The sequence below is a fragment of the Leisingera sp. G5_S3_59_S7 genome (genome assembly GCF_054968485.1).
Map to the genome: position 1 here is coordinate 1 of NZ_JBQKUH010000023.1, position 53,701 is coordinate 53,701.

A 53,701-nucleotide genomic window follows, 5' to 3' on the forward strand; every position below is an offset into this window, starting at 1 on the left:
ATGCGGCGAGCTGTGCAGCCTTGCCTTGGATGTAGGCATCCACCGCCGCCCGCTGGGCTTCATCCAATCGCAGGCCCAGTTTGGTGCGCCGCCACAGGTAATCGTCGCCTGCGCGCACCCATTCGCTGGCAATCGCCCAGTCAAGCTCCCGCGCGGTGATGGTGGCGCCAAAGTCCTGGCCCAGATCGCCGGCAGTGTTGGCGTCGCCCAGCACCTCCCAGGTCTCGGTGCCATAGGCGCGGATCATCCGGCCTGCCCAGTAAGGAGTGAGAAACGGGTAGTCCGCGGCCAGTTTCGATGTCAGCTTTGCCACATCCTCCACCGGGAAATCGCCGCCGGGCAGCGCCACGCCTGCGGTCCAGTCGGCGGGCAGCTGGGGGAACACCTCGCCGATTTTGGCCAGCGCCGCCTCGGCCAGCTTGCGGTAGGTGGTGATCTTGCCGCCAAAGACATTGAGCAGCGGCGCTTGCGCCTGATCCAGCGTCAGCACGTATTCGCGGGTGGCCGCGGTGGCGGAGCTGGCACCGTCGTCATAGAGCGGGCGCACGCCGGAGTAGGTCCAGACGATGTCCTCGCGCGTCACCGGCTTCTCGAAATACTCCGATGCGAAGGCCGCCAGATAGTCCTGTTCGGCTTCTGTGCAGACCGGTGCGGTGTCCGGATCCGGGTGGTCGGCGTCGGTGGTGCCGATCAGGGTGAAATCCTGCTCATAGGGGATGGCAAAGATGATCCGCCCGTCAGTCCCTTGGAAGAAATAGCAGCGGCCGTGGTCGAACAGCTTTGGCACCACGATATGGCTGCCGCGCACGAGGCGGATGTTCTCGCGGCTGTTCTGGCCCAGCTTCTGATGCAGCACATCGGCCACCCACGGACCGCCTGCATTGACCAGCATTCTGGCGCGGTGTTCCTGTTCGGCGCCGGTGGCGTGGTCCTTGGTGCGGATCAGCCAGTGATCTGCATGGCGCTCGGCCGACAGAACCTCAGTCCGGGTCAGGATTTCTGCGCTGCGGGCCTTTGCGTCACGCGCGTTCAGCACCACCAGGCGGGCGTCCTCGATCCAGCAGTCGGAGTATTCGAACGCCGTTTTGAATTTGCTTTTCAGCGGGCGGCCCGCCGGGTCGCTTGTCAGGTCCAGTTTGGCGGTCCCGGGCAGGATTCCGCGTTTGCCCAGGCTGTCGTACAGAAACAGTCCCAGACGGATCAGCCAGGCCGGGCGGCGGCCCTTCATCCACGGCATGAAGGTCGTCAGCAGCTTTGAGGTCGGCGTTTCGCTGTCGAACCGCATGTCCTTGTGGAACGGCAGCACAAAGCGCATCGGCCAGGAGATATGCGGCATCGCCTTCAGCAGCACCTCGCGCTCGACCAGCGCTTCGCGCACCAGGCGGAACTCGAAGTATTCCAGGTAGCGCAGGCCGCCGTGGAACAGCTTGGTCGAGGCGGAGGACGTGGCGGAGGCAAGGTCATTCATCTCTGCCAGCGTCACCGACAGGCCGCGGCCGGCGGCGTCACGGGCGATGCCGCAGCCGTTGATGCCGCCGCCGATGATGAAAAGATCCGTTACGGGCGTGTCAGTCATTTTCGCTGCTTTCGTTTTGTCCTGCGGTGAGGATTCGGGTGCCTGCGGCCTGTGCGGCCTCAGCAAATTCTGTTGGCACCGGCCGGTCGGTGATCACCACGTCCAGATCAGCCGCATTGCAGATCCGCACCGGCGCGGAGCGTTCGAACTTGCTGCCGTCGCAGACCAGCACCTTTTGGCGGGCGTTTTTCAGGATCGCGCGGGCAACCGAAACTTCGCGCGCGTCGTGGTCCATCACCGCGCCGTCGGCGTCCAGGGCCGAGGCGCCGATGATGGCAAAATCAACCTTATAGCGGCAGAAGAAGTCCACCGCATCCTCGCCCACGATGGCGCCGTCACTCTGCCGCACGGTGCCGCCGGCCAGGATCAGATCCTTGGCCTGGCCGCCCATCATCATATTGATAATGTTTATATTATTGGAAATAACTGTAAGGCCTCTGTGGCCGGACAGCGCACGGGCAACCTGTTCAGTCGAGGTGCCAATGTTGAGCGAGAGCGAGCAATTGTCGGGGATCAGCTCTGCCGCCAGGGCCGCCATTGCCAGCTTGTTGCCGGCATTCAGCTTGCGCCGGTCCTCATAGTCCTGGCTGGCGGCGGAGCTGACCCGGACAGCGCCGCCGTGCACGCGGGACAGGGCGCCGCGCGCCGACAGGTCGCGCAGGTCGGCGCGCACCGTTTGCAAGGACACGCCAAAGCGGCGGGAGAGATCCTCGACCTCGACCCGGTCCTGCCGGTTCAGGAGGGAGATGATCTCGTTCTGACGGCCAATCGCATCCATTTGCTTTCCTTTCGCAGCGGTTTCTTAGCGTGATGCGCGCGGAGAGTCATCATTCTTTTTCGGTTTTGTTTCGCAAGGCCGCAAAACGAAAAGGCGCACCGCTGGGGCGCGCCTTTTCGTTTGCAGCCTGGCAAAGTGTCAGTGCAGGGGGATCAGGTGATTGTCCCACGCCAGGTCCGCACGGTGTAGCCGGTGCTGGCCGGCGTCTGAAATTGCAAAGACCTGGCCGCTGCCGGTGCTGGCCGTAAAGCCGCCCGCAGAAGGCGCCAGCCCGCAGACATCGCGCATCCTGTATTCGCGCAGCAGCGCGCCGCTGACGGTGTCCATCACTTGCAATACCCCGCCGCGGGGGGAGGTGACGCCGATCCGGGTGCCATCGTCCGAAAAGGCAACAGAGCCGCCATAGCCATTCATGTTCAATACCCGTGCGTCGTTCTCCGCCATCAGGCGCGGCGCATTGCCGGGCCGGTGCAGCCCCGTGGTGGGAACCTGCTCACCCGGATCACCCTGCCACTGCATGGCAAATCCAACAGTGCCATCGGCGCGCATTGCCAAATGGCGGATCGAGTTCAGGTGCAACTCGCGGGGCAGTTCCATCTGCTCTTGTATGCCGCCCTCAAAGCTGAGGTAGCTGAGGTTCGGGCGCATGCTGGGCAGGTTCAGCTTGGCGCGGCCGCTGTCTGGATGGGTCTCAATCCCGCCATTGGCGACAACCAGCCCCGGCGCGCCGCGTCGCAGCGCCATGTCGTGCGGGCCGATGCCGCCCGAACTGAAGGCGCCGATGCGGCGGTAGCCGTCCGCGGCATCCCAGACACCGATGACACCGCGCGCAGTCTCATAGTCGTTCTCAGTGGTGAACAGGCGGCTGCCGTCCGGAGAGAAGATGCCGTGGCCGTAGAAATGATGCCCCGCAGGCGGCTCCAGCCGGGCGATGGCGGCGCCGCTGCGGCAGTCGATCACATCGGCAAAGCGGCCTGGTCGGCGGGCAAAGGCGACGGCTTCGGGGCGCCTGGGGTGCGCGGCGGCAGCATGGCCGCGGCCGGGCAAGGGGTGGCGGAACAGGATCTCGCCAGTCTCTGTGAGGCCGGCCAGCAGAAAGGCGCCGCCGGCATCCCTGCCTGCGGACAAAAAGGCGGGGCTGCCTGCGCTGGCCCAGCTGGCCTGCGGGGCGAGGGATGCGGCCATCAGGCCAGCCAGAAATCCGCGGCGCGAGGTCATTGATCCATCCTTTCGCTTAGTCGCCGTCCAGCGCATTGAAACCGGCCGCGACGCCCAGGGCAGGGCCGAGTTCTTCGCCCATCAGCACGCGCAGGTCCTTGATCTCCTGCCGCAGCGATTCAATGCGGAAGCGGGTTGCGGGATCAGAGACGCCGGAGAAGTCGGGATCCCCGAGGGTTTCAGCCTTGGTGCGGACCCTGGCAAAGCGGGCAGTGATCTTTTCCTGCAAGTCCCCGTGCCCCTTTGCGAGCGACAGGGCCAGCGGCTCCAGCGCGTTCAGAGACACCAGTACATGGCGCAAGCTGCGTCCGGAGCGGCGGGCCTCGGCGCGGTCCGGGCGAGGCTTTTGATAGGTGCCCAGCGGGCGGCCAAGGCGCATGTCGTCCAGCACCTGCAGCCCGGTGGTAAGTGCCTTCAGCAGCTCCTGGGTGATTTCCTCTTCAGTACGGTAGCGCTTGGCGGGCTCGCGCATGTCTGCTGCGAAACCCTGCTGCCAATCGGTGCTGATGGCCTGTGTCGTCGCGGCAATGTCGGTGCCGATCGCGCGTGTCAGGGCGCAGCGGTAATCCGCGCTGCCGGCGGTGGAAAGCTGCGGATCATACAGCAGGTATTCCAGCGCATAAAAACCGCGGGCGGCGATGGAGTAGCTGGCAAAACCGGAGGGGCTTTTGATGCCTGCATCTTCGCTTCGGATCAGGCTGGCCAGCGCCTTGGGTGTTTTGCCGCGGCTGTCGGGCCAGAACGCAAGCGCAAAGGCGCGGCTGTCCGTTTCGGTGGGGCCAAAGCGGTAATGGCTGGCGGCGATCCAGGCGTCGAAGGCTTCACCGTAGGCCGCGCGCAGGCTTTCAGATTGCGGGTCGCAGTCTTTCTCTGCCGCATCCGCAAGCGCTGCTGCATCTGCTGCCAGTTCTTCAAATACCGGGAGGATCAGTTGATCGGTGATGGTGCTGGAAAGTTCCGACGCCGCGGCGGGGGCCGCGGCCAGGGCAAGGGTCAGGGCCAAGGCGCGCATCAGAGGCTCTCCAGAAATGTGATAAGGGCGGCACGGTCTTCTGGCGGCAGTTCCACCACGCGGGTTTTCGCTGCTTCCGCCTCGCCGCCGTGCCACAGGACGGCCTCCAGCAAGGTGCGGGCGCGGCCGTCGTGCAGGAAGGTGGCGCGGGGCGAGACCTGCTGGGTCAGGCCGATGCCCCACAGCGGCGCGGTGCGCCATTCGCGGCCCGTGGCGCGTCCCTCGGGGCGGTTGTCGGCAAGGCCTTCGCCCATGTCGTGCAGCAAGAGGTCGGTGTAGGGCCAGATGAGCTGGAAGCTTTGTTCCGGGCGGTCCTGCAGCCGGTGGGTCACGTATTTCGGCACATGGCAGGCGGGGCAGCCCGCCTTGTAGAACACCTGCTTGCCGCGCAGCACCTGGGGGTCGTTGGTGCCGCGGCGGGCTGGTACGCCGAGGTTGCGGCTGTAGAAGGCGACCAGATCCATGTTCGGCTGGTCGATTTCGGTTTCACGGGAATCACCGCCGCCGTGCGGGGCGGTTTGGCAGGCGGCCTGCCGGCCGGTGCATTCGCCCGCATGTGCCGGGAACAGGGGGGTGGAAATGCCGATATCGCCGGAAAAGGCGCTGGCGGATTGCTCAAGCACCGTGGCCATCCCGGCCTTGAGCCCGAAGCGGCCCAGCAAGATGCGGTTGAACTCTTGCGACCAGACAAGATTGGCGCGCCCCGATATGCCATCGCCGTCAGCGTCCTCCTCATCCGCATGGGCGAGGATATCGGCGGCTGGGATCGCCTCCAAGAGGCCCAGTCCGATCATTGGCGGCGCAACGCGGGGGGAGAGCATGGCACCCCTGGCCAGCGGGCCGTAACCAAGGTTGGCGGCGGTGTAGCTGGGGCGCCGCAGGGTGGCGGTCTCATCGCCGTTCAGGGCAACCTCGAATTCCTCATACGCCACCTGCAGCGTGTATTCCGGGGTAATGCCGGGGGCGGAGAAGTCCTGCAGCTGGGTGCCATAATTCGGGTCCGGCGCGGTGCCGATATAATCCCCGATTTCTTGCAGTTCCGGCGGCACCGGGCCAGGGACGGAGACGCGCAGGAACATGCTGGTTGAAGCATACTCCGGCTGCTCCGGCACATGGCCGCGGCCGTCCTTCAGGTGGCAGCGCTGGCAGGAGCGGGCGTTATACAGCGGGCCGAGACCGTCGGAGGCTTTGGTGGAGGCGGGCGAGAATACCCAGATCTTCTTGAACAGCCCGTTGCCGAGCTTGAATTCCAGCTCCTGTTCAAAGCTCAGGTTAGCCGAATGCTGGGAAAACGCCTCGTCATCCGGCCGGGCGCGCACGGTGGCGGCGCCTGCGGGCAGATCCTCAAACGGTTCAGGCGCGGTGAAATCCGTGGCGGGAGACGTGACGGCCCCGATCCGGGACCGTTCGGCGTCAGTGCGGGGAAGGGGGGAGAGATGCGGCTCTGCCTGGTACTGGCTGGCCAGGTCCATCGCCGCAAGGGGCGTGGCCGCCGCAAAAGCGGCAGCCAGCGTCAGGTTAGTCTTCAACCTCTTCCATCTTGGTAGCGTTGAGCTGGGCATAGTTTTCGGCGCCGATCCGGTCGTGCAGCTCAAGCTGCGTTTCGAGGAAATCGATGTGACCTTCTTCATCCGCCATCAGGTCTTCAAACAGCTTTTGGGTGACGTAGTCGCCCGCTTTGTTGCAGGCGTCGCGGGCTTCCTTGTAGAGCGCGCGGGCGTCCACTTCGGCGGCAAGGTCGCATTCGAGGGTTTCTTTCGGCGTCTGGCCGATCCGCAGCGGGTCAAGTTTCTGCAGGTTCGGGTGGCCGCCGAGGAACAAAATCCTTTCAATCAATTTATCCGCGTGCTCCATCTCCTCGATGGATTCCTCGCGGCTTTTCTTGGCCATGCTGCCCAGGCCCCAATCGTCCTGCAGCCGGTAGTGCAGCCAGTACTGGCTGACCGCCGTCAGCTCGTGGCGCAGCGCTTTATTGAGATAGTCGATGACCTTGGCGTCGCCCTTCATTACTTTTCTCCCGAATTGATGCTGCGCGTAAATTCGTAAGCTGCGCAGGTACTTCCAGCTTACTGCTGGAACGCATCGTGTCGAGGAAAAGCGGCATGCAGCCGCCGCAATCGGCGGATTTTCCCAAGGCGTGATAGATCTTGCCGGGGGTGATTATCGTTTCGGGATCGGCGCTTCGCATCCAGTCGATGGCGGCGCGGATGTCGTGGTCCGATATGTTCGTGCAGTGGCAAACGATCATGCTGCTTGCGTCCTTGCCCGGTGGCGCAAATGGCCAAGTGATTCCGTTGGGCAATATATCCGACAAATTTGCTTAGGCTTCAAGTCTTAACCAGAGTGAAACGCTTGGGATTTGCCTCGCGATGAAAAATACGGGCCGCAGAAACTGCGGCCCGCGACTGCCCGGTAGTTTGGTTTTCCTACTGGAACACTGCCGAGGGATTATCGAGACTGTCGGAGCCTTCGATGGCAACGCCGTCCAAATCCAGTGCCGTGACAACCCGTTCGATAGAGCGGGTCTGGTCGATCAGCCCGTTGACGCCGCCCATCACCAGCGCCTCGCCGGCGACGTTGCCCTGGGCCAGCATCTGGTCATAGGACAGGCCCGCCTCCGCCGCAGTCTTGATGCGGCCAAGCGCCAGCATGGTGTCCGCCAGCTTGGCGCGCATCTCAGTGTCCAGATCCGCGTCCTTGGCAGCGACCAGATCCGACAGGGAGGGGCCGGAGACCAACTCGCCGTTCACCCGGACGTATTCGCCCAGATAGACGTTCTGCACCCCCAGCCCGTCGTAGTAATGGCTGTTGTGGGTGTTGTCGGAGAAGCAGTCGTGCTCCTCCTCCGGGTCGTTCAGCATCAGGCCGAGGCGCATCCGCTCCCCGGCTTGTTCGCCATAGGACAGGGAGCCCATGCCGGTCAGCATCGCGGTGATGCCCGCGTTTTCGTCGCCCAGCAGGGCGGTGCGGGCGTCGCCCTCAGTGCCCCATTGCGTGGCCATCCACTCCAGGTCGGATATCAGCAGATCCGTCGCCGCCTGCAGGTAGTCGCCGCGGCGGCCGCAGTTCCCGTTGGTGCAGGCCTCGCCCTGGGCGTAGTCGGTCCAGGGGCGGTCGCCCGCGCCATGTTCGGTGCCGTTCAAATCCTGGCCCCAGAGCAGGAATTCAATGGCGTGGTAGCCGGTGGCGACATTGGCCTCGATCCCGTCGGCCTCATGCAGGGCGCCTTCCAGCAGGTCCGGGGTGATCTTGGCCGCGTCCACCGCCTTGCCCGACAGCTCAAAGCTGGGGTTGGCGATTACGTTCAGCGCCGCCAATGTGTTTTCGTCGCTCGGACCGCCATAAGACGCGTCGACATAGTCGATCAGGCCCTCGTCCAGCGGCCAGGCGTTCACCTTGCCTTCCCAGTCGTCGACGATGGCGTTGCCGAAACGGAAGACTTCGGACTGCTGATAGGGCACGCGCGCGGCCATCCAAGCGGTGCGGGCGGCTGCGAGGGTCTGGGCAGAGGGGTGCGCGACCAGCGCGTCCACAGCGGCCTTCAGCACCCGCGCAGTGGCCAGGCTGTCCTGGTATTTAGCTTCGGCGATATTGGCATAGTTGGTCAGCACCGCGGTCTTGTCAGCGGCCAGGGCGGCTGAGGCGCCAAAGGTCAGGCCCGCCAGGGCTGTGCCTGCGAAAAACAGGGATTTCATGATAAGCGTCCTTGGGTTCTGTGAATTCAATGAAGGGTGGCGCTGGCAGGGCGGGCCGGCTGCGGCGGCAGCTGAGCACTCATGATTTGCTGCATCAGCAGGCCGCAATCGGAGGCGAGCCGCGTCAGCTCCTGCGCCTTGCGCGGGGTGACGATCAGCGAGGCAAGGATATGCGCGTCGTCCTGCTGGCCCTCGGCGGCGGAGGCCAGCAGGTTGGCAAAGCAATTCTCATCCGCGCCCAGGCATTTGCAGGTCATGCCGTGGCGTACCAGCGGGCGGCGGCCGTGGGCGGCGCAGAAGTTGCACAGATAGCCAAAGGCTTCGAACGCGGATTCGGCCATTTCCGGGCCAAAGTTCACCTGGAAGTCGCGGCGCATCTGTTCGCGGGTTTCGCTGCTGGAAAACCAGTGGCGCAAGTAGATCACCGCACCGGCTTCCAGCGGCGGCAGATCGGACAGGGTGCCGACGGTCACACCGCCACGGGGCGTTGATTGCTCAGGGCTCATGGCCGTCCGCTCACTTGGTCAGGATCAGCTTGCCCGCGCGAGTGATGCGCAGCGAGTAGATCTGTCCGTTCAGCAGGATGCGGGCCTGCACGCCGCCGCGGGTCAGGTCCTCGGCATGGTAGGTGGGGAAGACTTCGGTGGTTGCGGTGGTTGGCACCGGCTTGGAGGCAATCTGGTTCATGACTTTCGCCCATTGCTGAATTCCGCCCTGTCCAGAAGCCATTCCAGACAAAAGCCGGACAGAGCGCCGGACGACGCAAAGACCTGCGGCCACAATTGGCGCATGTCTTCCTGTTCCAGCTCCTTGACTTGAGGGCCGCGGGGGCGGCTGTCTCCGTTCGGCATGGGGGCGATCTCGGTTGATGACAGGTCACTCGGGCTCGCCTGAACCGAGTCAGGCTGGCTGGAATGCCTGTATTCCTGAATTAATTGCTCAGGTATGTCAATCCGAGTTTTTTAGTAAGATTTAATTTTTGTGATGGCGCAACGGGATACACCCAACAGAAAAGGCCGCCCGGCGGGCGGCCCTTTATAAAGTCTGTGCTGGCAGCCTCAGCTGCGGGTGCCGGAAAAGCGCGTCTGCCACTCTTCGCGCTGCTCGTCAGTGATCTTGGCGAACAGTACTTCCGGCACGGTGAAGCCGTGGCCTGCGGGCAGGGCGGAGAGCGCTGCCGCCACGTCCTCGGGCCAGTTGCGGTCGTCCGAGTTCAGCGCCGCCATCAGCGTGTCGGTGGCGTGCGGGATGAAGGGTGCCGACAGCACCGCGTAAAGGCGGATCAGGTTCAGGCCCAGGCGCACCTGCGCAGCGGCGCGTTCGGGGTCTTCCTTGAACACCGACCAGGGCGCGGCGGACTGCAGGTATTCGTTGCCGGCCACCCAGATCGCCCGCAGCTCCTGCGCGGATTTGCGGACCTCCATCGCCTCCATGTGGCCTTCATAGGCGCGGATGCGGGTGGTCAGCTCGTCGATCAGCGCCTGCTCCTGCGGGCCGTATTCGCCGCCTGCGGGCACTTCTTCACCGAACTTGGAGCGGCAGAATTTGGTGATGCGGCTGACGAAGTTTCCGAGCACGTCCGCAAGGTCCTTGTTCACCGACTGCTGGAAGTTCTCCCAGGTGAATTCGGAGTCAGAGCTTTCCGGCGCGTGGCTCAGAAGCCACCAGCGCCAGTAATCAGCCGGCAGGATCTCCAGCGCCTGATCCATGAACACGCCACGGCCCTGCGAGGTGGAGAACTGGCCGCCGTCATAGTTCAGGTAGTTGAACGATTTCAGGTGGTCGACCATTTTCCACGGCTCGCCGGAGCCAAGGATAGTGGCCGGGAACGACAGGGTGTGGAAGGGGACGTTGTCCTTGCCCATGAACTGGACGTATTTTACGTCCTCGGCGCCCTTGTCGGTGCGCCACCAGCGCTGCCAGTCGGCATCCGCTTTGCCGTTGGCCTCGGCCCATTCGGCGGCGCAGGCGATGTATTCGATCGGCGCGTCGAACCAGACATAAAAGACCTTGCCCTCCATGCCGGGCCAGTCTTCATCACCTTTCTTGACCGGCACGCCCCAGTCCAGATCGCGGGTGATGCCGCGGTCCTGCAGGCCATCGCCGTCATGCAGCCACTTCTTGGCAATCGAGGTGGTCAGAACCGGCCAGTCCTTCTTGGAGTCGATCCAGGCGTCCAGCTGATCCTTCAGCTGCGACTGGCACAGGTACAGGTGCTTGGTCTCGCGCACTTCCAGGTCGGTGGAGCCGGACACGGCGGAGCGCGGATTGATCAGGTCGGTGGGGTCCAGCTGCTTGGTGCATTCCTCGCACTGGTCGCCGCGGGCGCGTTCATAGCCGCAGTTGGGGCAGGTGCCCTCGATATAGCGGTCCGGCAGAAAGCGGCCGTCGGCGTGGGAATAGACCTGTTTTTCGGTGACTTCGCGGATCAGGCCGGCCTCGGCCAGCTTGCCTGCGAAATGCTGGGTCAGCGCGTGGTTCTGCGGGCTGGAGGAACGGCCGAAGTGGTCGAACGACAGGGCAAAGCCCTTGGCGATCTCCGACTGGATGGCGTGCATTTCGGCGCAGTATTCCGCGACCGGCTTGTCCGCCTTGGCGGCGGCCAGTTCCGCCGGGGTGCCATGCTCGTCGGTGGCGCAGAGGAACATCACCTCATTGCCGCGTCCGCGCTGGAACCGGGCATACAGATCGGCAGGCAGCTGCGAGCCCACCAGGTTGCCCAGATGCTTGATCCCGTTGATGTAAGGGATCGCCGAAGTGATCAGAATGCGTGCCATGCCATCCATCCAGGTAATGCGTCAAAGGCCCGTCTAGCGCATGGCGCGCGCGGCGGAAACCCCGGCTGCTGGTTTCGGTGAAAAATTGGGGCGCAGGCGCTACCGCCGCTCGCGGGCCCGCTTCAGCAGGCGGCCGATGGTAAAGGAGGTGCGCGGCGCATAGACATAGCTGGTGCGCTCTTCCGGTGCCGGGCGGGCCCGCATCCGGCTGAGGCCGAACACGATCAGCAGCAAATGCCCGGCGGCAACATAGGCAAACAGCGCCGGCGGCCCGAAGGTGTCGATCAGGGCCGAGGAGACATAGGGCGAGGCGATGGCGCCAAGCGCATACCAGAACATCAGTGCCGCCGACAGCTCGACCCGCTCGGCAGAGGTGGCGAAGTCGTTGGCGTGGGCGGCAGAGACCGAGAATATCGGGAAGGTTGTGAAGCCGAAGAAACCCGCCGTCAGCATGACGCCCCAAATGCCGGTGCCGCTGGCCGCCATGGTGACGCCGCAGCTGAGAATGGCGGCGCCCGACAGCCAGATCAGCACCCAGCGGCGGTCGTATTTGTCGGCCAGCCAGCCCATCGGATATTGCGCCAGCGCGCCGCCCAGCACAAAAGAAGCGAGGAAGAACGCGATCTGGCCGATCTCCAGGCCGACCTCCTGGCCGTAAACCGGGCCGACCATCCGGAAGGAAGCGGAGCTGAGCGCAGCGACAATCACACCGGCGACTGCCAGCGGCGAGCAGCGCCAGGCCAGTTTGGGGCGCAGGCGCGGGGCGTCAGGGGTTTCCGGCTGGCTGGCTCTGGTCAGGGTCAGCGGCAGCAGGGCCGCGCAGCACAGCAGCGCCAGCAGGTTATAGGAGATATAGGCCGCGGGCGGCAGCACTGCGATGATCAGCTGCGCTGCCAGCGAGGCGCTCAGGTCGGCCAGCCGGTAGGTGCCCATGGCGCGGCCGCGGGTTTCGTTGGTGACCTTGGCGTTGAGCCAGGCCTCAATTACCGTGTAGCTGCCCGCCACACACAGCCCGGAGGCCATCCGCATCGCGGCCCAGGCATAGGGGTTATCGGTCAGCGTGTGGCCCAGCAGGCCCATGGCGCCAAGCGCGGTGCAGACTGCAAAGGCGCGGGAATGGCCGACGCTGCCCATCAGCCGCGGCGCCCACCAGCAGCCGATAAAGAAGCCGAAGAAATGGCCAGAGCCCAGGAGGCCGATCTGCTCTTTGGTGAAGTTCATCGTCAGGCCCGAGATGGCATCGAGCGGGCCGACGCCTCCGGTCGACAGCTGCAGCAGGATGACGGAAAGGAACAGGGCGGCAAATGAGATGATCAGGCGCATAACGGTGCGACCATGACAGGCTGGGGCGGCATTGCCAGCCGTTTTGCGCCAAACCTGTGTCGTATTTCTGCGCGGCGGTGCTTTTCGGCTCCTCTTGAGGCGGGGTCAGCGCGCTTGCCGGATGCGGGCCCTGATGGCGAGGCCGACCTGGTCGGCCACCAGGCCTTCGTATCCGGTGGCGCCAAAGGCCGCGCGGCTGAGCTGGCCGGACAGATGCACGTCCAGTTCCCGCAGATCGTCCGCCGCGGTGCCGGGGCGGCGGTAGAGAGCGGCCTGCAGGGTGATGGCCCGGGTGGTGCCGCGCAGGGTGAGATCGCCGGTGATCTGGGCGCCGCCGGACAGCCGCCCGTCCGGCCCGAGGCGGATCCGGGTGGAGCGGAAGCGGATCTCCGGGAACCGGGCGGTGTCCAGAATGCCCGGGCTTTTCAGCGCTTCGGTGGCAAAAATCAGCCCGGTCCGGGCCCGCCTTGCGTCGAGGGTGATGTCGGCCTGGCTGCGGGCCAGATTCTGCGGGTCGATTCGGATGCGGGCCGCGCGCACAGGAAGCCGGCCCTGCTGGGGCTGGCCGTTGAGCAGGAAGGTAAAGCGGACATCCGTGGCCTCGGGCACCAGGCGGTACGGCAGGGGCGCTGCCAGCAGCGCTTGCGGCGCCAGCAGTGCGGCGCTGAGGCCGGCCAGCAGGGTGCGGCGCTGTATCCGGGTTGTGTGCATAGGGTTCCCAATCCGTTCTTGCGGCCTGCTGTCTGACCTTATCCGGGTTTTCCGATGGGGCGGCTCACTTTCCCGCGTGCATCCGTGAAGGCCGTGCACCCTTTCCCAATGCAGCGGGGGCTCCCGCCAGCCGCCGGCTTTTTGCCCAAAGCCGCTAAGGCGGCGCTGGCGCAGCCAGGGCCTCCTGCGGGAGCGGGAGGGCGCCAGCCTTGCCATCGGGCAGGCGGAGGGGCAATCCTCTGGGCAGGTCTTGGGAGGGCAGAGGGGGATCCGAGGCTGCCGGGGGCGCCGGTACAGCCCGCAGCGCGCCGCCGGCGGCGGCCTGGAGGACCTGCCAGCTGCGGGGCGGCAGGGTGCGGGCGCGCAGGCGCTGCAGGCTCCAGCAGCTTTGGCTGCCTGCTGTTCCCTCGCCGGTCAAACGGTCATGGACCAAGCGGTTATGGACCAGAAGGTTGTGGGCAGGGGCCAGGTGCCAGCGGCTTTCGATGCCCTGGGCGCCGCCCTGTCCAGGCGTCAGCAGCAGGCCCAGCGGCGCCGGGCCGAAGCGCCCGCCGGCCTCCGCCGCCAGGTGCAGCCGCCGCACCGGGGTCATGGCGGGCGGCTCGGGCAGTTCGGCCACCACCAGCGCCGCCGCGCCGCTGCGCAGGGATTCCTCCATGATCCAGAGCTGATCCTCTGTCCGGGCGGCCTGCACGAACAGGAAGCGGGCGGGGCTGGCGCAGGCGGCCAGCCCGTCCGGGTTCAGCTGGCGGCCGCCCCGCGGCGGGGGCAGCCACAGCACCGGCCCCGGGGCTGCGTCCGGCGCGGCAGCCCTGGCGGCCTTCTGGGCGGCGGCGGCCAGCCAGAGCGCAAAGCGGTGGCGGGCGGGGCCGCAGGCCTCATGCGTGCGGCCGTGTTCCAGGGCAATCCCCTCCGTCAGGGGCAATGCCGGCCGGGGGCTGTGGCGGCGGCGGTTAAGCAGGTGAGTCGGCATGGGGGGAACATAGCATGTTCACTATTTGTTCTCAATCGTGACCTGTGGCGCGGGCGCTGTCAGGCAAAGGCCAGCGCGTCTTCCAGCGCCTGGAAAAAACCGCTTTGGAAAAGGTCTCGATCCAAGATTTGCGGCCGCAGCGTTGCAACACGCGGAAACGGAGCACCGGCAGCACCCGGGCTACCGTGCAGCACAGCAACCGTGTAAGGGGGAGGCGCCGTGCCGCCGGAGGAAACAGGCTGCCTGCTGCAGTCTGCGCGGCTCAGCCCTCGCGGGGGACCACCGGGCCGCCCTGTTTGGCCCATTCGCTGAAGCCGCCTTCAAGATGCACCACAGGTTTCAGCCCCATCTCCATCGCCGCCTTGGCACTCAGCGCCGAGCGCCAAGCGCTGGCGCAGTAGAACACATAGGTCTTGTCCTGGTTGAACACCGGTTTGTGGTAGGGGCTGTCCGGGTCGATCCAGAACTCCAGCATTCCGCGCGGGCAGGAGAAGGCGCCGGGGATCATGCCGGTGCGCTGCAGTTCGCGGATGTCGCGCAGGTCGATGAAGACGTAGTTCTCGTCCAGAACCTTCTGCTTGGCGTCTTCGACAGGCATGGTTTCAACCAGGCTGTTGGCTTCGCTCAGCAGCGCCTTGACGCCCTTGGTGATCTGTTGCGGCATAGTCGTCGCTCCCCGGAATTTCGGGAGCAGGCTGCCGGTAAATGAGCGGCGGCGCAAGCGACGGGATGCATTAATTCAGGGCTGGACGGATGTTTACCACTTGTAGGGGGCTGCAGGGCCGCCTTCGGCAATCCAGCCGTTGAAACCGCCGCGCAGATAGAACACCTGCGGAAGGCCCATTTCCAGTGCGGCCTTGGCTGCCAGCGCCGACCGCCAGCCGTTGTCGCAGTAAAAGACGAAGACCTTGTCTTCGGCAAAAACCGGTTTGTGATAGGGGCTGTCCGGATCAATCCAGAATTCCATCAGGCCGCGCGGGCAGGAAAATGCGCCGGCAATCGCGCCGGTCTTTTCAATCTCGCGGATGACGCGCAGATCGACAAATACGGTCTCCTTGCAGCCATGTGCCGCAAGCGCATCCGCAAGGCTGAGCGAAGGCGCCGCGGCTTCGGCTTCCGCAATGAGGTCCTTGTAACTTTTGGTCATAGACAGTGTCATGGCTCACTCCTTTTGCAGGGGTTTCTGACAATTTTAATAATATCACAGACGGGCGTGATCCGGCTGTGATTGCCGGTAAATGGTTAACGGCGCAAACGGGGCTGTGTCCGCAGCGGCTTGCACTTCCCTGGCGGAGCCTTAGGGTCGCTGGCACATCCGGAACTGGGGAGCGCGCGATATGAAAATGAACCCGTTGGGCCGTACTGGCATCAAGGTCTCTGAGCTGTGCCTGGGCACGATGACCTTTGGCACCCAGACGCCGCAGGACGAGGCCCATGCGCAGATTGATCGGGCACTGGCGGCAGGCGTGAACTTTGCCGACACGGCTGAAATGTATCCAGTGAACCCGGTCAGCGCGGAGACCATCGGTGACAGCGAGAGGATCATCGGCAACTGGAACGAAAAGACCGGACGGCGCAGCGATTACATCCTGGCGACCAAGCACTCCGGCGAGGGGATGAAGCATGCGCGGGACGGCGCGCCGATCTCGTCCAAGACCATCGCGCCCGCGGTGGAAGCCTCGCTGAAGCGGCTGAAGACAGACTATATCGACCTCTACCAATTCCACTGGCCGAACCGGGGCAGCTACATGTTCCGGCAGAACTGGACCTATGATCCCTCCGGCCAGAACCGCGAGGAGGTGCTGGCCAATATGGAGGACTGCCTGGAAGCGCTGCAGCGCGAGGTGGAGCGCGGCACTATCCGGGCCTTCGGCCTGTCGAACGAAAGCGCCTGGGGCACCGCGCAATGGCTGCGCATCGCCGAGGATCGCGGCTGGCCGCGGGTGGCTTCGATCCAGAATGAATACTCGCTGCTCTGCCGGATGTATGACACCGACCTGGCGGAGCTGAGCGTCAATGAGAACGTGGGCCTGATGGCGTTTTCGCCGCTGGGCACCGGGCTCCTGACCGGCAAGTATCAGGACGGGGCGGTGCCGGAAGGCTCGCGCAAGTCGATCAACCCGGAGCTGGGGGGGCGGCATTCCCCGCGGGTCTATGATGCGGTCGCGGCCTATTTGGAAATCGCCAAACGGCACGGGCTGGACCCGGTGCATATGGCGCTGGCCTGGTGCCGGACCCGGCCGTTCATGGCGTCGGCGATCTTTGGCGCGACGCATCTGCCGCAGCTGGAGCATCTGCTGAAATCAGTGGATGTGGAGCTGAGCCAGGAGGTTCTGGGCGAGATCAACGCTGCGCACCGGGCGCATCCGATGCCTTATTGAGGCGGGCGGAGGAGGGGGCGCTGCCCCCTCTTGCGCTGGGGGCGCAATTCACCCCCGGGATATTTTCAGCCAGGTGAAAGGGATTCTGCCGGGGTCAGTGCGCGGTCGGGCGCGCCTGTTCCTGGCGCAGGTCGCGGGCCGAGGTGCCGTGCGCGGTGCGGAAGGCGCGGGCGAAGCTTGATTGCGAGGTGAAGCCGGTGGCCATCGCCACCTCCATCAGCGGCATGTTGGTGTCGGTGACCAGGCGGCGGGCTTCGGCCAGGCGCAGCTGCAGGTAGTGGTCCTGCGGCGTCGTATTGAGGCGCAGGCGGAATTGCTGCTGCAGGCTGCGCGGGCTGGTGCCGAGCGTCTCGGCAATGGCGCTGAGCGGCAGCGGCTCGTCGAGCGCCGACTCCATCAGCGCGTTGGCCTTGGCGGTCAGCGCGTTGTGCTTGCGGCCGCCCAGCCGGCTTTGCGGGCGGGGTTCGGCGGCGGGCCCGTCGTAGAGGAACAGCCCGGCCACCCGTGCGGCAAAGCCCGCGCCGTGGCGGGCGCCGATGATGTGCAGCATCATCTCGATCGCGGGCGTTGCGCCGCCCGACGTCAGGCGGCCTTCGGACACGGTGAAGCGGTCGTTGCGGACGTCGGCGTCCGGGAAGCGGGCGGAGAAGTTCTCCAGGTCTTCCCAATGGGTGGTGGCGGGGTGGCCGTCCAGCAGCCCGGCCTCGGCCATCAGCCAGGGGCCGCCGTCGATGCCTGCAATCGTGGCGCCGGTGGCGGCGATGCGGCGCAGGCCGGCCAGCAGGCTGGGGGTGGCGTGGCGGGCCAGCTGGAAGCCGGCCACGACGATCAGCAGCTCGCAGCCCTCAAGCCGGGCCAGCGGAATGCTGGGCACGGTCAGGCCGCTGGTCAGCATCGGCGGTTCGGCGGTGGCGCTGACGTAATCCCAGTCAAAGGCCGCGCGGCCCGCCAGCCGGTTTGCGGCGCGCATCGGGTCGACCGCTGCCGCGAACGACAGCGTGTTGCATTCGTCCAGCACCAGCAGCGCGGTTTTCAGGGGCCGGTTCTCGGGCTGCAGGATGTTTTTTGCGGATTTCATCAACTTCGATTCGCCTGGTGTAAACTGTGCCGCAAAAGGCTGCGGCAGAGTCGGAGCCAGCGCAAATCAGAATCTGGGGAGGAGCCTGGGGATAACCCGAGGCAAAACCCTGTACATCGACGGGAGAAGACAAATGCCGCTGGAAATGAACCGTGAGGTCTTTATCACCTGTGCCGTGACGGGATCCGGCAGCACTCAGGACCGCAGCCCGCATGTGCCGCGGTCGCCCAAGGAAATCGCTGAGTCGGCCATTGCCGCGGCCAAGGCCGGGGCGGCCATCGTCCACTGCCACGTGCGCGATCCGGAGACCGGGGTGCCAAGCCGCCGCCTGGACCTGTACCGCGAGGTGACGGACCGGATCCGCGATGCGGAGGTGGATGTGGTGCTGAACCTGACCGCCGGCATGGGCGGCGACATCGTATTCGGCGACACCGAAAACCCGCTGCCGCTGAAGGAAGCGGGCACTGACATGGTGGGTGCCACAGAGCGGATGGCGCATATCGCGGAATGCCTGCCGGAGATTTGCACGCTGGACTGCGGCACCATGAACTTTGCCGAGGCCGATTACGTCATGACCAACACGCCGGGTATGCTGCGGGCGATGGGGCAGATGATGACCGACCTGGGCGTGAAGCCGGAGATCGAGGCATTTGACACCGGCCATCTGTGGTTTGCCAAGGAGCTGGTGAAGGAAGGCGTGCTGGAGCCGAAGGCGCTGGTGCAGCTGTGCATGGGGGTTCCTTGGGGGGCGCCGGATGATCTGAATACCTTCATGGCGATGGTCAATAATGTGCCGGACGATTGGACCTTCTCGGCCTTTGCCTTGGGCCGCAACCAGATGGCCTATGCCGCGCAGTCGGTTCTGGCGGGTGGCAACGTGCGGGTCGGGCTGGAGGACAACCTGTGGCTTGGCAAGGGGGTGCTGGCGGAGAACTGGCAGTTGGTCGAGCGCGCAAACACCATCGTGTCGAACATGGGCGCGCGGGTGATCGGGCCGCAGGAGGTGCGCGAGCAGCTGGGGCTGACCAAGCGCGCACCGGCGGCTAGCTGAGGGAACCGCTCAGGACGCGGGGCGTTGGGGTGTGATGAAATCCAACGCCCCGATTCAGGAGATCCCGGCCATGACCTTCCGCAAATTCATCCCGGCAGTTGCTGCCTCAGCCTTTTTGATAGCCGCCGCGGCGGCCTCTGCCCGGGCTGAGGGCTACCGGGACACGGATGTGCCGATGACGGTGCAGGAGGATCTGGATCTCTCCCGCTATCTGGGGACGTGGTACGAGATCGCCCGCTTTCCCAACCGCTTTGAAGAGGGCTGCGAAGGGGTGACAGCGACCTACAGCGCGCTGGAAGATGCGCGGATCAATGTCGTCAACCGCTGCCGCCGCGAGGGCCTGGACGGGCCGGTCGAGGCGGCGGAGGGGGTGGCCCGCGTCCGTGCGCCGGGCAAGCTGGAGGTGAACTTCGTCTCCTGGCTGAGCTGGCTGCCGCTGACCTGGGGCGATTACTGGGTGCTGGACGTGACGGAGGATTACTCGGTTGCTGTGGTCGGCACCCCAAGCGGCGAACAGGGCTGGATTCTGGCGCGCAGCCCGGAATTGGGCGCAGAAGACCTGGCAGAGGCCAAGGCAGTGCTGCGCCGCAACGGCTATGACCCTGAGGCATTGGAGATGGTGCTTCAGACCAAGGAATAACACACGGGCCCGGCGGCCGGGTCCCTCGGAGGATGGACGACAATGGTGGAGCAATCGGCGGCAATTATCGGCGGCGGGGTTATTGGCGGCGGATGGGCCGCGCGGTTCCTGCTGAATGGCTGGAACGTGCGGGTGTTCGACCCGGACCCGGATGCGGAACGCAAAATCGGTGAAGTGCTGGACAATGCCCGCCGCTCGCTGCCGGGTTTGGGCAATGTGGCGCTGCCTGCGGAGGGACAGCTATCGTTTCATGACACCATCGCGGAGGCTGTCGAGGGTGCCGAGTGGATTCAGGAGAGTGTGCCTGAGCGGCTGGACCTGAAGCAGAAAGTCTATGCTGAACTGCAGGCCCATTGCGCGCCGGATGCGGTGATCGGCTCGTCCACCTCCGGCTTCAAGCCGTCGCAGCTGCAGGACGGGCGTGAAAACCCCGGCCAGATCGTGGTGGCGCATCCGTTCAACCCGGTCTACCTGCTGCCGCTGGTGGAACTGGTCACCACCGGGGCCAATCCGGCCGGTGTCATTGACCGCGCCAAGGAGATCATCAGTGCCATCGGCATGTATCCCTTGCATCTGAAGAAGGAAATCGACGCCCATGTGGCCGACCGTTTCCTGGAGGCGGTCTGGCGCGAGGCGCTGTGGCTGGTGAAGGACGGTATTGCCACCACCGAGGAGATCGACAACGCGATCCGCTATGGCTTTGGCATCCGCTGGGCGCAGATGGGCCTGTTCGAGACCTACCGGGTGGCCGGCGGCGAAGCGGGCATGAAGCATTTCATGGCCCAGTTCGGCCCGGCGCTGCAGTGGCCCTGGACCAAGCTGATGGATGTCCCGCAGTTCACCGACGAACTGGTGGACTTGATCGCCGGCCAGTCCGACGCGCAGTCCGGCCAGTATTCGATCCGTGAGCTGGAGCGGCACCGGGACGATAACCTGGTGGGCATGATGCGGGCGCTGGGCAACAACGACTGGGGCGCCGGTGCGCTGCAGAATGCCCACGACCTGAACCGCGAGGGCGAGGCCGGTCTGGTGCGCTCGATTGATGAGATTGAGGACTTGAGCCAGCCGGTGCTGACCCAAAGCCGCGTGGTGCCGCTGGACTGGACCGACTACAACGGCCATATGACCGAGAGCCGCTATCTGGATGCCTTTGCGCAGTCGACCGACCGGCTGATGATGATCATCGGATGCGATGCGGACTATATCGCCAACGGCGGCAGCTATTTCACCGCTGAAACCCACATCCGCCATATCGACGAAGTGCATGCAGGCGACCCGATCCAGGTGCGGACCCGCGTGATCATGGGCGCGGGCAAGAAGATGCATCTGTGGCACGAGATGTTCTCGGGCGAGCGGCTGTTGGCAACCGGCGAGCACATGCTGTTGCATGTGGATCTTGCGACCCGCCGCTCCGCCCCGCCTGCGCCGCATATCGAGGCCAATTTGGCGAAACTGGCGGAGGCCCATACGGCGCTGCCGGCACCCGAGGGGCTTGGCCGCGCGATTGGCGCTCCGCGATGAGCCGGGTTCTGATCACCGCCGGCGGGTCTGGAATTGGCCGTGCGATGGCGGAGGGCTTTGCTGCCGCCGGCCATCAGGTCTGGGTCACGGATGTGAGCGCCGTGGCGCTGGCAGACCTGCCGGAGTGCTGGCGGACAACGGCAGTGAATGCCACCGATGAGGCGGGCGTGAAGGCGCTGTTTGCCGAGATCGCCGGCACGTGGGGCGGTTTGGATGTGCTCTGCGCCAATGCAGGCATCGCCGGACCGACCGCGCGGATCGAGGACATTGCGCTGGAGGACTGGCGCAAATGCGTGAGCGTCAATCTGGAGGGTTGCTTTTTGGCCGCAAAATATGCGGCACCTTTGATGAAGGCAGCCAAGGCCGGGTCAATCGTCGTAACGTCCTCAACCGCGGGCCAGTACGGCTACCCGAACCGGGCGCCTTATTGTTCGGCGAAATGGGCCGTTATCGGCCTGATGAAAACACTGGCGATGGAGTTGGGTCCGTTTGGCATCCGCGCCAATGTGATTTGTCCCGGCGCGGTGGAAGGGCCGCGGATGGAAGGCGTGCTGGAACGTGAGGCCGCGGCCAAGGGCATGACCCGGGATGAGGTCTATGCCGGCTATGCGTCCGGGACTTCGATGGGCCGGTTCGTCGAAGCCCGCGACATTGCCAATATGGCGGTGTTTCTGGGGTCGGACGCAGCGCGGCTGGTGTCAGGGCAGGTGATTGCCGTCGACGGCCATACGGAGAACCCGGATCCGAAGGTGTGAGGTCTGGATCTCGCAAGCAAAGAGCAGCGTCCGCCCCGTGGGGAAGCGGGACGGGCGCTGCCCGGCGTATCGGCCGGGCGGAACAACTGCTTAATTCGTCTTAACTGCTGATCGCTGCCCTGAGCGCCCGCAGCCGCCCCGGCAATTGCCGCGCAGTTATATCCGCCTCGCGAACCAGATTGTCGAAATGATTTGTGAAGGTGGCGATCCGCTCTTTGTCGCGGAAGGCGAGGTAATGGGTGCCCGCATAGAACACGCAGAGGAGCGGGCCGAAGATGGTGATCGGCGAGGAGTAGAGCCGCTTGGCATCGAACAGGTAGATGCGCAGGCGGGGGTAAAGCTGCTCGCAGAGCCGTTCGAACTGCGCGAGCTGCTCCAGACGCACCTCCACCGGCAGTCCTTCGTAGTAGCCCACGCCATGCGCGAAGCTGTCGAGTTCAAAGAGCGGCAGCGCAATTTCATAGTCGGACGGCGACTGCCGCATCCAGGTGAGCCGGTCCTCGGAGGCGCCGATGGCCTGGCCGGCTGTGCGGCCCAGGTGCGGCGAGTATTCCCATTCCAGCAGCGCGCGCGTTTTCAGCATGTCAGGGAGGGCAGCCGGCACGTGGCGGATCTTGTAGCCCTCCGCCTCCTGATGCCAGTCAAAGATCCGCTCATCCACCAAGGCACGCGGCGCCTCGGTGAGGGAGAGGCTGGAGGCCAGCAGCTCCGCCGCGCTTTCGGGCCGGTCTGAGAGGCTGAGCAGCCAGTCGGCGGACACCCCCAGCGCACCGGCACAGGCGCCGACCACATGCGCGTTCGGGAGCCGCGCGCCCTCATCGGTCAGCAGCTGCGAAATGGTGGAGCGGTCGACCCCGACGGCGCGGGCCAGGGCGCTCTGGCTGAGGCCGCTGTCGCGCAGCGCCCTGTTCAATCTTTGCCGGAACTGCTCTGCCCGCACCCGTTTGTCGATATTTTCTATCATATGTTTTTAAATATCACGCTCGATGGATTTTGTTAACTGCATTCGGAATTCTGCACACCCTCCTGCCGCGGTAGTTTCGAAACAAGCACTTATCCAAGAATAGCAGGAGGCAATATGGAAACGCGCAAGCGCTCCATTGTGAAGGCGGTGATTTGGAACGTTCTCGGGCTGGTCTCGATGACGCTGGTGGGGCTGGCCGCCACCGGCTCAGTCAAGGCGGGCGGGGTGATGGCGCTGATCAACACCGGCATCGGCTTTACCGTCTACCTGGTGTACGAGCGGGTCTGGGCGCAGATCAGCTGGGGGCGGCGCCATGTCTGAGAGCTGCCGCGGATATATGCCCCGCAGCGCCGAATGGGGCACCCTGGCGCTGATCCTGGCCTGTTACGGCGGCTGGCTGGCGGCATTGTGGCTGCTGCCCGGCATCAGCCTGGCGCTGACGGTGCTGGCGCTGGGCGTGATGGCGGCGTTGCATTCCTCGCTGACCCATGAGGCACTGCACGGGCACCCGTTCCGCAGCCGCTGGCTCAATGAGGCGCTGATGTTCTTTCCGCTGAGCATGGCGGTCCCCTACGGCCGGTTCCGTGACACCCATCTGGCGCACCATGAGGATGAGGCGCTGACCGATCCCTATGACGACCCGGAGAGCAATTTCCAGGATCCGGCGGTCTGGTCGCGGCTGCCCGGCTGGCGCAAGGCGCTGCTGCGGGTGAACAATACGCTGCTGGGGCGGATGGTGCTGGGGCCGCTGGTGGGGCAGGTCTGCTTCATGGCCGGCGACTGGCGGCTGGCGCGCCGGGGGGAGCCGGGGATTGTCCGCGACTGGATTTTGCACTTCATCGGTCTGGCCGCAGTGGCCTGGGTGGTGCTGCAGTCGCCGGCGCCGCTGTGGGCGGCGGTTGCCGGAGCTTATATGGGGCTTGGGCTGCTGAAGATCCGCACGTTTCTGGAGCATCGGGCGCATGAGAGCGCCGGCGGCCGCACCGTGGTGATCGAGGACAAGGGGCCGCTTGCCTTCCTGTTCCTGAACAACAACCTGCATATTGTTCATCACATGCACCCAGGCGTGCCCTGGTATGCCCTGCCGCAGCTGTACCAGGCCCGCAAGGCGGAATTCCTGAAAGCCAACGACGGCTATATCTACCGCAACTACCTGCAGATTTTCCGCAACTACCTGCTGCGCGCCAAGGATCCGGTGCCGCATCCGCTCTGGCAGCAGGGGGAATAACGGCGCATAAGCAAGGGCATGTTTGCCTGGATCCCCGTTTCCATTGCCGCTGCCTCTTTTCAGACCGTGCGCTTCATGCTGCAGAAGGTCCTCAGCAGCGTGACGCTGACGCCGGGCGGAGCCACCTTCGCCCGGTTTTTCTATTCCGCACCGTTCATCCTGACGGGGCTGGCGCTGTATCTGGCGGTCTCCGGACGGTCTCTGCCACCGCTGCCGCCGGCATTCTGGATCTATGCCGCCATCGGCGGCACGGCGCAGATCCTGGCAACGGTCTGCGTGGTGGCGCTGTTCAAGCAGCGCAATTTTGCGGTGGGGATCACCTTCAAGAAGACCGAAGTGATCCAGACCGCCATCGTCGGTCTGGCGGTGCTCGGTGACCCGGTCAGCTTTGGCGGCTGGGTGGCGATCCTGATCGGGCTGGCGGCGGTGCTGGTCCTGTCCCGGGCGCCGGACGCAACAGGCGCCTGGTGGCGGCACCTGACCAACCGCGCGGCGCAGCTGGGGCTGGGGTCGGGGGTGCTGTTTGCCTTCTCCGCCGTCAGCTACCGGGGCGCATCGCTGCAGCTGGGCGATCTGGAGCCTGCATTCCGCGCGGCGGTGACGCTGGCGGCGGTGGTCAGCTTGCAGACACTGTTCATGGGCGTGTGGCTGGGCCTGCGCGACAAGGGCGAGATCGCTCGGGTCTGGGCGGCGCGCAAAGTGGCGGTCTGGGTGGGGCTGACCAGCATGGGCGGCTCGTTCTGCTGGTTCTGGGCCTTCACGCTGCAAAACGCGGCCTATGTGAAGGCGGTGGGACAGGTGGAGCTGCTGCTGTCGCTGCTGGCCTCAGTGCTGTTCTTCAAGGAGAAGGTCACAGCGCGTGAGCTGGCGGGCATGGCGCTGCTGGTCGTGTCGATCCTGGTGCTGGTTCTGGCGATCTGACCGGCAGCGCCTGCAGCAGGGCAGCCGGAATTATGCGATAATTCCGGATTGGAGAACGTTACCCGTCCGCTGGCATCGGATACCCCTTGAGGCGCAGGAACAGGCTGGCCTCGTCGTTATTGTGGAAATAGGGCACGCTTTGCGGCGGCTCGGCATCGCGGACGCGGGCGGTGACTTCGGCCAGCACCACTTCGGTGATGAAGGGCAGGTCAAAGCTGCGCACCTGGCTGAGCGGGATCCATTGCAGATGCGACAGCTCATCCGCAGCACGGGAGAAATCATCCAGATCGCCGGTGATCTGATCGGCATCGACCAAAAAGAAGCGCGCGTCGAACCGGCGCGGGCGGCCCGGCGGGGTCAGGGCGCGGAAGACGAATTGCATCGCCCTAGCCGAAGGAACATGGCCGGTGGCGGCAAAGCTCTGCCAGTCTTCGGGGATGTCCCCGGTCCAGCTGCCGGGCTCGCCCAGGATCAGGCCGGTTTCCTCCCACAGCTCCCGCACCGCGGCGACGCTGAGGGCGTGGTGCATGTCAGCGGGTGCCTTGTCGGCCAGGCGTTCCTGGCAGACGGGGGAGATTGGCGAGGCCAGGGGGATCTGCGCGTCTTCCACATCAACCGCGCCGCCTGGGAAAACGAACTTGTTCGGCATGAAGGCGGCCTTGGCGCCGCGCTGGCCCATCAGCACCTGCGGGTCGCTGGTCATCCGGCCGCGCATGGCAATGACCGTGGCCGCGTTGCGGATTGCGGTTTTGTCAGTGGTGGTTTCACCGCTCAGAAATGTGTCGCTCATGCTGTTATTGCCCTGTTACCGCCGGGGTGTCCTTGCCGAACCCGTGCATCCGCCGCGCCCACTGGTAGGCGATGACGATCCCCTTCATCCGCGGCAGAAGATAGAGGGAAGAGGCCAGGCAGCCAATCGTGAACACAGTGAACATCACCAAAGGCTCCGGCCGCCAGGAGAAATAGACCACATGCATCAAGGGCGCCATGATGTGGCCGACGATCAGGATCGTCAGGTATGCCGGGCCGTCATCAGCGCGCGCATGAGTCAGGTCCAGGCCGCAGTGGCTGCAGCTGCTGTTCACTTTCAGATAGGAGTGCAAGAGCTTGCCCTGCCCGCAGTTGGGGCACTTGCAGCGCCAGCCTTTGGCCAGGGCGGGCATGGTGGGCCGGTCGTTCTCTGTTTCGGGGGCCGTAACGGCGGGGGACTCGGTCATGAAAATATCCTGTGTGCTGGGCATATCTTTGCGCGCTTCAGCTGGCGCGGGAAAGGGGAAAGCCCGATTTCTGCGCCGGTTTGCCGCAACGTGCGGGGGCTGGGAAAAATATTCTGGATTCTGCGACGGATCTGCGGCGGGTGTGCGTTTCTCCTATGTATCAGGCAGCAAGAGGCTGCCGCAGGACAAAGGAAAGACGATATGAAACACGTCACGTTCATCGCCGCGATCGTTGCCGCAGCTGCTGTGACTGCAAGCGGCGCTGCCCTGGCGCAGGGGTTCGGGCATCATGGGCCGAGGATGTCCTTTGAGGAAATCGACGCGGACGGCAATGGCGAGGTCACCAGGGCCGAGATTGAGGCCATGAAGGACGCGCATTTTGCCGAGGCGGACGCCGATGGCGACGGCAAGCTGACGCTGGAAGAAATGCAGGCGCGGGCGCGGGAGCACGCCAATGAGCGGGCCGCCTGGATGCTGGAACGCTTTGACACCGACAAGGATGGAGCGTTGACTAAGGAAGAGCTGCCGCAGCCGCGCCGGGCGGGCAAGATGTTTGACCGCATGGATGCCGATGGCAGCGGCGGTATCTCCAAGGCGGAATTCGAGAATGCCCGGATGCATCGCGGCGGGATGCATGGCCATGGGTACGGTCAAGGGAATAACACGGAGCAGAACTGATCGCTGACGCGTGCTGCATAAGACGGAAATATCGCGGCGCCGGGCCCCTTCTGGGGGTCCGGATGCCATGAGCGCAGCCGCGGAGGAGGTCTCCGGCGATGCGCTTATGGTGCTGTATGCCAATGGCGACAGCCGGGCAGCGGCGGAGCTGACCGCGCGGCTGGGGCCAAGGGTCTTTGGTGTGGCAATGCGGGTGATGGGAAACCGAGCCGAGGCCGAGGACGTGACCCAGGAGGCCATGCTGCGGCTGTGGAAGATGGCGCCGCAGTGGCAGCCGGGGCAGGCGCAGGTCTCGACCTGGCTGTACCGGGTGGCGATGAACCTGTGCATCGACCGCAAGCGGCGCGCCCGCGGCGGCCATGCGGATCTGGATGCGGTGCCGGAGCCGCCGGACCCGGGCCGCTCGGCGGCGGAGCAGATGCAGGAGGGCGCGCGGCAGGATGCGCTGCAGGCCGCCCTGATGCAATTGCCGGAGCGCCAGCGCCAGGCGGTGGTGCTGCGGCATCTGGAAGAGCTTTCGAACCCGGAGATCGCCGGGATCATGGACATCAGCGTCGAGGCGGTCGAGAGTCTGACCGCCCGGGGCAAACGGGCGCTGGCTGCGGCTTTGGCCGGGCGGCGCGAAGAGTTGGGGTATAGCGATGGCTGACACGGATAAGGCACTGGAGGAGCTGGAGGATCTGTTTGCTGCGGCACGCAGCCAGCGGCCCGGGATGCCGGCGCCGCTGAACGCTGCCATTCTGGCCGATGCGGCACGCGAGCAAGCGGGCTTCCGGGCCGCGTGGCCTGAGCGGGCGGTGCGCCAGCCGCTGTGGCGGCAGCTGATCGAGGCGATCGGCGGCTGGCCTGCGATGGGCGGACTGGCGGCGGCCAGCGCGGCGGGCCTGTGGATCGGAATCGCGCCGCCCTCCTTTGTGCCGGACCCGGTGGCGCTGGCCGGATATGAGAACACCAGCACCGCGTTCGCCGATGAGAGCTATGACATGGCGCTGATGCTGAGCGAGGACCTGCAATGAGTGCGGAGGGCAAACCCGGAATGAAGCTGTGGCTGAAACTTCTGCTGGCGGCCTCGCTGGCGCTGAACCTCGCGGTGATCGGCATCGCGGCCGGTGCGGCCTGGCGGTTCTCCGGCTCGGACCGGCACTGGCAGCGGCCGCCGTCGGTGGGTGCGATGATCTTCCGCGAGCTGGACCGCGATACCCGGAAGGAGTTGCGGCAGCAGGCGGGGGGGCATCACGGCAGTTACTTCGAGCGCCGCCATGCCGAGGGTGAGGCGGTGATCGCGGCGTTGCGCAGCGGCAGTTTCGACGCCGCAGCGCTGCGGGACATGCTGCGCAGCCAGGCGGACGCGCGCCACGCCTTCCACTCTAAAGTGCAGGATGCCTGGGTGAGTAAGATGGAGGCGATGACGCCGGAGGAGCGCGCCGCCTTTGCTGACCGTATGGAAGACAGGATGCAGCGGCGCGGCAAGCATTGGCACAGGTCTGGGCACGGGCGGGATTGATCCGCCCGCGGCAGATATTGGACAGCGCCACTCACCTGAAAGGCAGCCGGTTGCGGCTGCCGCATTTCTTGACCGGATGCGTGCGCAGGCCTCAGGCGGCCACGGTGCATTCTTTGGATAAGGTGACCTGATTGCGGCCGGCGTGCTTGGCATTATAGAGCGCCTGATCCGCCTTCTCGACCAGTGCCGCGGCGCTGCCGTCCTGACCGCCGCCGCCCATCACCGCGCCTATGCTGATGGTGACCTGGACCGGTTCCGCGGCGCCGGGGACTTCGAAAGGGGTGCCGTTGATTGCGTTGCACAGGGCAACGGCGGCGACGCCGGCCTCGGCCTCGCTGGCGCCGGGCAGGACGGCCATGAACTCCTCACCGCCGACCCGGGCCAGCAGATCCGCCGGGCCCAGCACTTGCTGCATACGGCGGGCGGCCTCGATCAGCACCGCGTCGCCGGCAGGGTGGCCGTAGACATCGTTGATCCGCTTGAAATGGTCGAGATCGGCCAGCATGACGGCGAATTTCTCGCCATTGGCGGCGGCGGAATGCGCCACCCGGTCCAGGAACGGCTTGGCATAGCGGCGGTTGTAGAGGCCGGTCATCGGGTCCAGCACCGCGGCGCGCAACCCGTTGCGGACGCTGTCGCGCAGCCGGTCCTTGCGGGCCTTGTGCTGCAGCTGGGCGGTGAGGCGCAGTTCCAGCTCCTCGACATCGAAACCGGTTTGCAGCACGTCATGGGCGCCGCGGTCCAGCGCCTCGGCGGCGATCTGCGGATCGGCCGGATTGGGCACCGCGATCACCACCGTCTGGCGGGTGGCGGCGCGGGCGCGCAGGTCGGCCAGCAGCCGCAGGCCTGGACCGGCCGAGGCCTCATTCAGCTCAACGATAATGGCATCGGCGACCGGTGCCTGCATCAGTCCCTGGATATCGCTGATCGCATGGGTGCGAAGCTCGTAGGGCAGGCAGGCGGAGAGGCGGTCGCGCCAGGCCATGGCGGTGCGGGGATCCTGCGCTACCAAAGCGACGGTGGCATTGCGCAGTTCCTCGGCGCAGCAGCGGTCGCTCAGCGGCAGAATGAACCCGTGCGAGGCATCGCGCTGCAGGTTCAGCTCCTCGTCGGCGCTGCGGGCGCGCAGCAGGCTGCGGATGCGGGCCTGCAGGATCACGTCGTCCACCGGCTGCTGCAGCACATCGTCGATGCCCTCGGACAGCGCCTGCAGCCGGGCCTTGGAGCCCTCCCAGTCGGAAATCGCGATGACGGGCAGATCGGCCAGCGTCTCATCCGCGGCCAGCTCGCGCTTGACGCCGGCAGCCGTGCCGTCGGGCAGCGACATCGCGGTGAGCACCAGATCAGGGCGGTGCTGGCGGGCGGCCTGCAGTACCTCGGCGGTGCTGCCGGCCTGGACCACGTCATAGTAGGCAGCCGCCAGCTGCACCTTCAGCATGATGCGGTTGGTGGAGACGCCGTCGATGACCAGGATAGTGCCTTGCACGCGGTATCCTTTCGCCCCTTGCAAATCCTATGACTGGAAGTTTTGCTGAGACTGGTTAAGAAACCCTTTCGGATTTTTACTAAATTGGCCGCAATGCGGCAGGAGTGTGGAGAACATGCGGATTTCCGCCGATGGCGCCGAGACCCTGGCGCTGCAAGCCCTGGCCTGGCTGGCCGGAAATGATGAGCTGCTGCCGGTGTTTCTGGGTGCAACAGGCGCCAGCGCGGCGGATCTGCGCGCGCGGGCAGCGGAGCCGGAGTTTCTGGGGTCGGTGCTCGATTTCTTAACGATGGACGACAACTGGGTGATGCAGTTCTGCGATTCCCACGGCCTGGATTATGAGATGCCGCTGCAGGCGCGGATGTCGCTGCCGGGCGGCGCGCAGGTGAACTGGACTTGAGATCGGCGGGGGCTGTGCCTAGGGTTCCGCCAAATTCCCGCGGAGGAGAGGACCCGCCATGCCCGTTGATGCCTTCCTGTTCGACAAGGACGGAACCCTGTTCGACTTTGCCGCCACCTGGAACGGCTGGGCGGCCCGGGTGCTTGAGACGCTCGCCAAGGGCGACCAGGAGGTTCTGGCGGCGATGGCCGGGGTGATCAGCTATGACCTGGAGCGGCGCGCGTTCAACCCCGACAGTCTGGTGATTGCCGGGTCCAACGACGAGGTGGCGGAGGTTCTGGCACCGTTTGTGGCGGAGATGGAGGTTGAGGAACTGGCGGTGTTCCTGGCCCAAAGTGCGGCGGAGGCCGAGCTGGCACCCGCGGTGCCGCTGGCGGAGTTCCTCGACGGGCTGCTGGCACGCGGCAAGGTGCTGGGGGTGATGACCAACGACGCCGAGGTCTCCGCCAAGAGCCAGCTGCAGCGGGCGGGTGTGCTGGACCGCTTCGCCTTTGTCGCGGGCTGCGACAGCGGCCATGGTGCCAAGCCGGACCCGGATCCGCTGCTGGCCTTCTGCAAGGCGGCGGGGGTGCCGCCGGAGCGCACCGCAATGGTCGGCGACAGTCTGCATGACCTGGAGGCCGGAGCCGCGGCAGGGATGCGGCGGATCGGGGTGCTGACAGGCATGGCGCTGCGCGAGGACCTAGCGCCGCACGCCGATATCGTGCTGCCCGACATCGGCCATATCCCGGCCTGGATCGACCGCTGATCCCTTCCTGATTCCATTGACCTTAGGCTGGCGGGGCTGTTTCACCGGCGCACGGCTCTCGCGCGCCGGTTTTTGCTGCGGCACACTGGGCACAAGTGTACAGAAATGGTCTGGACCGCCGGATTTCAGGGCAAAAACGACAGCGATGGTCGGGAACGGACAGGTTCGGACCGTGCAGATTGGCACAGTGAATGGCTATCGGCATTTGGAAACTCGGATCTAGGGGAGACCGGCATGGCAGAGACAGGCGCGCGCAAGAGGCGGGGCGGGGGCAGGGCAGGCGCGGCGGCCCGGCGCGGCAGTGCGGCGCTGGAGCAAATGCCGTGGCAGATCCCGGTCAACATCGACCGCCCGACCGAGCCATTGACCGACGAAGGCATCCAGGCGATCCACGAAGGCGCCATGCGCATTCTGGAGGAGATTGGCGTGGTGTTCCTGAACCCGGAAGCCCTGGGGATCTTCAAGCAGGCCGGCGTCAAGGTCGAAGGCGAGCTGGTCAAAATGGACCGGGATTTCGTGATGGAGATGGTTGGCAAAGCGCCCCGCGAATTCTCGATCACCCCGCGCAACCCGGACCGGACCATTCCGCTCGGCGGCAACCATATCCTGTTCGGCAATGTCTCCTCGCCGCCCAACTACTGGGATATGGAGCTGAACAAGAAGGTGGCCGGCAACCGCGAGCAGTGCCGCAACCTGCTGAAGCTGACGCAGTATTTCAACTGCATCCACTTCGCCGGCGGCTATCCGGTGGAGCCGGTGGACATCCATGCCTCGGTCCGCCATCTGGATGTGCTTTATGACAAGCTGACCCTCACCGACAAGGCGATGCACGCCTACAGCTTGGGCAAGGAGCGGGTCGAGGATGTGATGGAAATGGTGCGGATCGCCGGCGGGCTCAGCCATGAGGAGTTCGAAGCCAAGCCGCATATGTACACCAACATCAACTCCACCTCGCCGCTGAAGCATGATTTCCCGATGATCGACGGCTGCCTGCGGCTGGCGCGGCGGGGGCAGGCGATTGTGGTGTCGCCGTTTACCCTGGCGGGCGCAATGGCGCCGGTGACCATGGCGGGCGCGGTGGCACAGTCGATTGCCGAGAGCCTCTGTGCCATTGCGCTGTTTCAGTATGTGCGCCCGGGCACGCCCTGTGTGATCGGCACGTTTACCTCGAATGTCGACATGAAGTCGGGCGCGCCGGCCTTTGGCACGCCGGAATACATGCGCTCAACCCAGATGACCGGGCAGATGGCGCGGTTCTATGGCTTGCCGATGCGTTCGTCCGGGGTTTGCGCGGCCAACGTGCCGGACGGGCAGGCAATCTGGGAGACTTCGAACTCGCTGTGGGCGGCGGTGCAGTCGGGCACCAACATGGTGTACCACGCGGCCGGATGGCTGGAGGGCGGGCTGATCGCCAGCCCCGAGAAGTTCATCATGGATTGTGAGATCCTGCAGCAGATCGAACGCTACATGCAGCCGCAGATCTCAGCCACCGGGCCGGAGGAGATCGCCCTGGATGCAATCAAGGAAGTCGGCAACGACGGCCATTTCTTCGGCATTCAGCACACTCAGGACCGCTATGCGGAGGCATTCTATCAGCCGTTTCTGAGTGATTGGCGCAACTATGAGGCCTGGGAGGCGGCAGGCGCCACCTGGACCGCGGAACGCGCCCACAAGCTGTTCAAGGAAATCATCGCCGATTTCGAGGAGCCGCCGATGGACGCGGCGATCCGCGGCGAACTGGCGGATTTTGTTGCCCGCCGCAAGGCTGAGGGCGGGGCGCCCACAGACTTCTGAAACCGGCAGCTGCGCGGGAAAGGCGGAGGGGTAACCCTCCGCTTTTTTGGTTGGGGGACTGGCAGCAGGTCAGATTCTGCCGGTCTGGCAGGCACGGCCCGTTGCGGGCTTGCCTCTTGGCGCCAGCCGGTCCAGTAGGGGAAAGCCGGAACCGGGTAAGCAAGCTGCATTGCCGGAACCGCTTGGCCAGAGCCCGGCAGCCGGACTAGGATCGTAACACGCACAGGGCCGGTGTCCGCTGCGCAAGGCGGCGGGCCTGGTTCAAAAGAAAAAACCGGGGGAAATGCGCGCGATTAATCACGCAAATTTGCTTTGTTGGGCCTTTCTTAACCCGCAGGCGTCAAGACTGTGGCATAGGCAAAAAGGGGCCATTGCATGCACGGTCTGATCAACAGGGCGATTCAGGCTTTTGTGACCAGTACCTACGGAGCGGACCGCTGGGAAGAGGTTATGGAAGAGGCCGGGCTCGGGTTTTCCGAGTTCGAGGCAATGCTGTTTTACACTGATGAACAATCGGGTCGGATGCTGGCGGCAATGGAAAAGGTGCTGGCACGCCCTCTGCCTGAAATGCTGGAGGACATGGGCACTTTCCTGGTGTCCAATCCTCAGGTGGAGGCGCTGAGGCGATTGCTCCGCTTTGGCGGCGTGAACTACGTTGAATTCCTGCATTCGCTGGATGATCTGCCGGACCGGGCGCGGCTGGCGGTTTCGGACCTGCATCTTCCCGCGCTGGAACTGCTGGAGCAGGCGCCGCAGCAGTTTGAGCTGATCTGCCAGCCGGGGCTGCCGGGCTATGCCTATGTTCTGATGGGTGTTCTGCGGGCGATGGCCGATGACTACGGCGACCTGGTTTTCCTGGACCACAGCGGCACCCAAGGCGGCGCAGAGGTGATTTCCATTACTCTGGTGGAAACCAAGTTCGCTGCCGGGCGCGAGTTTGATTTGGGGGCGCACTCGTTATGATGACACTCGAGCAGCTGACCCGGATGGCAGGTGTGGTCTGCCCGATGTACGCAATTGTCGATCCCAAGGGGCGCTTCGTCTCTGCCGGGCCGACCCTGAAGAAGCTGCGCCCGCAGCTAAGCTGGGAGGGGCGGCGGTTCTTCCGGGTCTTTGATTTGTCGCGGCCGCGCTCGGTGCGCTCGGTGGAGGATCTGCTGCGGACTTCCGGCAGCAAGCTGCATTTGCAGTTCCGTGACGCGCCTCAGACCGGTCTGAAGGGGGTTTGCACGCCGCTGCCGGACGGGCAGGGCGCGTTCATCAACCTGTCCTTCGGGATCTCGGTTCTGGAAGCGGTGCGCGATTACGATCTGACCAGCGCCGATTTTTCGCCGACCGACCTGACCATCGAGATGCTCTATCTGGTGGAGGCGAAATCCGCCGCGATGGAGGCGTCCCGCCAGCTGAACCTGCGTCTGCAGGGGGCCAAGATCGCCGCCGAGGAGCAGGCCTTTACCGATACTCTTACCGGGCTCAAGAACCGCCGGGCGATGGATCATGTGCTGGGGCGGCTGATCGCCAGCGGCCGCGAATTTGCACTAATGCATCTGGATCTGGATTTCTTCAAGCAGGTGAACGATACGCTGGGTCATGCCGCCGGCGATGCGGTGCTGCAGCAGGCGGCGCGGATCATGGTGGAATGCACCCGTCAGTCGGACACTGTGGTCCGGGTGGGCGGTGACGAGTTTGTGATGATCCTCGAAGGTGTGCTGGACACCACGCGGCTGGCGGCCATTGCCAAGCGGCTGATTCAGCAATTGGAGGAGCCAATTCCCTTTGGCGCCCAGACCTGCAGGATTTCCGCCAGTGCCGGCACCACCCTGTCGACCTGGCAGAAGGTCCCGGACATGCAGCAGCTGCTGAACCAGGCGGATCTGGCGCTTTATGCTGCTAAACGCGCGGGGCGGGCGCAGCATTGCTTCTACCGCGAAGGCATGGAAAAGGACGACCTGGGTGCAGCCGCCTGCGGCAACGGTGCGGCTGAGCCGCAGCAGGCAGCGGGCGGTCCAGCTTCCTGACCGGCGGGATTGCCGCGGGTCAAACTGGACCGGGGCCGGAGTTCCGGCCGCGGTTCTGGGTGTTTCCACTGCGTCAGCGGAACAGCGCACAGCAAAAGAAAGGCTGAGCGCCCGGGATATGCGCCAGTGCGCCGCGTCGGATTAATTTTTCGGGGGAGGAAGTGGCAGCCCGTAGGGGAATCGAACCCCTCTTTCCAGGTTGAAAACCTGGCGTCCTAACCGATAGACGAACGGGCCACTCTGTCTGTGGGGCGGTGTTTACTGATTGCGCCGGCCGGGCGCAAGAGGGTTTTTGCGGAAATGCGAAGATTTTTTCCGGGCCGCTTCGCAGGGGTAATCCGCTGGAAATAAACGCAAAAAATCGCGCGGTTGGCGCGTCGGGAGTGTCTGCTTCTGGCGGGGGGAAGTGGCAGCCCGTAGGGGAATCGAACCCCTCTTTCCAGGTTGAAAACCTGGCGTCCTAACCGATAGACGAACGGGCCACTCAGTGCGTGAGCGGGTATTTAGTTATAAGCGCCGGAACCCGCAAGAGAAAAAAAACGCATTCGCGAAATTTCTTATCCACAGGCAGCAAGCCTTTGAAATCTCACGCTTCGGCAGCGTCCTCCAGGCGCAGCTGGGGGCTTTGGCGACCGCCCCAGGTGTTGATTTCCAGCCGTCCGGCAAAATGGAAGCGGGCACCGCCGTGCTCCAGCAGCCGCGGGCCCAGGGCGGTGTCAAAGGCACCAAAGCAGATCGCATCCACCCCACCCCCCATGCCGTCGCTGAGCGACAGTTTCAGGTGGCTTTCGCCGACCTTCTTGGCAAAACGCACCTGCAGGTCGGGCAGCGCATAGCGCGGGGCAGGGGCACCGGCGCCAAAGGGGCCGGCCTGTTCGATCTGTCCGATCAGGTCCACCGTGGCGGCACCGGGCATCAGGGCGCCGTCCAGTTTCAGGTCGGCGGGGCCGCCTTGTCCAGCGCCCTGTTTGGCCAGAAGTTCGCTCAGCCGCTCCATCGCCGGTTCCAGCTTGTCGCGCATCACGGTAAGGCCCGCTGCCATCTTGTGGCCGCCGCCCTTGACCAGCAGGCCCTCAGAAGCCAGCCGCTGGATCGAGGCGCCAAGATCGACGCCGGAGACCGAACGTCCCGATCCCTTGCCTTCATCCCCGTCGAAGCCGATCACGATGGCGGGCCGGTTGGCGGCTTCTTTCAGGCGGGAGGCGACGATGCCCACCACGCCCGGATGCCAGCCCGCGCCTGCGGCCCAGACCAATGGTCCCTCCAGCCCGCGTGCCTCGGCCTGGTCCAAAGCCGCAGCGCGCACCGCATTTTCGATGTCGCGGCGTTCGGTGTTCAACTGGTCCAGCCGTTCGGCCAGGGCGGCGGCCTCATGCGGATTGTCAGTTGACAATAATCGCGCGCCCAGGTCGGCCTTGCCGATCCGGCCGCCGGCATTGACCCGCGGTCCCAGCAGAAAGCCGAGGTGATAGGTGGAGGGCGCCGAATCCATGCGGCTGACATCGGAAAGCGCCACCAGCCCGGGGCGTTTGCGTGCCGCCATCACTTTCAGCCCCTGGCGTACCAGCGCCCGGTTGGCGCCGATCAGCGGCGCCACATCGGCGACAGTGGCCAGTGCCACCAGGTCCAGCAGGGGCATCAGATCCGGCCCCTTGGCACCTGCCTCGCGCATCTGCCGCCCGGCCTCGACCAGCATCAGGAACACCACGCCGGCGGCACAGAAATAGCCCAGGTCGCCGCTTTCGTCCTGCCGGTTGGGGTTCACCACCGCCACGCATTCCGGCAGCGTCTCGCCGCCCAGGTGGTGGTCCAGCACGATCACGTCAGCGCCCTTGGCGGCGGCGATCGGCTCATGGCTGAGGGTGCCGCAGTCGACGCAGATGATCAGGTCGTGGGCGGCGGCCAGCTCCTGCATGGCGGGCACGTTGGGGCCATAACCCTCGTCGATGCGGTCCGGGATATAAAGCGTCGCCTCCAGCCCCATCTGCCGCAGCCAGACCAGCAGCAGCGCGGCGGAGCTGCCGCCGTCGACATCGTAGTCGGCAAAGACCGCGATCCGCTGCTTGCGCCGCACCGCCTCCAGGAACCGGGCCGCGGCGGCCTCCATGTCTTTCATCTCGCGCGGGTCGGGCAGCAGCTCCTTCAGCCTGGGCTCCAGAAACCCCGTCGCCTCCATCGCCGGAACGCCCCTCCGGGCCAGCACCTGGCACACCGAACGGGGCAGGCCGGTCTGCTGCGCCATCATTTCCGACGCCCGGTCCACCTCCACGCCTGGCCCGACCCAGCGGCGCCCGCTCAAGGATTGCTCAACACCCAAAAAGCTCATTATCTGCCCCCATGCGCAAAGGCCGGACCCAATCCGGATCCGGCCCTTTCATCTTTCATCAAATACTCCCGCCGGAGGCAGCGGCGCAAGCCGCTTCCTGTCGGCGCAGGACCGGCTTACATCTGATGCGGTGCCAGCGGCGTGCGGTAGGACATGCGGCGGACCGACCCGGTCTTGGAGCGCATCAGCAGGGTGGTGGTCTCGACCCAGCCCGGCTCGCGCTTGATCCGCGGCAGCAGCGAGCCGCCGGTGACGCCGGTGGCGGCAAAGATCACGTCCTGGGTGACCATTTCATCGCGGGAATAGATGCGGTCCAGGTCGGTGATGCCTGTCTTGGCGGCCCGCGCCTTCTCGTCGTCGTTGCGGAACAGCAGCTGGCCGAAGATCTGGCCGCCCATGCATTTCAGCGCCGCGGCCGCCAGCACGCCCTCAGGGGCGCCGCCCTGGCCCATGTACATGTCGATGCCGGTGGTGCCGCTTTCGGCGCAGTGCATCACGCCGGCCACGTCGCCGTCGGTGATCAGCCGGATCGAGGCGCCGGTTTCGCGCACTTCGGCGATCATTGCCTCATGGCGGGGGCGTTCCAGGATGCAGACGGTGATGTCGGACGGCGCGCAGCCCTTGGCCTTGGCCAGCGCCTCAACCCGCTCGCGCGGGGACATTTCCAGCGAGACCACGCCTTCGGCAAAGCCCGGGCCGATGGCCAGCTTGTCCATATAGGTGTCCGGCGCGTGCAGCATCGAGCCGCGCGGCCCCATGGCGATCACGGTCAGCGCGTTGGGCATGTCCTTGGCGGTCAGGGTGGTGCCTTCCAGCGGGTCGAGCGCGATGTCGACGCCGGGGCCGTTGCCGGTGCCGACTTCCTCGCCGATGTACAGCATGGGGGCCTCATCGCGCTCGCCTTCGCCGATCACCACTACGCCTGCGATGTCCAGCAGGTTCAGCTGCTCGCGCATGGCGTTCACGGCGGCCTGGTCGGCGGCCTTTTCGTCGCCGCGGCCGATCAGCGAGGCAGAGGCCAGGGCGGCCTGCTCGGCAACGCGGGCCAGGCCCAGCGACAGCATGCGGTCATAAAAGGGCGCGTCAGAAGTGTTCGAAGTCATACCGGAAATCCTGTCTCAACGGGTCAGATGTCAATGGGCGTTCCAAGCCGAATAGCGCGGGGCGGGGCCGGCTCGCAAGGGAAGATAGCGCTTGCCGCGGCAGGAATGCCCCGCCGCGGCGTGCAAAACGGCCGTTTTTTGCGGGGCGGGGCGGCTCAGACCTCTTCGATGCGCAGGGCGACGGGGGTGCCGTCGACCACATCGGTGGCGGCGAGGCCGTCCAGCGCCGCGTCCAGGGTGGCGCGGGTGCATTTGTGGGTGACGATCAGCACCGGCGCAACGGGTTCGGAATGGCCGTACTGGCGCATCCGGTCGATCGAGACGCCGGCTTCGCCAAGGATTGCCGCCACCTTGGCCAGCGCGCCGGGTTTATCCAGCAGCCCCATGCGCAGATAGAAGGGCGCGGGCAGGCCGGTCTGGGCCGCCGGGGCCTCCTGCAGGGTTTCGGCGGACTGGCCGAAGGTGGAGATCCGCAGGCCGCGGGCCAGGTCCAGCACATCGCCCATTACCGCGCTGGCGGTCGGGCCTTCGCCGGCGCCAGGGCCGCGCAGCACCACCTGCTCGATCGAGTCGCCCTCGATCACCACCATGTTGGTGCCGCCTTCCAGCTGGCCGAGCGGCGAGTCGGCGGGCACCAGGCAGGGCGACATGCGCTGTTCCAGCCCGCGGGCGGAGCGCTGCGCCACCCCCAGGAGCTTGATGCGGTAGCCCATATCGGCGGCGGCGTGGATGTCTTCCAGCTGGATGCGCTGGATGCCCTCCAGCTGCACGCTGTCAAAGTCAGGTTTGGTGCCAAAGGCGATAGAGGCCAGCAGCGCCAGCTTGTGGCCCGCGTCGATGCCGCCCACGTCCAGGTTGGGGTCGGCCTCCAGATAGCCCAGGCGGCCGCATTCCTCGAACAGCGCGTTATAGCCCTGCTCGGTGGCCTGCATCTGGGTCAGGATGTAATTGCAGGTGCCGTTCATCACACCCATGACGCGGGTGATTTCATTGCCGGCCAGGCCTTCGGTCAGCGATTTGATCACCGGGATGCCGCCGGCAACGGCGGCCTCGAAACGGATCACCCGGCCTGCGGCCTCAGCCTGTTCGGCCAGCGCCTGGCCGTGGATTGCCAGCAGCGCCTTGTTGGCGGTGACGACATCCTTGCCCGCGGACAGTGCGGCCTCGGTGGCGGCCTTGGCGGCGCCCTCATGGCCGCCCATCAGCTCGACAAACACATCCACGTCGTCGCGCACGGCCAGCGCCACCGGGTCGGTTTCCCAGGCGTAGCCGCTCAGCGGGATACCGCGGTCCTTGCTTGCGTCGCGGGCCGACACCGCGGAAATCACCACCGGCCGCCCGGTCCGTGCCTCCAGCAGCGCGGCGTGGCGGCGGATGATCTTGACCACGCCGATGCCAACCGTGCCCAAACCTGCAATCCCAAGACGAAGCGGTTCTGTCATAGCTGGAGGTCCTTTGTTCCGAAATGCTCAGCCCCGCCTTATCGGGTTCGGCGCGAGCGTGCAACGCCGCTGCCGCACGCAGCGGGGAGAAGAAGTTGAGAATGCCGGGAAGCGGTCAGAATTCGGCGTTTTTCACCGCCGCGGCCCGGCGCTGCAGCCGGTCGCTGCGGGCGTCGAGCTCCTGCTGCAGCTCTTCGCCGGCCTGCTGCGGCGAGTCCAGCGGCTCAAGCGCGTCATCGAGCGGCAGCAGCCTGGGATAGCCGGCATTGCGCAGGTCAGGGGTCAGCCGGTCTTCCAGTTCGGGCACCCGGGTGCAGGCGGCAGCCGCTGCCAAAGCCACGAGGAAGGTGATCCGCGCCCACATCTGCATTGCCTAAACCCTTTGTTCCGCACTGCCGGTTCTAGGGGCTCCGGCGCGGCTGTACAATTGATTTCCCGCCGCAACGGGCGTTGGCTTTGCCGGGCGGTGCGGTTACAGAAAGGGCGGCCGCATTCCCTCTTTTATATGAACGCTTGTTCAGTTATCTTTGCCGGCATGGCACGCACCCAAGGTTCCCATTCCGATATCACCGGCCCCCGCATCCGCCAGGCGGCATTGCGGCTGTTTGCCCAGCATGGCTATGCCGCCGTGTCGATGCGCCAGATCGCCAAGGAGGTCGGGGTGCAGGCGGGGGCTCTGTACAATTACACGCCGGACAAGCAGAGCCTGCTGTTCAGCCTGATGTCCAGCCATATGGAAGAGCTGCAGGCGGCTTGGGATGCGGTGCCGCGGGCGGCGGGTGCGATGGAGCGGCTGCGCGCCTTCACCGGGTTTCATATCCGCTTTCACCTGGAACGCCCGGATGCGGTTTTCATCGCCTACATGGAGCTGCGTAACCTGACCGAGGAAAACTTCACCGTCATCGAATCGCTGCGCCGCGACTATGAAAACGGGGTGGAGGCGATCCTGAAGGAAGGTGTGGAGCAGGGGGTATTCGCGATCCCCGACACCAAGATCGCAACGCTGGCGGTGATTGCGATGCTGAACGGGGTCAATACCTGGTACCGGTCTGAGGGGCGGCTCTCGCTGGATGAGGTGGAGCGGGTCTATTGGGGCATGGTGCAAAAGGCAGTCAGCGCATGAGCCTGCTGGAACTGCAGACCAGCCGCCTGCGGGCGGTACGCTGGCAGGATCTGACTGCGGCGGAGCTGGAAGCACTGTTTGCACCTAAGGTGGTGCAATGGCTGCCCGAAGGATTCCAGGCCAAAGAAAGCGATCAGGCCCGGCGCGATTTCCTGGCGGCGGTGGCGCAGCAGGCTGAGGTGATCGGCCTGCGAGACACAGGCGGGCAGGGCATCGGGCTGCTGATCCTGTCTTACCCGGAGGACGGCAGCAAAATCCGCAACCTTGGCTATCTGTTTGCAGAGGCTGCCTGGGGGCAAGGCCTGGCGAGCGAGCTGATCGGAGGCCTGCAGGCACATTTCCGCGGCAGCGGTATCTGCCTGAGCGGAGGCGTCATGCAGCAGAACGCGGCTTCGGCCCGGGTGCTGGAAAAGGCGGGCTTCACGCGGCAATCCGCGGGCGGGGAGGCTGTCTTCAGCTGGTGCGCGGACGGCTGAGCCTCGCAGACGGCCTGTCAGCTCAGCAGGCCGATCATGTCGTAGTGGTCGATCTGGCGGCTCAGCACCATCGGGTCCTCCTCCGGCAGCACATGCGGCTGCTCCCAGTCCTCGCCGGCATAAGCCTGCAGCGCGTCGATGCTCTCCCACACCATCACCACGCAGAAAGTGGCCGGCGATTCCGGCCGCGGCAGGCCGGCCGTGACCGAAACGAGTCCGGGCTGGCGGCGCACATGCGGCACGGCGGTGTTGGTCAGGAAGTCCTTGAAGTCTCTGATCTTGTCGTCGCGGACGGTGGCGCGGAACACCCGGATAATCATGTCTCCCCCCATCTGTTCGTTGGACGGGGGGAGTATAGCACATCAAGGGCCCGGTTTGCGGGCCGCAGGCGGTCAGTGCGCGGGCCTGCGCCGCGCACAGGGAAAAGCGGGCACCGGTTTTCCTGGTCAGTGCGCGGGCTTGATAAACGTCCCGTTGCGCAACTCGCGGAACGCTTGGTGCAGTTCAGCCTGGGTGTTCATCACGATCGGCCCGTGCCAGGCGACCGGTTCATTGATCGGCGCACCGGAGATCAGCAGGAAGCGCACGCCTTCGGGGCCTGCCTGCACAGTGATCCCGTCACCGGTGCCAAAGCGGATCAGGGTGCGGTCGCCGGACAGATCGCGGATATTGACCTCCTGGCCTGCAACCTCCTTCTCCAGCAGCACCCCTTGCGGGGCTGAGGCATCGGCAAAGGCGGCCTCGCCTTCGAAGACATAAGCGAATGCCCGGCGGTAGGTGTCGATCGGCAGGGTCTTCTTGACGCCTGCGCGGACGGAAACATCCAGGTACTGCGGATCTGCGGCAATGCCGTCCACCAGGCCGCGCTTGCCCCAGAAGTCGCCGGCGATCACCTTCACGCAGGTGCCGTCATCGTCGATGATCTCGGGGATGTCGGTGCCCTTCACGTCCTGATAGCGCGGTGCGGTCATTTTCTGGCTGGCAGGCAGGTTGCCCCACAGCTGGAACCCATGCATCTGGCCCTTGGCGTTGCCCGAGGGCATCTCCTGATGCAGGATGCCGGACCCGGCGGTCATCCACTGCACATCGCCTGCACCCAGGGTGCCCGCGTTGCCCAGAGAATCGCCATGTTCCACGGACCCGGCCAGCACATAGGTGATGGTCTCGATGCCGCGGTGCGGGTGCCAGGGGAAGCCGCGCAGGTAGTCCTCGGGGTTTTCGTTGCGGAAATCGTCGAACAGCAGGAACGGGTCCAGCTCCGACGGGTCATGAAAGCCGAAGGCGCGGTGCAGCTTGACGCCCGCGCCCTCGGTGTGGGGCTGGGCGGCGCGGGTTTCGAGAATGGGTCTGAGGGACATCTCAATGCCTCCTGTAAACGTTGACTGGGGCTAAGATAAGATGTGCGCTGCCGCCCGGAAACCTGCCGCCGGACACGGGGGCTGTGCGCAGGTGAACAGGTGCCCCCGCAGCCCGCAGGGCTGCCCGGCCCAACGGGACGCGGTGCCGCAGGCACCAAGGACGGGCGGGAGCATTGCCGTTGCCGGGTGATGGACCTGCGGGGTAGCCTGAGCAGATGACACAAACCCCCGATCCCCTGTTGCAGCTGCCGCCGGACCGTCTGCAGGGCGCATTGCGGCTGATCTCCTACCTGCTGGAGGAGGGGCGCTCCGCCGCGGATCCGGATCAGGTGCTGGAGAAGATGTGCCGCCTGATCCGCGGGGTGGGGGTGCCGCTGCAGCGCGCCGCCTCCATCGTGCAGCTGCTGCATGCCGAGGCGGTGGCCAGTGCCCGCTTCTGGGAGCACGGGCAGGGCACCCGCAGCGAGCTGTTCCCGTTCAACGAGGACAGCGGCGATGGTTATGCCCGCTCGCCCGCTGCTGATGTGCACAAAACCGGCGAATGGGTGATCCTGTGGCTGCCGGACACGCCCGACGACCGCTATGGCATCGTCCCGGACCTGAAGGCGGAAGGGTACACTCACTACATCATGGCGCCGGTGTTCATGGGGATCGGCACGGCCGGTATCTTCAGCTTTGCCACTCAGTCACCGGAGGGGTTTTCTGACGAAGACATCCGTTTCCTGCGCGCGGTTTTTCCGGCACTGGCTGCCTGCCAGGAAGTCCTCTCCACCGCCCGCACCATGAAGGAAGTGCTGCGGATCTACGTAGGTGAGGAGCCGCAGCGCCGGATCCTGTCGGGCGATGTGCACCGGGGCGAGGTGATGCGGATCCGTTCCGCCATCCTGTTTGCCGACATGCGCCGCTTTACCGAACTGACCGCCGGGATGAGTGCGGAGCAGGCGACCGGCCTTCTGAATGCCTATTACGACTGCATCGTGCCGCCGGTCGAGGCCGCGGGCGGCGAGGTGCTGAAACTGATCGGCGATGGCATCCTGGCGGTTTTTCGTGCCGGCGACGACGGGGCGCAGACCTGTAGCCAGGCGCTGACCGCCGCCCGTGAGGGCTTGGCGCGGGTCGCCGCCCGTTCAGTACAGCCGAAATTCGACGTCGGCATCGCGCTGCACTTTGGCGAAGTGGCGTTCGGCAACGTGGGGTCGGGGATGCGGCTGGACTACACGGTGATCGGCCGCGACGTGAACCTGGCCGCGCGTGTGGCGGAGCTGTGCGGCGCCAAAGATGAACCGTTGCTGGTCTCATCCGAGTTCCGGCAACGGGCGGGGCTGGAGGGGCGGTCTTTGGGAGAGCATAGCCTCAAAGGGTTGCAGACGCCGGAGGAGGTGTTTGCGGTTTCGGTTAGCCCGTGAGCGCTGTGCGGGAAATTTAACTAAGGGCCGTCCCTGCCGGTGCAGGCAGGCGCGGCCCGGGCAATGTTGCCGGGCTTTTTTCAGGCCTCATTCCACCACTCCGATGGTTTGCGCCGCTGCCCGTGTTTCCCTGCCAGCCGCAGCGCCAGCTTGCGCAGCGGGCCAAGCGCCAGCTTCAGCCACAGCCGGTTGCGCCACTTGGAAAAATCGCGGTTGAACGGGCAAACCCGCATGCAGATCGCGCAGTCAGAGGCCATCCTGGCCCAAAAGGAAAAGCACTTTTCGGCATCCGATGTCCATTTCCTGACCCCCTTGATCGCCGAGACATTGGCGGTGCGGGTGGAGGGCGGCCCGTAGGGCAGCGCCTTCACCGGGCAGGCATCGGCGCATTTGGTGCAGATATCGCAGAACGCCTTTACCCCTTGCGGCTGCGGCGCGTCATGGGACAGCGGCAGGCTGGTGAAAATCTTGGAAAACCTGAGCCGCGGTCCGAACTCCGGCGTGATCACCATCTGGTTGCGGGCGTATTCGCCCAGCCCTGCCTTGACGGCATAGGGGATCACCAGGCCGGTGTCATTCATCGACGGCACCGCCTCATACCCGAGGTTGCGGATATAGGCGGCCAGCTGCATCACGATGGAGGCCTCGTGGCTGTATTCCCGCCCCGTAGCGGCGCCTGCCAGCGCGGAGGGGTAGGTGGCCACCAGTTCCCTGTCCATTTCATGGCCCAGCACGATCACGCTGGTCAGCCCCTCGGGCAGATCATGCGGCGCCTCGGACATGTCGCGGGCATCGACCCGCGCGGTATAAAGCCAGCGTTCGTCCAGATCGGTTATGCCGCAGAGATCAGCGCCGAAGAACCTGGCGATGCGTTTCACCTCGGCGGACATCCGGGTGGGGTCATCAATTTCCAGCGCCTCCTTGGCCACCGGCGTGTCGGCGCGGATTGCGGCCTGAAACCCTTCGCGGACACCCTCATGCGCCCGGCGGCTGGAGACCACGTCGGAGATCAGCCAGGCCGCGTTGCGCAGGGCAAAGTCGCGCTGGGAGAAACCGTCGCCGCGGCGCGGGGCAGCCTCCATCCGGTAGGAGGCGAAGAATTTGGCGGTGTGTTTGGATTTAACCCGTTCGTCCCAGAAAGCGCGGGTAAAGATGTCGTTGCGCTGCGAGAACCGCTCGAAACCGTCGGTGACGTCGATCCCTGCGGCGGCATCGCCGTCGCGCTGGGGCGGGGTGTTCTGTGGCCAGGGCATGGCCGGACGCTAGCCGTCAATCCCGGAGCCGGCAAGGGCCGGCGGTGCTTCAGGCGAACAGCGACACGATCCAATCCCGCACCATGGCGGTTTCGGCGCTGTTCGGCGCTTCCCCGGCCGCGGGCATCAGGTAGTGGCCCTGGCCCATCGGAATCTCGGCGTCCAGCACCGGCGAGAGCCGGCCGTGCGACAGTGGCAGTTCAGCATAGCGGCGCATCAGCATGGCAACGCCTGCGCCAGAGGCCGCCATCTCGATCGCCGCCAGCGAAGTGTCGACATAGAGCGGCGCGCTGCGGTCTTTCAGCGGCACACCCTCCTGTTCCGACAGCCGCAGCCAGTGGTCCTGATAGCCGTGGATGTGGATCAGGGTCTGGCCGAAAAGCTGGTCCAGCGATTTCAGCTGCCCCGCCATCAGCGGCTGCGCGACTGGGATCACGCTTTCGGTGGAGAGCAGATGCGCACGCCGGTCAAACCAGCCTGACGGCCCCAGCCGGAGGTCAATATCCACATCTTCATCCTGGGTGCTGTCGGCCCAGACGGCGGAAATCAGCCGGATCCGGATGTGCGGGTTGGCGCTGTGAAACGCACCCAGCCGCGGCGCCACCCACAGGACCGCGGTGGAGACCGGCGCCCGCAGGGTCACGGTCCGGGTGTGCGCATGGCCCAGCAGGCCGCGGGTGGAATAGGCGATATCGGTCAGCGCCTGCGCGACGGAGGGGTAGTAGGCGTGCCCCAGCTCCGTCAGTTCCAGGTGCCGTGACCGGCGGATGAACAGGGTTATCCCAAAGCTTTTCTCCAGGCTGCGCACCTGATGGCTGACCGCGGCCTGGGTCAGTCCCAGTTCCTCTGCCGCGGCGGTGAAGCTTTGCAGGCGGGCGGCGGTCTCAAAGGCGCGCAGCCAGACGAGATTGGGCAGATCGGGCATTTGTGTTGCAAAAATTCTTTGGGTCAGACCGCGTTATTATTCGTTTTTGTTTAGGGGAAGGTCAAGCTAGCCATATCGCATGCAAAACCCCGGGGAGGAAAAGCGGGACATGAAAACGGATATGAAGATCGGCTTCATCGGCCTCGGCAACGTCGGCGGCAAGCTGGCGGGCAGCCTGGTGCGCAACGGGCTGGACGTGGCAGTGCATGATCTGGATGCGGCACTGGTCGGGGAATTCGTCGCGCGCGGCGCCAAGGCGGGCGGAAGCCCGGCGCAGATGATGCAGGACTGCGATGCGGTGATCACCTGCCTGCCGAGCCCGGCGGCCTCGGACGCGGTTGTCACCGAAATGCTGCCGCATGTGCAGCCCGGCAAGATCTGGATGGAGATGTCCACTACCGACGTGGAAGAGGTGAGACGCCTGGGCGCGCTGGTAGCGGAGCGCGGCGGCGAGGCTGTCGATTGCCCTGTCTCCGGCGGTTGCCACCGGGCCGATACCGGCAACATCTCGATCTACGCGGGCTGCGAGCGCGAGACCTTCGACCGGATCCTGCCGGTCCTGACCACCATGGGCCGCCGCATCCTGCATGTGGGCGAGATCGGCAATTCCTCGACCCTGAAGGTGATGACCAACTATCTGGCCAACCTGAACCTGCTGGCGGTCATGGAAGCGCTGACGGTGATGAAGGCCTGCGGCATGGACTTGGGCATGACCTATGAGGCGATCTCGATGTCCTCGGGCACGTCCTTTGCGCATGAAACCGAAAGCCAGCTGATTCTGTCCGGCTCGCGCGATGTAAACTTCACAATGGATCTTGTAATGAAGGACATCGGGTTGTTTCAGACTTTGGCAGACCGCCACGATGTGCCGTTGGAACTGTCACCACTGATGATCGATATGATGAAGGACGGCCAGCGCCGCTATGGCGAACGGGCGCAGTCCGACCGGATGATCGAGCGGCTGGAAGAGGCGACCGGGCTGTCGATCACCGCGCCGGGATTCCCGCAGGAACTGATCGACGACGAGCCGGAAGAACCGGGACACGAGGTAGTCGTGCGCCGCGCCGCGGCCGAATAAGCCTCCCGGGCAGCGCTGCATTCGGCCCCCGCACTGGCGGGGGCTGTTTTCTTTTGCCAATCCGGTTTATGCCCGGCTTGAGCAGTAAGGAGAGCAGCTGATGAGCAACGACATCCTGGCCACAATCGAGGCCTCGGCCGCGCGCCGGGTGATGGGGACAGCGATGCTGGGCCTGACCGGCGCCCTGCTGGTCTATGTAGCGTTTTCCGCGCCGCCGTCGCCTGCCTGGCTGGTATTCCTGCTGGCGGTGGGGGCCGCGGCGCTGTGGCTGGCGGTTCGGATGTGGCAGGCCACAATGCACCGGATCGAGCTGACCGCGGAGGAGCTGCGCTGCTCCGACGGGCAGCTGATTGCCAGGGTGGACGATATCGAGGCCATCGACCGCGGCTTCTTTGCTTTCAAGCCGTCGAACGGCTTTCTGATCCGTACCGGAACGCCCGGAGGCCGAACCTGGATGCCGGGGTTGTGGTGGCGGTCCGGCCGCCGCATCGGTATCGGCGGCGTGACGCCGGGGTCGCAAGGCAAGGCGATGTCGGAAATTCTGGCCGCGATGCTGGTGCAGCGCGGCCAGGTCTGATCAGGCAGGCGGCCCGGCCTTCTCGGCGTCATCGTTGTGGTTGTTGCCGTTGCCCTTGTCCTCGACAAAGACGACCTGCGGGGCAAAGCGCGGGCGGGTGAAGACAAAGTTCTGCACATCCATCAGCGGAATGCCCACGTTGAAGGCCGGCTGGATTTCGTTCCAGGTCTCCACCAGGATCACGCGTTCCTGATCGGGCATGGTGGGCAGATCGTCCTTTACCTCGTTGATGGTGCCGTCAACCCACTCCTGAAAGACGGTGCCGCGGACCTTGGACCAGTCGACGTAGTACCGGTTGTCTCCCTCGTCCCAGCGCACAACGGAGATCCGGGTCGACAGCGTGGTGTCACTGCGCACCAGTTCCGTGGCCAGCGAATGCATGCTGTCGATGTAGGCCTCGTTCACATAATTGGTCTCACGCGAGATCAGGTCGGAAACGGTGTAGGCGGCCTTCAGGTTAATACTCTCCTGACGGAAGGCGTCGAAGAAGGTGTAGATGGCGGCAAACAGCCCCAGCAGCAACGGCGCGTAAAAGGCGAATTCGATCGAGACGCTGCCTTGGGTGCCGTTCAGGAAGCGGCGGGCGGGGCCGGGCAGGCGGCGGGACAAATGGCGGGACAGAAGTGTCAGCATGGTGTTATCTCGGCTCCTGGACGAAGGCGGATGAAGCGATCAGATTGACGCGGCCGTCGCCGTCTTTGCTCAGGTTGGTGCCCAGCCCCCAGGTCGGAAAAATCGGGTCGAACTTCATGCAGGCGCGGATGAACATCAGCTCATTGGATTGGCCGTTCACGAATGTCCGCACCGGCTGAACCTCCTCGACACTGTCAATGCAGTCGGGTGTCGGGTCGATCGGCGTCCAGGCGTAGGGGTTGATCTGGAGCATTTCCAGGCGCAGCGACGTGCTGCATTCGTCGATGAAGCCTGAGCGGGTGCAGATCTCATCGCGCAGCTGGTCATGGCTCATGTCCCCTCCGGTGCTGAGACGGATGGTGCGGACGGTCTGGTCCAGCGCCCGCTCCAGCTGGGAATGGCGCAGATTGATCATGCCCAGTTCGACGGTCGACATCAGGATCATGATGAAGGCCGGGATGACGATGGCGAACTCCACGGTGGCGTTGCCATCCTGTTGCTGCCTGAAACGGCGCAGGGCGTGTGCGGCACGGCGGATCATTGGGTCAGCCTCAGCTGGCGGATCGAGGTGGCGATGGACGAGAACGCATCGGAGATTTCCAGGCCCTCCACATCGAAGAAGTGGGCGGGCGAGCTGGCGCAATCCTCCAGCACCTTGATGCCGGCGGATGGGGCCTCGAAGCCGACCGAGTAAACGATCACGCCCTGATCCTTGGTGATGTCGCAGATCGTCTTGGTGTGCTGATCCTTGGCGACGCGGTTATGGAAATAGCGGCCGGCGGTGAACCAGTCAGCCCAAGCGCTGGGGCTGAATTCGTAAAGATAGCGGGCAATGTGGGCCAGCGAGACCTGGGCGTGAAGCTCCTGATAGGTCAGCCGCTTGAGGCCGTCTCCGCCATCTTCAGCGACAGGGTCGCATCCTTCACAAGGCTCATAACTGCCTTCTCCGTAGGCGTGGTCTTCCCACCGGTCCAGATGAGGCCAGTAATAATTCTTCTCGCCGTTTGAGTGGTAGACGGAGTAAACGCCGATCAGGTCATCGTTCCAGTAAATCCGCTCATTGTGAGCCGCGTCAGGATTGTACCAGACGTTTGATAACCCCTCTCGGCGGCTCTCGTTCACCATGTACTGATTGGTGTTCTGGCCGTCGGACATCAGGATGATGATTTTCAGCGTGTCGCCGCTGCCATAGTCGGTCGGCCGGTTGCGGAAAGACGCGTCGATCACGCCGTCGTCAACCAGCGCGTTCACTACGCCGCGCGCAGTGGGATCCAGCAGGGCGCTGCCCCACTTCATCCCGATGTCGATCGAAGTGTTGCCATAGGCCGTAAGGCTGTCGATGTAGGCATGCAGTTTTGCCGCATCGTTGGTGAAGGGCAGAATGGCCGAGCCTTCCCGGGTCGGGCAGACAGGGCGGTCGATCATGTTCTCCGAATAGGTGAACGTGTCAAAGTGCGCGGTGCGGATCAGGTTTTCATTCTGGTACAGAGTATGCTTGCTGAACTGATCCTTGATGAAGTTCACACAGTAGGAATAGTCATGCTCCTGCGTGACGTTCGGGTATTTGCTCAGCAGTTCCTTACCCGCATTCACCTGCGTCGCATAAGGGATGATCGAGATCGACAGATTGGTGACATCGGTATTGGTGGTGATCTGTGTCACAAAGGATTTCGCGGCGGCCTGCAGGTTCACCAGCCGGTTGCCAGAGTTCATGGAGCCGGAGATATCAAGCACCATTGAGATTTCGACGCTGCCGATGGTCTCTTCCGCGCGGGAGTTCGCGTAGAGGGATATGTTGTCGCCGCCAGCGAACTTCAGCAGATAGGCCTCGAAATCGGTGTCGATGGTAGCCTCGACGCTTTTGTAGCCAAGCCCCTTTTGATCATCCGGGTCGGAATAATACTGCTCCAGCCCGGCCTTGGTCAGATAGTCCAGAACGACAGCGTCGGCATCCAGGGATTGGTCCAGATCCGCCGCGGCGAGCACTGCCCGGTCAAGCGTGTACTGCAGCTCGGTCCTGTCACGCTCCATCCGCATCAGGTCCACCCCGATGCCGCCGACGGCCAGCATGGCCAGGAATGTGCCGATCATCGGCTTGGCCAGCACCCCGTCTTCTTCGTGCAGGAAGCTTTGCACTTTGGACAGGCAGCGCGCCATGAGCGGATTGCTCAGCGCGGTAGAGTTTTTGTGACGCATAATCATGTAACCACCCCCTGAATACCCCCGCCGGCTTGGGAACAGGTCAGCACGGCTTTGGCAGCGGAATTTACGTTGATTAATGCTTGGTAAAGGTGGCGGAATTGGGGCGCCATTTTGCCGAAATAGCTACGATTGTAATGGATGGGGCGTCCAATCTTACGCGGTTCTGCCAGGTTGTCCCGTCAGTGCGGACAATGGCCCAAGCGGCGGCGGCGAATCGTCAACCTTCGGATAAAATGAGAATCTTTTTGGCTGGGAATGGTCAAAAAGGTCGCACTCCTTAATTAACTCTGCATAGAGTGAGGGCATCATCGGCAGCGAGTCGATGTTTGAGCACGGAGAAGTTTTTAGATGAGCAGCCGCACAGAGCCGAGCTTCCGCGAAAGCGTGGACCTGATGTTTAACCGGGCCGTATCCCTGATGGATCTGCCGCCGGGGCTGGAGGAAAAGATCAGAGTTTGCAATGCAACCTACACAGTGCGGTTCGGGGTGCGCCTGCGCGGCGCCATGCATACCTTCACCGGCTACCGTTCCGTTCACTCCGAGCATATGGAGCCGGTTAAGGGCGGTATCCGTTATGCCACCGGCGTGAACCAGGACGAGGTTGAGGCGCTGGCGGCGCTGATGACCTACAAATGCGCCCTGGTGGAGGCGCCGTTCGGCGGCTCCAAGGGGGGCTTGTGCATCGACCCGCGCGAATATGACGAGCATGAGCTGGAACTGATCACCCGCCGCTTTGCCTATGAGCTGGCCAAGCGCGACCTGATCAACCCGTCCCAGAACGTGCCCGCGCCCGACATGGGCACCGGCGAGCGTGAGATGGCCTGGATTGCAGACCAATACGCGCGGATGAACACCACCGACATCAACGCAAAGGCCTGTGTCACCGGCAAGCCGCTGAACGCAGGCGGCATCTCCGGCCGGGTCGAGGCCACCGGGCGCGGCGTGCAATATGCCCTGCGCGAGTTCTTCCGCTATGAAGAGGACAAGGCCGCAGCCGGGCTGTCCGGAAAGCTGGAAGGCAAACGCATCATCGTTCAGGGGCTCGGCAACGTGGGCTACCACGCGGCCAAGTTCCTGGCTGAGGAAGATGGCTCGCTGATCACCGGCATCATTGAACGCGACGGCGGTCTTTACAGCGCGGACGGCCTTGACGTGGAGGCGGTGCGCAACTGGATCGTCAAGCACGACGGCGTGGCCGGCTATCCCGACGCGCAGTTCGTCGAGGACGGCTCGCTGCTGCTGGAGGAAGACTGCGACGTGCTGATCCCGGCCGCGCTGGAAGGGGTGATCAACCTGGAGAACGCCGAGCGCGTCAAGGCACCGCTGATCATCGAGGCCGCAAACGGCCCCGTGACCGCCGGCGCGGATGAGGTCCTGCGCAAGAAGGGCACAGTCATCATTCCCGACATGTATGCCAATGCAGGCGGTGTGACGGTGTCCTACTTCGAGTGGGTCAAGAACCTCAGCCACATCCGCTTCGGCCGCATGCAGCGCCGCCAGGAAGAGGCGCGCCACCAGCTGGTGATCGACGAGCTGCAGCGCCTGGACGATGTGATGGGCGATACCTGGTCGATGTCGCCGAACTTCAAGGACAAATACCTGCGCGGCGCGGACGAGCTGGAACTGGTGCGCTCTGGCCTCGATGATACGATGCGGGTGGCCTATCAGTCGATGCGCGAAGTCTGGCACAGCCGCGACGATGTGACGGACCTGCGCACCGCAGCCTATCTCGTGTCGATCGACAAGGTTGCCAAGAGCTACCACGCCAAGGGGCTTTGACGGTTCGCAAGGACGGGCCGGAAGCGTCCTGAGAACAGCCGGGGCGGAGGGGAAACTCTCCGCCCCGTTCATTTTTGCACCCGGCACGCAATACGTCACACGCTGTCGCAATTGACACTAGACACAAGTGATCAGTTCATGTGATTTGCAGCAAAGCCGTGCTGATGTGCCGCAAAACGAGCCTTTGGGCTAGGAGCAGCAGGAGAAAGCGGGTAGCAATGCCGCCAAGGCCCGGGCCTGCAATTATCCGGGTGCGGACAAGTGATTTGACGGGGAGGGACGACATGCGGTTTTCGGGCTGGCGTGTGCTCCGGGAGGGGCTCACCGGAAACAAGGGGTGGGCGCCCCATTGGCGGGACCCTGAGCCCAAATCCGAATATGACGTGGTGATCATCGGCGGCGGCGGCCACGGGCTCGCGACGGCCTATTACCTGGCCAAGGAACACGGCATTACCAATGTCGCTGTGCTGGAAAAGGGGTACCTCGGCGGCGGCAATGTGGGGCGCAACACCACAATTGTGCGGGCCAACTACTATTTGCCGGGCAACTCCGAATTCTATTCCCATTCACTGAAGCTGTGGGAAACGATGGAGCAGGACCTGAACTACAACGCGATGATGTCCCAGCGCGGCATCATCAACCTGTTCCACAACGACGGCCAGCGCGATGCGGCGGTGCGCCGGGGCAATTCCATCGTGAACCAGGGCGATGATGCCGAGCTGCTGAGCCGGGAGCAGGTGCGCGAGCTGGCGCCGTTTTTGAATTTCGACAACAACCGCTTTCCGATCATGGGCGGGCTGTTGCAGCGCCGTGCGGGGACCGCACGGCATGATGCAGTGGCCTGGGGTTATGCCCGCGGGGCTGACATGCGCGGGGTTGATCTGATCCAGAACTGCGAAGTCACCGGAATCGACGTCAAGAACGGCAAGGTGGTGGGCGTGCAGACCGCTCGCGGCCCGATCCGCGCCAAGAAAGTGGCACTGGCTGCTGCGGGCCGTTCCGGCCAGGTGGCGGCGATGGCGGGGCTGACGCTGCCGATCGAAAGCCACGTGCTGCAGGCCTTTGTGTCGGAAGGGCTGAAGCCCATTGTCGACCATGTGATCACCTTTGCCGAGGGGCATCTCTATATCAGCCAGTCTGACAAGGGCGGGCTGGTTTTCGGCAGCTACCTGGATTTCTACAGTTCCTATGCGGCGCGGGGAAACCTGCCGATGGTGGAGCACACGATGGAAACATTTGTGGCGATGGTGCCCGCAGTCAGCAAGGCGCGGCTCTTGCGCAGCTGGGGCGGGATCATGGACATGACACCGGACGGCTCGCCCATCATCGACCATGCGCCGATCGACGGCCTCTACCTGAACTGCGGCTGGTGTTACGGCGGCTTCAAGGCGACACCGGGCTCGGGCAGCGTATACGCGCACCTGATTGCCACGGACCGGCCGCATGGCGCCGCCGCGAAGTTCAAGCTCGACCGCTTCCGCAGCGGCGTTGGCCTGATGGATGAGGAGGGGACCGGTGCGCAGCATAACCTGCACTAAGCGTTTGGAGCGCGCCGGGCATGCCTCCGGCGGGA

General features: G+C 64.8%; 56 protein-coding genes and 2 tRNA genes. 24 read left to right on the forward strand and 34 right to left on the reverse strand.

The window, feature by feature from the left end; translation table 11 throughout:
• The 16 genes from glpD to ACTRWG_RS11920 all read right to left on the reverse strand — a co-directional run.
• The coding region (gene glpD / locus ACTRWG_RS11845) for a glycerol-3-phosphate dehydrogenase (RefSeq protein ID WP_027236847.1) at nt 1-1,576 on the reverse strand (1,576 nt) is incomplete at its 3' end.
• Nucleotides 1,569-2,354, reverse strand: coding sequence for a DeoR/GlpR family DNA-binding transcription regulator (locus tag ACTRWG_RS11850; RefSeq protein WP_027236848.1), 786 nt, complete (start codon nt 2,352-2,354; stop codon nt 1,569-1,571). The genes glpD and ACTRWG_RS11850, both read right to left, overlap by 8 nt.
• 138 nt (nt 2,355-2,492) lie before the next feature.
• Complete coding sequence (locus ACTRWG_RS11855; protein ID WP_027236849.1) at nt 2,493-3,572, reverse strand: DUF1513 domain-containing protein; 1,080 nt, start codon at nt 3,570-3,572, stop codon at nt 2,493-2,495.
• Between the two features lie 16 nt (nt 3,573-3,588).
• Nucleotides 3,589-4,584, reverse strand: a complete 996-nt coding sequence (locus ACTRWG_RS11860; protein ID WP_462829345.1) for an imelysin family protein — start codon at nt 4,582-4,584, stop codon at nt 3,589-3,591.
• Nucleotides 4,584-6,113, reverse strand: a complete 1,530-nt coding sequence (locus tag ACTRWG_RS11865) for a di-heme oxidoreductase family protein (protein WP_462829346.1) — start codon at nt 6,111-6,113, stop codon at nt 4,584-4,586. The genes ACTRWG_RS11860 and ACTRWG_RS11865 overlap by 1 nt, the downstream gene beginning before the upstream one ends.
• Nucleotides 6,103-6,591 (reverse strand): bacterioferritin, encoded by a 489-nt coding sequence (gene bfr / locus ACTRWG_RS11870; protein WP_027236852.1) that lies wholly within the window; start codon nt 6,589-6,591, stop codon nt 6,103-6,105. Before bfr ends, ACTRWG_RS11865 begins: the two co-directional genes overlap by 11 nt.
• The gene (locus tag ACTRWG_RS11875; protein ID WP_084299595.1) at nt 6,554-6,832 is read right to left on the reverse strand and encodes a (2Fe-2S)-binding protein; all 279 of its coding nucleotides are present in this window, start codon (nt 6,830-6,832) and stop codon (nt 6,554-6,556) included. Before ACTRWG_RS11875 ends, bfr begins: the two co-directional genes overlap by 38 nt.
• A gap of 178 nt (nt 6,833-7,010) precedes the next feature.
• On the reverse strand, nt 7,011-8,279 hold the full coding sequence (locus tag ACTRWG_RS11880) for an imelysin family protein (protein WP_462829347.1): 1,269 nt from the start codon (nt 8,277-8,279) through the stop codon (nt 7,011-7,013).
• 26 nt (nt 8,280-8,305) lie between these two features.
• Nucleotides 8,306-8,785, reverse strand: a complete 480-nt coding sequence (locus ACTRWG_RS11885) for a hypothetical protein (RefSeq protein ID WP_027236854.1) — start codon at nt 8,783-8,785, stop codon at nt 8,306-8,308.
• Nucleotides 8,786-8,795: 10 nt separating this feature from the next.
• Entirely contained in the window at nt 8,796-8,966 is a 171-nt protein-coding gene (gene hemP / locus ACTRWG_RS11890) for a hemin uptake protein HemP (RefSeq protein WP_008554566.1), read from the reverse strand.
• Between the two features lie 371 nt (nt 8,967-9,337).
• Nucleotides 9,338-11,056: a methionine--tRNA ligase gene (gene metG, locus ACTRWG_RS11895; protein ID WP_027236855.1), complete on the reverse strand. Its 1,719-nt coding sequence runs from the start codon at nt 11,054-11,056 to the stop codon at nt 9,338-9,340.
• A 99-nt stretch (nt 11,057-11,155) separates the two neighbouring features.
• A complete protein-coding gene (locus ACTRWG_RS11900) occupies nt 11,156-12,379 on the reverse strand; it encodes an MFS transporter (RefSeq protein WP_027236856.1) in 1,224 nt (407 codons plus the stop codon).
• Nucleotides 12,380-12,484: 105 nt separating this feature from the next.
• On the reverse strand, nt 12,485-13,090 hold the full coding sequence (locus tag ACTRWG_RS11905; RefSeq protein ID WP_036797444.1) for a YceI family protein: 606 nt from the start codon (nt 13,088-13,090) through the stop codon (nt 12,485-12,487).
• Nucleotides 13,091-13,244: 154 nt separating this feature from the next.
• Nucleotides 13,245-14,063: a hypothetical protein gene (locus ACTRWG_RS11910; RefSeq protein WP_462829348.1), complete on the reverse strand. Its 819-nt coding sequence runs from the start codon at nt 14,061-14,063 to the stop codon at nt 13,245-13,247.
• 262 nt (nt 14,064-14,325) lie between these two features.
• A complete protein-coding gene (locus ACTRWG_RS11915; RefSeq protein WP_260000658.1) occupies nt 14,326-14,727 on the reverse strand; it encodes a rhodanese-like domain-containing protein in 402 nt (133 codons plus the stop codon).
• A gap of 93 nt (nt 14,728-14,820) precedes the next feature.
• Nucleotides 14,821-15,222 (reverse strand): rhodanese-like domain-containing protein, encoded by a 402-nt coding sequence (locus ACTRWG_RS11920; RefSeq protein WP_036797446.1) that lies wholly within the window; start codon nt 15,220-15,222, stop codon nt 14,821-14,823.
• A 178-nt stretch (nt 15,223-15,400) separates the two neighbouring features.
• Here ACTRWG_RS11920 and ACTRWG_RS11925 point away from each other — a divergent pair, with 178 nt between their 5' ends.
• On the forward strand, nt 15,401-16,444 hold the full coding sequence (locus ACTRWG_RS11925; RefSeq protein ID WP_027236860.1) for an aldo/keto reductase: 1,044 nt from the start codon (nt 15,401-15,403) through the stop codon (nt 16,442-16,444).
• Nucleotides 16,445-16,538: 94 nt separating this feature from the next.
• On the opposite strand, the gene ACTRWG_RS11930 is transcribed toward ACTRWG_RS11925, so the two are convergent.
• A complete protein-coding gene (locus ACTRWG_RS11930; protein ID WP_027236861.1) occupies nt 16,539-17,522 on the reverse strand; it encodes a GlxA family transcriptional regulator in 984 nt (327 codons plus the stop codon).
• A 133-nt stretch (nt 17,523-17,655) separates the two neighbouring features.
• Between ACTRWG_RS11930 and bcoG the strand changes: the two genes are divergently transcribed.
• The 4 genes from bcoG (at nt 17,656) to ACTRWG_RS11950 (ending at nt 21,489) form a co-directional block, all read left to right on the forward strand.
• Nucleotides 17,656-18,573, forward strand: coding sequence for a 3-dehydrocarnitine:acetyl-CoA trimethylamine transferase BcoG (gene bcoG, locus ACTRWG_RS11935; RefSeq protein ID WP_027236862.1), 918 nt, complete (start codon nt 17,656-17,658; stop codon nt 18,571-18,573).
• A 70-nt stretch (nt 18,574-18,643) separates the two neighbouring features.
• On the forward strand, nt 18,644-19,213 hold the full coding sequence (locus ACTRWG_RS11940; RefSeq protein ID WP_027236863.1) for a lipocalin family protein: 570 nt from the start codon (nt 18,644-18,646) through the stop codon (nt 19,211-19,213).
• Between the two features lie 45 nt (nt 19,214-19,258).
• Nucleotides 19,259-20,734, forward strand: a complete 1,476-nt coding sequence (locus ACTRWG_RS11945; protein ID WP_027236864.1) for a carnitine 3-dehydrogenase — start codon at nt 19,259-19,261, stop codon at nt 20,732-20,734.
• Nucleotides 20,731-21,489: an SDR family oxidoreductase gene (locus ACTRWG_RS11950; protein WP_027236865.1), complete on the forward strand. Its 759-nt coding sequence runs from the start codon at nt 20,731-20,733 to the stop codon at nt 21,487-21,489. The genes ACTRWG_RS11945 and ACTRWG_RS11950 overlap by 4 nt, the downstream gene beginning before the upstream one ends.
• Nucleotides 21,490-21,589: 100 nt before the next feature.
• Here the strand turns inward: ACTRWG_RS11950 and ACTRWG_RS11955 are convergent, their stop codons facing one another.
• Nucleotides 21,590-22,453: a helix-turn-helix domain-containing protein gene (locus ACTRWG_RS11955; RefSeq protein ID WP_027236866.1), complete on the reverse strand. Its 864-nt coding sequence runs from the start codon at nt 22,451-22,453 to the stop codon at nt 21,590-21,592.
• A 114-nt stretch (nt 22,454-22,567) separates the two neighbouring features.
• Here ACTRWG_RS11955 and ACTRWG_RS11960 point away from each other — a divergent pair, with 114 nt between their 5' ends.
• From ACTRWG_RS11960 to ACTRWG_RS11970, 3 genes are read left to right on the forward strand one after another with little or no spacing between them, the layout of a single operon-like run.
• Nucleotides 22,568-22,774 (forward strand): DUF2061 domain-containing protein, encoded by a 207-nt coding sequence (locus ACTRWG_RS11960; RefSeq protein WP_027236867.1) that lies wholly within the window; start codon nt 22,568-22,570, stop codon nt 22,772-22,774.
• Nucleotides 22,767-23,681 carry a fatty acid desaturase gene (locus ACTRWG_RS11965; RefSeq protein ID WP_027236868.1) on the forward strand — a complete coding sequence of 305 codons (915 nt, stop codon included), beginning with the start codon at nt 22,767-22,769 and terminating at the stop codon, nt 23,679-23,681. The genes ACTRWG_RS11960 and ACTRWG_RS11965 overlap by 8 nt, the downstream gene beginning before the upstream one ends.
• An 18-nt stretch (nt 23,682-23,699) precedes the next feature.
• Nucleotides 23,700-24,602, forward strand: a complete 903-nt coding sequence (locus ACTRWG_RS11970; protein ID WP_027236869.1) for an EamA family transporter — start codon at nt 23,700-23,702, stop codon at nt 24,600-24,602.
• Between the two features lie 58 nt (nt 24,603-24,660).
• Here the strand turns inward: ACTRWG_RS11970 and ACTRWG_RS11975 are convergent, their stop codons facing one another.
• Together ACTRWG_RS11975 and ACTRWG_RS11980 are read right to left on the reverse strand one after the other, a co-directional pair.
• Nucleotides 24,661-25,392, reverse strand: a complete 732-nt coding sequence (locus tag ACTRWG_RS11975) for an NUDIX hydrolase (RefSeq protein WP_027236870.1) — start codon at nt 25,390-25,392, stop codon at nt 24,661-24,663.
• Between the two features lie 4 nt (nt 25,393-25,396).
• A complete protein-coding gene (locus ACTRWG_RS11980) occupies nt 25,397-25,819 on the reverse strand; it encodes a DUF983 domain-containing protein (protein ID WP_027236871.1) in 423 nt (140 codons plus the stop codon).
• A gap of 201 nt (nt 25,820-26,020) precedes the next feature.
• On the opposite strand from ACTRWG_RS11980, the gene ACTRWG_RS11985 reads away from it, so the two are divergent.
• From ACTRWG_RS11985 to ACTRWG_RS12000, 4 genes are all read left to right on the forward strand, one after another.
• Nucleotides 26,021-26,497, forward strand: coding sequence for an EF-hand domain-containing protein (locus ACTRWG_RS11985; protein WP_027236872.1), 477 nt, complete (start codon nt 26,021-26,023; stop codon nt 26,495-26,497).
• A 67-nt stretch (nt 26,498-26,564) separates the two neighbouring features.
• Nucleotides 26,565-27,146: an RNA polymerase sigma factor gene (locus tag ACTRWG_RS11990; RefSeq protein ID WP_027236873.1), complete on the forward strand. Its 582-nt coding sequence runs from the start codon at nt 26,565-26,567 to the stop codon at nt 27,144-27,146.
• Complete coding sequence (locus tag ACTRWG_RS11995) at nt 27,139-27,513, forward strand: hypothetical protein (protein ID WP_027236874.1); 375 nt, start codon at nt 27,139-27,141, stop codon at nt 27,511-27,513. The genes ACTRWG_RS11990 and ACTRWG_RS11995 overlap by 8 nt, the downstream gene beginning before the upstream one ends.
• Nucleotides 27,510-28,001: a periplasmic heavy metal sensor gene (locus ACTRWG_RS12000; RefSeq protein WP_027236875.1), complete on the forward strand. Its 492-nt coding sequence runs from the start codon at nt 27,510-27,512 to the stop codon at nt 27,999-28,001. Before ACTRWG_RS11995 ends, ACTRWG_RS12000 begins: the two co-directional genes overlap by 4 nt.
• A gap of 91 nt (nt 28,002-28,092) precedes the next feature.
• On the opposite strand, the gene ACTRWG_RS12005 is transcribed toward ACTRWG_RS12000, so the two are convergent.
• Entirely contained in the window at nt 28,093-29,487 is a 1,395-nt protein-coding gene (locus tag ACTRWG_RS12005; RefSeq protein WP_027236876.1) for a diguanylate cyclase domain-containing protein, read from the reverse strand.
• A gap of 115 nt (nt 29,488-29,602) precedes the next feature.
• On the opposite strand from ACTRWG_RS12005, the gene ACTRWG_RS12010 reads away from it, so the two are divergent.
• From ACTRWG_RS12010 to ACTRWG_RS12030, 5 genes are all read left to right on the forward strand, one after another.
• Nucleotides 29,603-29,887: a DUF3572 domain-containing protein gene (locus ACTRWG_RS12010; RefSeq protein WP_027236877.1), complete on the forward strand. Its 285-nt coding sequence runs from the start codon at nt 29,603-29,605 to the stop codon at nt 29,885-29,887.
• 58 nt (nt 29,888-29,945) lie between these two features.
• On the forward strand, nt 29,946-30,635 hold the full coding sequence (locus ACTRWG_RS12015; RefSeq protein WP_027236878.1) for an HAD family hydrolase: 690 nt from the start codon (nt 29,946-29,948) through the stop codon (nt 30,633-30,635).
• Between the two features lie 234 nt (nt 30,636-30,869).
• The gene (locus tag ACTRWG_RS12020; protein WP_027236879.1) at nt 30,870-32,429 is read left to right on the forward strand and encodes a trimethylamine methyltransferase family protein; all 1,560 of its coding nucleotides are present in this window, start codon (nt 30,870-30,872) and stop codon (nt 32,427-32,429) included.
• A 375-nt stretch (nt 32,430-32,804) separates the two neighbouring features.
• Entirely contained in the window at nt 32,805-33,392 is a 588-nt protein-coding gene (locus tag ACTRWG_RS12025; RefSeq protein ID WP_027236880.1) for a heme NO-binding domain-containing protein, read from the forward strand.
• Nucleotides 33,389-34,447: a diguanylate cyclase domain-containing protein gene (locus tag ACTRWG_RS12030; protein ID WP_462829349.1), complete on the forward strand. Its 1,059-nt coding sequence runs from the start codon at nt 33,389-33,391 to the stop codon at nt 34,445-34,447. The genes ACTRWG_RS12025 and ACTRWG_RS12030 overlap by 4 nt, the downstream gene beginning before the upstream one ends.
• A 162-nt stretch (nt 34,448-34,609) precedes the next feature.
• Here the strand turns inward: ACTRWG_RS12030 and ACTRWG_RS12035 are convergent.
• The 6 genes from ACTRWG_RS12035 to ACTRWG_RS12060 all read right to left on the reverse strand — a co-directional run bounded on the left by ACTRWG_RS12035 (nt 34,610) and on the right by ACTRWG_RS12060 (nt 39,688).
• Nucleotides 34,610-34,684 (reverse strand) — tRNA-Glu (locus ACTRWG_RS12035).
• Nucleotides 34,685-34,854: 170 nt separating this feature from the next.
• Nucleotides 34,855-34,929: transfer RNA gene (locus ACTRWG_RS12040), tRNA-Glu, on the reverse strand.
• Between the two features lie 104 nt (nt 34,930-35,033).
• Nucleotides 35,034-36,773, reverse strand: coding sequence for a single-stranded-DNA-specific exonuclease RecJ (gene recJ, locus ACTRWG_RS12045; RefSeq protein WP_027236881.1), 1,740 nt, complete (start codon nt 36,771-36,773; stop codon nt 35,034-35,036).
• Between the two features lie 116 nt (nt 36,774-36,889).
• Complete coding sequence (gene glpX / locus ACTRWG_RS12050; protein WP_027236882.1) at nt 36,890-37,876, reverse strand: class II fructose-bisphosphatase; 987 nt, start codon at nt 37,874-37,876, stop codon at nt 36,890-36,892.
• Nucleotides 37,877-38,031: 155 nt separating this feature from the next.
• A complete protein-coding gene (locus ACTRWG_RS12055) occupies nt 38,032-39,318 on the reverse strand; it encodes a homoserine dehydrogenase (protein WP_462829350.1) in 1,287 nt (428 codons plus the stop codon).
• A gap of 115 nt (nt 39,319-39,433) precedes the next feature.
• On the reverse strand, nt 39,434-39,688 hold the full coding sequence (locus ACTRWG_RS12060) for a hypothetical protein (protein WP_462829351.1): 255 nt from the start codon (nt 39,686-39,688) through the stop codon (nt 39,434-39,436).
• A 165-nt stretch (nt 39,689-39,853) separates the two neighbouring features.
• Between ACTRWG_RS12060 and ACTRWG_RS12065 the strand changes: the two genes are divergently transcribed.
• Together ACTRWG_RS12065 and ACTRWG_RS12070 are read left to right on the forward strand one after the other, a co-directional pair.
• Nucleotides 39,854-40,441 carry a TetR/AcrR family transcriptional regulator gene (locus ACTRWG_RS12065; RefSeq protein WP_259970549.1) on the forward strand — a complete coding sequence of 196 codons (588 nt, stop codon included), beginning with the start codon at nt 39,854-39,856 and terminating at the stop codon, nt 40,439-40,441.
• The gene (locus tag ACTRWG_RS12070) at nt 40,438-40,917 is read left to right on the forward strand and encodes a GNAT family N-acetyltransferase (RefSeq protein ID WP_462829352.1); all 480 of its coding nucleotides are present in this window, start codon (nt 40,438-40,440) and stop codon (nt 40,915-40,917) included. Before ACTRWG_RS12065 ends, ACTRWG_RS12070 begins: the two co-directional genes overlap by 4 nt.
• A 17-nt stretch (nt 40,918-40,934) precedes the next feature.
• Here ACTRWG_RS12070 and ACTRWG_RS12075 read toward each other — a convergent pair whose 3' ends face one another.
• Together ACTRWG_RS12075 and ACTRWG_RS12080 are read right to left on the reverse strand one after the other, a co-directional pair.
• Complete coding sequence (locus ACTRWG_RS12075) at nt 40,935-41,237, reverse strand: antibiotic biosynthesis monooxygenase family protein (RefSeq protein ID WP_462829353.1); 303 nt, start codon at nt 41,235-41,237, stop codon at nt 40,935-40,937.
• A gap of 126 nt (nt 41,238-41,363) precedes the next feature.
• Complete coding sequence (locus ACTRWG_RS12080) at nt 41,364-42,275, reverse strand: pirin family protein (protein ID WP_462829354.1); 912 nt, start codon at nt 42,273-42,275, stop codon at nt 41,364-41,366.
• Nucleotides 42,276-42,490: 215 nt separating this feature from the next.
• Between ACTRWG_RS12080 and ACTRWG_RS12085 the strand changes: the two genes are divergently transcribed.
• Nucleotides 42,491-43,681, forward strand: coding sequence for an adenylate/guanylate cyclase domain-containing protein (locus ACTRWG_RS12085; RefSeq protein ID WP_462829355.1), 1,191 nt, complete (start codon nt 42,491-42,493; stop codon nt 43,679-43,681).
• Between the two features lie 80 nt (nt 43,682-43,761).
• Here the strand turns inward: ACTRWG_RS12085 and ACTRWG_RS12090 are convergent, their stop codons facing one another.
• Nucleotides 43,762-44,934 carry a 4Fe-4S double cluster binding domain-containing protein gene (locus ACTRWG_RS12090; protein WP_027236890.1) on the reverse strand — a complete coding sequence of 391 codons (1,173 nt, stop codon included), beginning with the start codon at nt 44,932-44,934 and terminating at the stop codon, nt 43,762-43,764.
• A 49-nt stretch (nt 44,935-44,983) separates the two neighbouring features.
• A complete protein-coding gene (locus ACTRWG_RS12095) occupies nt 44,984-45,859 on the reverse strand; it encodes a LysR family transcriptional regulator (RefSeq protein ID WP_027236891.1) in 876 nt (291 codons plus the stop codon).
• Between the two features lie 121 nt (nt 45,860-45,980).
• Here ACTRWG_RS12095 and ACTRWG_RS12100 point away from each other — a divergent pair, with 121 nt between their 5' ends.
• Both ACTRWG_RS12100 and ACTRWG_RS12105 read left to right on the forward strand, forming a co-directional pair.
• On the forward strand, nt 45,981-46,937 hold the full coding sequence (locus ACTRWG_RS12100) for an NAD(P)-dependent oxidoreductase (protein WP_027236892.1): 957 nt from the start codon (nt 45,981-45,983) through the stop codon (nt 46,935-46,937).
• Nucleotides 46,938-47,037: 100 nt separating this feature from the next.
• On the forward strand, nt 47,038-47,514 hold the full coding sequence (locus ACTRWG_RS12105; RefSeq protein WP_027236893.1) for a hypothetical protein: 477 nt from the start codon (nt 47,038-47,040) through the stop codon (nt 47,512-47,514).
• Here the strand turns inward: ACTRWG_RS12105 and ACTRWG_RS12110 are convergent, their stop codons facing one another.
• From ACTRWG_RS12110 to ACTRWG_RS12120, 3 genes are read right to left on the reverse strand one after another with little or no spacing between them, the layout of a single operon-like run.
• Nucleotides 47,515-48,147, reverse strand: a complete 633-nt coding sequence (locus ACTRWG_RS12110; RefSeq protein WP_462829356.1) for a TadE/TadG family type IV pilus assembly protein — start codon at nt 48,145-48,147, stop codon at nt 47,515-47,517. It lies immediately after the preceding gene.
• A gap of 4 nt (nt 48,148-48,151) precedes the next feature.
• The gene (locus ACTRWG_RS12115; RefSeq protein ID WP_027236895.1) at nt 48,152-48,688 is read right to left on the reverse strand and encodes a TadE/TadG family type IV pilus assembly protein; all 537 of its coding nucleotides are present in this window, start codon (nt 48,686-48,688) and stop codon (nt 48,152-48,154) included.
• The gene (locus ACTRWG_RS12120) at nt 48,685-50,349 is read right to left on the reverse strand and encodes a pilus assembly protein TadG-related protein (protein ID WP_462829357.1); all 1,665 of its coding nucleotides are present in this window, start codon (nt 50,347-50,349) and stop codon (nt 48,685-48,687) included. The genes ACTRWG_RS12115 and ACTRWG_RS12120 overlap by 4 nt, the downstream gene beginning before the upstream one ends.
• Nucleotides 50,350-50,697: 348 nt before the next feature.
• On the opposite strand from ACTRWG_RS12120, the gene ACTRWG_RS12125 reads away from it, so the two are divergent.
• Complete coding sequence (locus ACTRWG_RS12125; RefSeq protein WP_027236897.1) at nt 50,698-52,128, forward strand: Glu/Leu/Phe/Val family dehydrogenase; 1,431 nt, start codon at nt 50,698-50,700, stop codon at nt 52,126-52,128.
• Between the two features lie 284 nt (nt 52,129-52,412).
• The gene (locus ACTRWG_RS12130; protein ID WP_027236898.1) at nt 52,413-53,666 is read left to right on the forward strand and encodes a sarcosine oxidase subunit beta family protein; all 1,254 of its coding nucleotides are present in this window, start codon (nt 52,413-52,415) and stop codon (nt 53,664-53,666) included.
• Nucleotides 53,667-53,701: the final 35 nt, after the last annotated feature.

What these genes read in the sequence shown, in the direction of transcription:
- ACTRWG_RS11850 (WP_027236848.1), bottom strand. Translation starts at nt 2,354, where the DNA reads ATGGATGCGATTGGCCGTCAGAACGAGATCATCTCCCTCCTGAACCGG.
- ACTRWG_RS11855 (WP_027236849.1), bottom strand. Translation starts at nt 3,572, where the DNA reads ATGACCTCGCGCCGCGGATTTCTGGCTGGCCTGATGGCCGCATCCCTC.
- ACTRWG_RS11860 (WP_462829345.1), bottom strand. Translation starts at nt 4,584, where the DNA reads ATGCGCGCCTTGGCCCTGACCCTTGCCCTGGCCGCGGCCCCCGCCGCG.
- bfr (WP_027236852.1), bottom strand. Translation starts at nt 6,591, where the DNA reads ATGAAGGGCGACGCCAAGGTCATCGACTATCTCAATAAAGCGCTGCGC.
- ACTRWG_RS11875 (WP_084299595.1), bottom strand. Translation starts at nt 6,832, where the DNA reads ATGATCGTTTGCCACTGCACGAACATATCGGACCACGACATCCGCGCC.
- ACTRWG_RS11880 (WP_462829347.1), bottom strand. Translation starts at nt 8,279, where the DNA reads ATGAAATCCCTGTTTTTCGCAGGCACAGCCCTGGCGGGCCTGACCTTT.
- ACTRWG_RS11885 (WP_027236854.1), bottom strand. Translation starts at nt 8,785, where the DNA reads ATGAGCCCTGAGCAATCAACGCCCCGTGGCGGTGTGACCGTCGGCACC.
- hemP (WP_008554566.1), bottom strand. Translation starts at nt 8,966, where the DNA reads ATGAACCAGATTGCCTCCAAGCCGGTGCCAACCACCGCAACCACCGAA.
- metG (WP_027236855.1), bottom strand. Translation starts at nt 11,056, where the DNA reads ATGGCACGCATTCTGATCACTTCGGCGATCCCTTACATCAACGGGATC.
- ACTRWG_RS11900 (WP_027236856.1), bottom strand. Translation starts at nt 12,379, where the DNA reads ATGCGCCTGATCATCTCATTTGCCGCCCTGTTCCTTTCCGTCATCCTG.
- ACTRWG_RS11905 (WP_036797444.1), bottom strand. Translation starts at nt 13,090, where the DNA reads ATGCACACAACCCGGATACAGCGCCGCACCCTGCTGGCCGGCCTCAGC.
- ACTRWG_RS11910 (WP_462829348.1), bottom strand. Translation starts at nt 14,063, where the DNA reads ATGCCGACTCACCTGCTTAACCGCCGCCGCCACAGCCCCCGGCCGGCA.
- ACTRWG_RS11915 (WP_260000658.1), bottom strand. Translation starts at nt 14,727, where the DNA reads ATGCCGCAACAGATCACCAAGGGCGTCAAGGCGCTGCTGAGCGAAGCC.
- ACTRWG_RS11920 (WP_036797446.1), bottom strand. Translation starts at nt 15,222, where the DNA reads ATGACACTGTCTATGACCAAAAGTTACAAGGACCTCATTGCGGAAGCC.
- ACTRWG_RS11925 (WP_027236860.1), top strand. Translation starts at nt 15,401, where the DNA reads ATGAAAATGAACCCGTTGGGCCGTACTGGCATCAAGGTCTCTGAGCTG.
- ACTRWG_RS11930 (WP_027236861.1), bottom strand. Translation starts at nt 17,522, where the DNA reads ATGAAATCCGCAAAAAACATCCTGCAGCCCGAGAACCGGCCCCTGAAA.
- bcoG (WP_027236862.1), top strand. Translation starts at nt 17,656, where the DNA reads ATGCCGCTGGAAATGAACCGTGAGGTCTTTATCACCTGTGCCGTGACG.
- ACTRWG_RS11940 (WP_027236863.1), top strand. Translation starts at nt 18,644, where the DNA reads ATGACCTTCCGCAAATTCATCCCGGCAGTTGCTGCCTCAGCCTTTTTG.
- ACTRWG_RS11950 (WP_027236865.1), top strand. Translation starts at nt 20,731, where the DNA reads ATGAGCCGGGTTCTGATCACCGCCGGCGGGTCTGGAATTGGCCGTGCG.
- ACTRWG_RS11955 (WP_027236866.1), bottom strand. Translation starts at nt 22,453, where the DNA reads ATGATAGAAAATATCGACAAACGGGTGCGGGCAGAGCAGTTCCGGCAA.
- ACTRWG_RS11960 (WP_027236867.1), top strand. Translation starts at nt 22,568, where the DNA reads ATGGAAACGCGCAAGCGCTCCATTGTGAAGGCGGTGATTTGGAACGTT.
- ACTRWG_RS11965 (WP_027236868.1), top strand. Translation starts at nt 22,767, where the DNA reads ATGTCTGAGAGCTGCCGCGGATATATGCCCCGCAGCGCCGAATGGGGC.
- ACTRWG_RS11970 (WP_027236869.1), top strand. Translation starts at nt 23,700, where the DNA reads ATGTTTGCCTGGATCCCCGTTTCCATTGCCGCTGCCTCTTTTCAGACC.
- ACTRWG_RS11975 (WP_027236870.1), bottom strand. Translation starts at nt 25,392, where the DNA reads ATGAGCGACACATTTCTGAGCGGTGAAACCACCACTGACAAAACCGCA.
- ACTRWG_RS11980 (WP_027236871.1), bottom strand. Translation starts at nt 25,819, where the DNA reads ATGACCGAGTCCCCCGCCGTTACGGCCCCCGAAACAGAGAACGACCGG.
- ACTRWG_RS11985 (WP_027236872.1), top strand. Translation starts at nt 26,021, where the DNA reads ATGAAACACGTCACGTTCATCGCCGCGATCGTTGCCGCAGCTGCTGTG.
- ACTRWG_RS11990 (WP_027236873.1), top strand. Translation starts at nt 26,565, where the DNA reads ATGAGCGCAGCCGCGGAGGAGGTCTCCGGCGATGCGCTTATGGTGCTG.
- ACTRWG_RS11995 (WP_027236874.1), top strand. Translation starts at nt 27,139, where the DNA reads ATGGCTGACACGGATAAGGCACTGGAGGAGCTGGAGGATCTGTTTGCT.
- ACTRWG_RS12000 (WP_027236875.1), top strand. Translation starts at nt 27,510, where the DNA reads ATGAGTGCGGAGGGCAAACCCGGAATGAAGCTGTGGCTGAAACTTCTG.
- ACTRWG_RS12010 (WP_027236877.1), top strand. Translation starts at nt 29,603, where the DNA reads ATGCGGATTTCCGCCGATGGCGCCGAGACCCTGGCGCTGCAAGCCCTG.
- ACTRWG_RS12015 (WP_027236878.1), top strand. Translation starts at nt 29,946, where the DNA reads ATGCCCGTTGATGCCTTCCTGTTCGACAAGGACGGAACCCTGTTCGAC.
- ACTRWG_RS12020 (WP_027236879.1), top strand. Translation starts at nt 30,870, where the DNA reads ATGGCAGAGACAGGCGCGCGCAAGAGGCGGGGCGGGGGCAGGGCAGGC.
- ACTRWG_RS12025 (WP_027236880.1), top strand. Translation starts at nt 32,805, where the DNA reads ATGCACGGTCTGATCAACAGGGCGATTCAGGCTTTTGTGACCAGTACC.
- ACTRWG_RS12030 (WP_462829349.1), top strand. Translation starts at nt 33,389, where the DNA reads ATGATGACACTCGAGCAGCTGACCCGGATGGCAGGTGTGGTCTGCCCG.
- recJ (WP_027236881.1), bottom strand. Translation starts at nt 36,773, where the DNA reads ATGAGCTTTTTGGGTGTTGAGCAATCCTTGAGCGGGCGCCGCTGGGTC.
- glpX (WP_027236882.1), bottom strand. Translation starts at nt 37,876, where the DNA reads ATGACTTCGAACACTTCTGACGCGCCCTTTTATGACCGCATGCTGTCG.
- ACTRWG_RS12055 (WP_462829350.1), bottom strand. Translation starts at nt 39,318, where the DNA reads ATGACAGAACCGCTTCGTCTTGGGATTGCAGGTTTGGGCACGGTTGGC.
- ACTRWG_RS12060 (WP_462829351.1), bottom strand. Translation starts at nt 39,688, where the DNA reads ATGCAGATGTGGGCGCGGATCACCTTCCTCGTGGCTTTGGCAGCGGCT.
- ACTRWG_RS12065 (WP_259970549.1), top strand. Translation starts at nt 39,854, where the DNA reads ATGGCACGCACCCAAGGTTCCCATTCCGATATCACCGGCCCCCGCATC.
- ACTRWG_RS12070 (WP_462829352.1), top strand. Translation starts at nt 40,438, where the DNA reads ATGAGCCTGCTGGAACTGCAGACCAGCCGCCTGCGGGCGGTACGCTGG.
- ACTRWG_RS12075 (WP_462829353.1), bottom strand. Translation starts at nt 41,237, where the DNA reads ATGATTATCCGGGTGTTCCGCGCCACCGTCCGCGACGACAAGATCAGA.
- ACTRWG_RS12080 (WP_462829354.1), bottom strand. Translation starts at nt 42,275, where the DNA reads ATGTCCCTCAGACCCATTCTCGAAACCCGCGCCGCCCAGCCCCACACC.
- ACTRWG_RS12085 (WP_462829355.1), top strand. Translation starts at nt 42,491, where the DNA reads ATGACACAAACCCCCGATCCCCTGTTGCAGCTGCCGCCGGACCGTCTG.
- ACTRWG_RS12090 (WP_027236890.1), bottom strand. Translation starts at nt 44,934, where the DNA reads ATGCCCTGGCCACAGAACACCCCGCCCCAGCGCGACGGCGATGCCGCC.
- ACTRWG_RS12095 (WP_027236891.1), bottom strand. Translation starts at nt 45,859, where the DNA reads ATGCCCGATCTGCCCAATCTCGTCTGGCTGCGCGCCTTTGAGACCGCC.
- ACTRWG_RS12100 (WP_027236892.1), top strand. Translation starts at nt 45,981, where the DNA reads ATGAAGATCGGCTTCATCGGCCTCGGCAACGTCGGCGGCAAGCTGGCG.
- ACTRWG_RS12105 (WP_027236893.1), top strand. Translation starts at nt 47,038, where the DNA reads ATGAGCAACGACATCCTGGCCACAATCGAGGCCTCGGCCGCGCGCCGG.
- ACTRWG_RS12110 (WP_462829356.1), bottom strand. Translation starts at nt 48,147, where the DNA reads ATGCTGACACTTCTGTCCCGCCATTTGTCCCGCCGCCTGCCCGGCCCC.
- ACTRWG_RS12115 (WP_027236895.1), bottom strand. Translation starts at nt 48,688, where the DNA reads ATGATCCGCCGTGCCGCACACGCCCTGCGCCGTTTCAGGCAGCAACAG.
- ACTRWG_RS12120 (WP_462829357.1), bottom strand. Translation starts at nt 50,349, where the DNA reads ATGATTATGCGTCACAAAAACTCTACCGCGCTGAGCAATCCGCTCATG.
- ACTRWG_RS12125 (WP_027236897.1), top strand. Translation starts at nt 50,698, where the DNA reads ATGAGCAGCCGCACAGAGCCGAGCTTCCGCGAAAGCGTGGACCTGATG.
- ACTRWG_RS12130 (WP_027236898.1), top strand. Translation starts at nt 52,413, where the DNA reads ATGCGGTTTTCGGGCTGGCGTGTGCTCCGGGAGGGGCTCACCGGAAAC.